The 57,671-nt window shown below is 48.1% G+C and carries 50 protein-coding genes and 1 tRNA gene; 12 read left to right on the top strand and 39 right to left on the bottom strand.

Features of this window, described 5'->3' with window-relative positions; translation table 11 throughout:
- Window positions 1-28 precede the first annotated feature (28 nt).
- Window positions 29-559 (top strand): ECF transporter S component, encoded by a 531-nt coding sequence (locus tag HP568_RS21000; RefSeq protein WP_173630126.1) that lies wholly within the window; start codon window positions 29-31, stop codon window positions 557-559.
- A 60-nt stretch (window positions 560-619) separates the two neighbouring features.
- On the opposite strand, the gene HP568_RS20995 is transcribed toward HP568_RS21000, so the two are convergent.
- The 3 genes from HP568_RS20995 to HP568_RS20985 form a co-directional block, all read right to left on the bottom strand.
- A complete protein-coding gene (locus HP568_RS20995) occupies window positions 620-1,234 on the bottom strand; it encodes a GNAT family N-acetyltransferase (protein ID WP_173630125.1) in 615 nt (204 codons plus the stop codon).
- 7 nt (window positions 1,235-1,241) lie between these two features.
- Entirely contained in the window at window positions 1,242-1,850 is a 609-nt protein-coding gene (locus HP568_RS20990; RefSeq protein ID WP_173630124.1) for a TetR/AcrR family transcriptional regulator, read from the bottom strand.
- Between the two features lie 133 nt (window positions 1,851-1,983).
- Window positions 1,984-3,297, bottom strand: a complete 1,314-nt coding sequence (locus HP568_RS20985; protein WP_048031733.1) for an MFS transporter — start codon at window positions 3,295-3,297, stop codon at window positions 1,984-1,986.
- Window positions 3,298-3,568: 271 nt separating this feature from the next.
- On the opposite strand from HP568_RS20985, the gene HP568_RS20980 reads away from it, so the two are divergent.
- The 3 genes from HP568_RS20980 (at window position 3,569) to HP568_RS20970 (ending at window position 7,529) form a co-directional block, all read left to right on the top strand.
- Complete coding sequence (locus tag HP568_RS20980; protein ID WP_173630123.1) at window positions 3,569-5,284, top strand: LytS/YhcK type 5TM receptor domain-containing protein; 1,716 nt, start codon at window positions 3,569-3,571, stop codon at window positions 5,282-5,284.
- A complete protein-coding gene (locus tag HP568_RS20975) occupies window positions 5,256-5,999 on the top strand; it encodes a LytR/AlgR family response regulator transcription factor (RefSeq protein ID WP_173630122.1) in 744 nt (247 codons plus the stop codon). The genes HP568_RS20980 and HP568_RS20975 overlap by 29 nt, the downstream gene beginning before the upstream one ends.
- A gap of 276 nt (window positions 6,000-6,275) precedes the next feature.
- A complete protein-coding gene (locus HP568_RS20970; RefSeq protein WP_173630121.1) occupies window positions 6,276-7,529 on the top strand; it encodes an MFS transporter in 1,254 nt (417 codons plus the stop codon).
- Window positions 7,530-7,542: 13 nt separating this feature from the next.
- Here HP568_RS20970 and HP568_RS20965 read toward each other — a convergent pair whose 3' ends face one another.
- The 3 genes from HP568_RS20965 to HP568_RS20955 form a co-directional block, all read right to left on the bottom strand.
- Complete coding sequence (locus HP568_RS20965; protein ID WP_173630120.1) at window positions 7,543-8,202, bottom strand: DNA-3-methyladenine glycosylase family protein; 660 nt, start codon at window positions 8,200-8,202, stop codon at window positions 7,543-7,545.
- A gap of 237 nt (window positions 8,203-8,439) precedes the next feature.
- Window positions 8,440-8,515, bottom strand: a tRNA-Ala gene (locus tag HP568_RS20960).
- Window positions 8,516-8,685: 170 nt separating this feature from the next.
- Complete coding sequence (locus HP568_RS20955; protein ID WP_173630119.1) at window positions 8,686-11,280, bottom strand: Ig-like domain-containing protein; 2,595 nt, start codon at window positions 11,278-11,280, stop codon at window positions 8,686-8,688.
- Between the two features lie 183 nt (window positions 11,281-11,463).
- On the opposite strand from HP568_RS20955, the gene HP568_RS20950 reads away from it, so the two are divergent.
- A complete protein-coding gene (locus tag HP568_RS20950) occupies window positions 11,464-12,105 on the top strand; it encodes a YdcF family protein (RefSeq protein ID WP_048031727.1) in 642 nt (213 codons plus the stop codon).
- On the opposite strand, the gene dnaI is transcribed toward HP568_RS20950, so the two are convergent.
- The 3 genes from dnaI to nrdR all read right to left on the bottom strand — a co-directional run bounded on the left by dnaI (window position 12,082) and on the right by nrdR (window position 15,100).
- A complete protein-coding gene (dnaI, locus tag HP568_RS20945; RefSeq protein WP_048031726.1) occupies window positions 12,082-13,014 on the bottom strand; it encodes a primosomal protein DnaI in 933 nt (310 codons plus the stop codon). The two genes, HP568_RS20950 and dnaI, sit on opposite strands and share 24 nt — an antisense overlap.
- Window positions 13,015-13,029: 15 nt before the next feature.
- Window positions 13,030-14,469 (bottom strand): replication initiation and membrane attachment family protein, encoded by a 1,440-nt coding sequence (locus HP568_RS20940; protein WP_048031725.1) that lies wholly within the window; start codon window positions 14,467-14,469, stop codon window positions 13,030-13,032.
- Between the two features lie 151 nt (window positions 14,470-14,620).
- Window positions 14,621-15,100: a transcriptional regulator NrdR gene (gene nrdR, locus HP568_RS20935; protein ID WP_048031724.1), complete on the bottom strand. Its 480-nt coding sequence runs from the start codon at window positions 15,098-15,100 to the stop codon at window positions 14,621-14,623.
- 137 nt (window positions 15,101-15,237) lie between these two features.
- On the opposite strand from nrdR, the gene HP568_RS20930 reads away from it, so the two are divergent.
- A complete protein-coding gene (locus HP568_RS20930; RefSeq protein ID WP_048031723.1) occupies window positions 15,238-16,371 on the top strand; it encodes an HD-GYP domain-containing protein in 1,134 nt (377 codons plus the stop codon).
- 61 nt (window positions 16,372-16,432) lie between these two features.
- Here HP568_RS20930 and HP568_RS20925 read toward each other — a convergent pair whose 3' ends face one another.
- The 5 genes from HP568_RS20925 to polA all read right to left on the bottom strand — a co-directional run bounded on the left by HP568_RS20925 (window position 16,433) and on the right by polA (window position 22,368).
- Window positions 16,433-17,479, bottom strand: a complete 1,047-nt coding sequence (locus tag HP568_RS20925; protein WP_173630118.1) for a glyceraldehyde-3-phosphate dehydrogenase — start codon at window positions 17,477-17,479, stop codon at window positions 16,433-16,435.
- A gap of 174 nt (window positions 17,480-17,653) precedes the next feature.
- Entirely contained in the window at window positions 17,654-18,217 is a 564-nt protein-coding gene (locus HP568_RS20920; protein ID WP_173630117.1) for a lytic transglycosylase domain-containing protein, read from the bottom strand.
- Window positions 18,214-18,822 (bottom strand): dephospho-CoA kinase, encoded by a 609-nt coding sequence (gene coaE / locus HP568_RS20915; protein ID WP_048031720.1) that lies wholly within the window; start codon window positions 18,820-18,822, stop codon window positions 18,214-18,216. The genes HP568_RS20920 and coaE overlap by 4 nt, the downstream gene beginning before the upstream one ends.
- An 18-nt stretch (window positions 18,823-18,840) precedes the next feature.
- Window positions 18,841-19,671, bottom strand: coding sequence for a DNA-formamidopyrimidine glycosylase (gene mutM, locus HP568_RS20910; protein ID WP_048031719.1), 831 nt, complete (start codon window positions 19,669-19,671; stop codon window positions 18,841-18,843).
- Between the two features lie 48 nt (window positions 19,672-19,719).
- Window positions 19,720-22,368, bottom strand: coding sequence for a DNA polymerase I (polA, locus tag HP568_RS20905; RefSeq protein WP_173630116.1), 2,649 nt, complete (start codon window positions 22,366-22,368; stop codon window positions 19,720-19,722).
- Window positions 22,369-22,510: 142 nt separating this feature from the next.
- Between polA and HP568_RS20900 the strand changes: the two genes are divergently transcribed.
- Window positions 22,511-23,293, top strand: a complete 783-nt coding sequence (locus tag HP568_RS20900) for a divergent polysaccharide deacetylase family protein (RefSeq protein WP_173630115.1) — start codon at window positions 22,511-22,513, stop codon at window positions 23,291-23,293.
- Here HP568_RS20900 and HP568_RS20895 read toward each other — a convergent pair.
- Window positions 23,264-24,007 (bottom strand): N-acetylmuramoyl-L-alanine amidase family protein, encoded by a 744-nt coding sequence (locus HP568_RS20895; RefSeq protein WP_048031716.1) that lies wholly within the window; start codon window positions 24,005-24,007, stop codon window positions 23,264-23,266. The genes HP568_RS20900 and HP568_RS20895 overlap by 30 nt on opposite strands.
- A 130-nt stretch (window positions 24,008-24,137) precedes the next feature.
- Here HP568_RS20895 and HP568_RS20890 point away from each other — a divergent pair, with 130 nt between their 5' ends.
- On the top strand, window positions 24,138-25,082 hold the full coding sequence (locus tag HP568_RS20890; protein ID WP_048031715.1) for a DMT family transporter: 945 nt from the start codon (window positions 24,138-24,140) through the stop codon (window positions 25,080-25,082).
- Complete coding sequence (locus tag HP568_RS20885; RefSeq protein ID WP_162630221.1) at window positions 25,045-25,185, top strand: hypothetical protein; 141 nt, start codon at window positions 25,045-25,047, stop codon at window positions 25,183-25,185. The genes HP568_RS20890 and HP568_RS20885 overlap by 38 nt, the downstream gene beginning before the upstream one ends.
- Window positions 25,186-25,247: 62 nt before the next feature.
- Here HP568_RS20885 and HP568_RS20880 read toward each other — a convergent pair whose 3' ends face one another.
- From HP568_RS20880 to HP568_RS20835, 10 genes are all read right to left on the bottom strand, one after another.
- Entirely contained in the window at window positions 25,248-26,822 is a 1,575-nt protein-coding gene (locus HP568_RS20880; protein ID WP_048031714.1) for a DHA2 family efflux MFS transporter permease subunit, read from the bottom strand.
- 15 nt (window positions 26,823-26,837) lie between these two features.
- Window positions 26,838-28,067, bottom strand: a complete 1,230-nt coding sequence (locus HP568_RS20875; protein WP_048031713.1) for an efflux RND transporter periplasmic adaptor subunit — start codon at window positions 28,065-28,067, stop codon at window positions 26,838-26,840.
- Window positions 28,068-28,073: 6 nt separating this feature from the next.
- On the bottom strand, window positions 28,074-28,733 hold the full coding sequence (locus HP568_RS20870) for an HlyD family secretion protein (RefSeq protein WP_048031712.1): 660 nt from the start codon (window positions 28,731-28,733) through the stop codon (window positions 28,074-28,076).
- 9 nt (window positions 28,734-28,742) lie between these two features.
- The gene (locus HP568_RS20865) at window positions 28,743-29,171 is read right to left on the bottom strand and encodes a MarR family winged helix-turn-helix transcriptional regulator (RefSeq protein WP_012685124.1); all 429 of its coding nucleotides are present in this window, start codon (window positions 29,169-29,171) and stop codon (window positions 28,743-28,745) included.
- 592 nt (window positions 29,172-29,763) lie between these two features.
- Entirely contained in the window at window positions 29,764-30,753 is a 990-nt protein-coding gene (locus HP568_RS20860; RefSeq protein ID WP_173630114.1) for a hypothetical protein, read from the bottom strand.
- 268 nt (window positions 30,754-31,021) lie between these two features.
- Window positions 31,022-31,966 carry a VanW family protein gene (locus HP568_RS20855; protein ID WP_173630113.1) on the bottom strand — a complete coding sequence of 315 codons (945 nt, stop codon included), beginning with the start codon at window positions 31,964-31,966 and terminating at the stop codon, window positions 31,022-31,024.
- Window positions 31,967-32,058: 92 nt separating this feature from the next.
- Complete coding sequence (locus HP568_RS20850) at window positions 32,059-33,147, bottom strand: PRK06851 family protein (protein WP_048031709.1); 1,089 nt, start codon at window positions 33,145-33,147, stop codon at window positions 32,059-32,061.
- A gap of 255 nt (window positions 33,148-33,402) precedes the next feature.
- Window positions 33,403-34,059, bottom strand: a complete 657-nt coding sequence (gene phoU, locus HP568_RS20845) for a phosphate signaling complex protein PhoU (RefSeq protein ID WP_048031708.1) — start codon at window positions 34,057-34,059, stop codon at window positions 33,403-33,405.
- Between the two features lie 108 nt (window positions 34,060-34,167).
- Window positions 34,168-35,931, bottom strand: coding sequence for a two-component system histidine kinase PnpS (gene pnpS, locus HP568_RS20840; RefSeq protein ID WP_048031707.1), 1,764 nt, complete (start codon window positions 35,929-35,931; stop codon window positions 34,168-34,170).
- A gap of 13 nt (window positions 35,932-35,944) precedes the next feature.
- Window positions 35,945-36,640, bottom strand: coding sequence for a response regulator transcription factor (locus HP568_RS20835; protein ID WP_007725334.1), 696 nt, complete (start codon window positions 36,638-36,640; stop codon window positions 35,945-35,947).
- Window positions 36,641-37,099: 459 nt separating this feature from the next.
- Here HP568_RS20835 and HP568_RS20830 point away from each other — a divergent pair, with 459 nt between their 5' ends.
- Window positions 37,100-37,258 (top strand): hypothetical protein, encoded by a 159-nt coding sequence (locus HP568_RS20830; protein ID WP_173630112.1) that lies wholly within the window; start codon window positions 37,100-37,102, stop codon window positions 37,256-37,258.
- Between the two features lie 24 nt (window positions 37,259-37,282).
- Here HP568_RS20830 and mdh read toward each other — a convergent pair whose 3' ends face one another.
- From mdh to citZ, 3 genes are all read right to left on the bottom strand, one after another.
- Window positions 37,283-38,221: a malate dehydrogenase gene (gene mdh, locus HP568_RS20825; protein WP_173630111.1), complete on the bottom strand. Its 939-nt coding sequence runs from the start codon at window positions 38,219-38,221 to the stop codon at window positions 37,283-37,285.
- A gap of 52 nt (window positions 38,222-38,273) precedes the next feature.
- Window positions 38,274-39,557, bottom strand: a complete 1,284-nt coding sequence (gene icd / locus HP568_RS20820) for an NADP-dependent isocitrate dehydrogenase (RefSeq protein ID WP_048031705.1) — start codon at window positions 39,555-39,557, stop codon at window positions 38,274-38,276.
- Between the two features lie 153 nt (window positions 39,558-39,710).
- Complete coding sequence (citZ, locus tag HP568_RS20815; RefSeq protein ID WP_173630110.1) at window positions 39,711-40,823, bottom strand: citrate synthase; 1,113 nt, start codon at window positions 40,821-40,823, stop codon at window positions 39,711-39,713.
- A gap of 425 nt (window positions 40,824-41,248) precedes the next feature.
- On the opposite strand from citZ, the gene ytvI reads away from it, so the two are divergent.
- Window positions 41,249-42,379 carry a sporulation integral membrane protein YtvI gene (gene ytvI / locus HP568_RS20810; RefSeq protein ID WP_173630109.1) on the top strand — a complete coding sequence of 377 codons (1,131 nt, stop codon included), beginning with the start codon at window positions 41,249-41,251 and terminating at the stop codon, window positions 42,377-42,379.
- Window positions 42,380-42,462: 83 nt separating this feature from the next.
- Here the strand turns inward: ytvI and HP568_RS20805 are convergent, their stop codons facing one another.
- The 11 genes from HP568_RS20805 to HP568_RS20755 form a co-directional block, all read right to left on the bottom strand.
- The gene (locus tag HP568_RS20805; RefSeq protein WP_007725339.1) at window positions 42,463-42,858 is read right to left on the bottom strand and encodes an FxsA family protein; all 396 of its coding nucleotides are present in this window, start codon (window positions 42,856-42,858) and stop codon (window positions 42,463-42,465) included.
- Between the two features lie 2 nt (window positions 42,859-42,860).
- The gene (locus tag HP568_RS20800; protein ID WP_173630108.1) at window positions 42,861-43,292 is read right to left on the bottom strand and encodes an acyl-CoA thioesterase; all 432 of its coding nucleotides are present in this window, start codon (window positions 43,290-43,292) and stop codon (window positions 42,861-42,863) included.
- 612 nt (window positions 43,293-43,904) lie between these two features.
- Complete coding sequence (gene nrdJ / locus HP568_RS20795) at window positions 43,905-46,166, bottom strand: ribonucleoside-triphosphate reductase, adenosylcobalamin-dependent (protein WP_056496771.1); 2,262 nt, start codon at window positions 46,164-46,166, stop codon at window positions 43,905-43,907.
- Window positions 46,167-46,607: 441 nt separating this feature from the next.
- On the bottom strand, window positions 46,608-48,362 hold the full coding sequence (pyk, locus tag HP568_RS20790; RefSeq protein ID WP_048031699.1) for a pyruvate kinase: 1,755 nt from the start codon (window positions 48,360-48,362) through the stop codon (window positions 46,608-46,610).
- 40 nt (window positions 48,363-48,402) lie between these two features.
- Entirely contained in the window at window positions 48,403-49,362 is a 960-nt protein-coding gene (pfkA, locus tag HP568_RS20785; protein WP_048031698.1) for a 6-phosphofructokinase, read from the bottom strand.
- A 221-nt stretch (window positions 49,363-49,583) separates the two neighbouring features.
- The gene (accA, locus tag HP568_RS20780) at window positions 49,584-50,540 is read right to left on the bottom strand and encodes an acetyl-CoA carboxylase carboxyl transferase subunit alpha (protein ID WP_048031697.1); all 957 of its coding nucleotides are present in this window, start codon (window positions 50,538-50,540) and stop codon (window positions 49,584-49,586) included.
- Window positions 50,507-51,451 (bottom strand): acetyl-CoA carboxylase, carboxyltransferase subunit beta, encoded by a 945-nt coding sequence (gene accD, locus HP568_RS20775; protein WP_048031696.1) that lies wholly within the window; start codon window positions 51,449-51,451, stop codon window positions 50,507-50,509. The genes accA and accD overlap by 34 nt, the downstream gene beginning before the upstream one ends.
- A 20-nt stretch (window positions 51,452-51,471) precedes the next feature.
- Window positions 51,472-51,654, bottom strand: coding sequence for a hypothetical protein (locus tag HP568_RS20770; RefSeq protein ID WP_007725347.1), 183 nt, complete (start codon window positions 51,652-51,654; stop codon window positions 51,472-51,474).
- 81 nt (window positions 51,655-51,735) lie between these two features.
- Window positions 51,736-52,407 carry a FadR/GntR family transcriptional regulator gene (locus tag HP568_RS20765; protein ID WP_012685105.1) on the bottom strand — a complete coding sequence of 224 codons (672 nt, stop codon included), beginning with the start codon at window positions 52,405-52,407 and terminating at the stop codon, window positions 51,736-51,738.
- A gap of 105 nt (window positions 52,408-52,512) precedes the next feature.
- The gene (ystJ, locus tag HP568_RS20760) at window positions 52,513-53,757 is read right to left on the bottom strand and encodes an NADP-dependent malic enzyme (RefSeq protein WP_048031695.1); all 1,245 of its coding nucleotides are present in this window, start codon (window positions 53,755-53,757) and stop codon (window positions 52,513-52,515) included.
- Window positions 53,758-53,926: 169 nt separating this feature from the next.
- Entirely contained in the window at window positions 53,927-57,355 is a 3,429-nt protein-coding gene (locus tag HP568_RS20755) for a DNA polymerase III subunit alpha (RefSeq protein ID WP_173630107.1), read from the bottom strand.
- Window positions 57,356-57,524: 169 nt separating this feature from the next.
- On the opposite strand from HP568_RS20755, the gene HP568_RS20750 reads away from it, so the two are divergent.
- Window positions 57,525-57,671, top strand: a 147-nt coding sequence (locus HP568_RS20750) for a YtpI family protein (RefSeq protein ID WP_217366699.1), incomplete at its 3' end; no start/stop codon positions are given.

The following is a 57,671-nucleotide window of genomic DNA, read 5'->3' as shown; positions in this document are numbered from 1 at the left end:
AGTAGTTAAAAAAGAAAGAGGCTATCATATGGATTCTACTTTTTCAGCAAGAAAAGCATCAAAGACGAAAACCTTGGTTATCAACGCACTTTTTATCGCTTTTACTCTCGCAGCCACCATGTTTATCAATTTACGACTCCCGATCATGGGTAACGGTGGCCTCATCCATCTCGGTAACGTGCCTCTTTTAATCGCAGCTTTTGTATATGGCAGAAAAACAGGAGCTATCGCTGGAGCTTTTGGTATGGGCCTCTTTGACCTTATCTCCGGTTGGACAGCATGGGCGCCGTTTACCTTTGTAATCGTAGGTGCAATGGGTTATGTAGCTGGCCTCATCGCCGAAAAGGTGCCAGGCAATCGGGTATTTGTGTACGCACTCGCAGTTGTCGCTGCATTGGTGATTAAGATCGTGGGCTACTACTTTGTTGAGGTTATTCTTTACGGGAACTGGATTCAGCCGTTTGGCTCCATTCCAGGGAACGTTTTGCAGGTGGTTGTAGCAGCGGTTATTGTCATCCCGCTGGTGGGACGCTTGAAGAAGATTGTGGGACAAGGGTAAAAATAGAAAAATCGCTCAGGAGGCATGAGTTCTCTTGGGCGATTTTTTTGTTCGCATTATTTATTTTAAATTAGATGTACCCTTCACGTATTTCACAGATAGGAAGCCACTTATACCAATTTTTTCAGCCCTTTTTAATGGGACAGGTTTTCGCTTATATTCTTGAAACCCTAGCTTTTGGTATAGCTTCATCGCGGGAATATTCGTATCTGCTACCTCTTCAATGAGAAATTGTTCATAAGGGGTATTTTCTATAATATGACGGAGAATCACCATTGCTGCTCCCTTCCCTCTGAATTCCGGAGCCGTTCCGACGAAATCGATTGAGCATTTGACGGGCGAGGGATCTGCTAGTGTAGCTTCAAATTCTTTTTTCAAAAAGAGTCCGGCAAGGGTGCCTTTATAGAGTCCTAGATGCTTTCGCAGCTCTTTTGGATTCAGTTTTACCGAAGACGCAGTGCCATCCGTGCATGCGGCCATGCCAGCAACTTTGCGATCGTCCGTTACCGCTACATAAAATTGATTCAAAACGAACATGTGAGCAAAAGCTCTTGCAATGGTTTGCTTGTCATTGGAAAAAAAGCCAAGCCACTGCGTGAACCCCTCCGCAAAAATCCGAGACATTTGCTCTCTTGTATCGAATTCTATTTGGTCCGCCCTGATCACAGTAAACATGTTTTGGTTACTCTCCTTCCTTGTATAAAAAAGAAGTGAGGATAAAGGGGGAAGGCATTGTGAAGTTGTTTTTCCGCATCCCTTTCATCATAGCTAGCCCGTGAAGTGTCGAATAGAAAAACACGACCATTTCGTCTGCCTCTCCTGAACGGAATTCGCCAAGTGACTGACCTTTCTTGATAAGCTGGGCAGTAGCGCGGAACATGTTGTCGCTAAGGCGAGCTACCTCGCTTTGTTTCTCGTTTGTCCCGCCTCCCGATAGAAACGATTGCGCCATCAGGATCAGCAAATTTGCAAACTCTTCGCCTGTCATCATGTCGCTGTGAACTTCTTTCACAAACTGATCCAATGCTTGTTTGGGTGAAACGGCCGACTCGAAAAAATCAATGTTTTTCTGTATGCCTGCAAGTGCATAATCCACCAGTTCGTCAAACAAGGTCTCTTTTGATTTGTAATGCCGATACAAAAGTCCAATGCTGATTCCAGCCGTATCCGCGATGTCCTGGACATTCGTAGAGCCGTATCCTTTTTGAACGAATAGCTGCATGGCTGCCGATTGTATTTTCTGTTTGGTTGCATTGCGCATTTGTTCGTATTGTTCTTTGGTGCGGGGCATTGGGGGACCTCGCTTTTTTGAGTGAGTTTTTTTTCATCATAAAAGCAGCAGTTTTCAAAAGCAATCTTTTACAGTTCCGTACATGCAAAAAACGGCATCTCTGCCGTTTTTCGTTGCCCCTCTATTCTTCCATCTAGTCCTTTGCAGTGTTCAGCTCAGCTTCGATCTGAGAGTTTTTCGACGACTCACCCATGCGCCAGTAGACAATGAGGCTTATGGCAATACAAGCCGCTACATAGTAATAGAAGAGAGACTCGTTCCCGATGCTTTTGAACCATAGGGCGATGAATTCCGCTGTGCCTCCAAAGATCGCGACGGTCACCCCGTATGGAAAGCCTACGCCCAGCGCGCGAATGGCGGTAGGAAACATTTCGGCTTTCACAATCGCGTTGATGGACGTATAGCCGGTAACAATGATAAGTCCAGACAACATTAACAAGAAAGCGATATATGGGCTAGTGGTTTGTTCCAGGAGCATAAACATCGGTACGGTCCACACTGTTCCAAGAATACCAAAACCAATCAACAGCGGGCGCCGTCCAATTCGGTCGGACAGCATACCTGCAAGTGGCTGCAAGACGACGAATACGAGTAATGCGGTAAAGTTAATCCAGCTCACTACTTCTTTCGGTAGTCCTACCGTAATCACCATGAATTTTTGCAAATAGGTCGTGTAGGTGTTAAAGGCGATCGTTCCCCCGAGCGTAAGGCCGACAACTGCCAGCACCGCCTTCGGATGCTTCATCAGCTCACGAAGCGTACCCGCCTTCTCCTTGTTTTTCGACTCCATTTTGGTATACTGCTCTGATTCGTCCATACTACGGCGCAACCACAACACGGCTACTGCGCCAAATGCTCCGATGATGAAAGGAATTCGCCAGCCCCATGCCATCATGGCTTCTTCCGGGAGTATTTGCTGCAAGATAATTTGCACACCCAATGCCAATAATTGTCCACTGATCAGCGTGACGTACTGGAAGCTAGAATAGAACCCTCGACGACCGCTCGAAGCCATCTCGGACAAGTACGTGGCAGATGTTCCGTATTCCCCGCCAAGCGAAAGACCTTGGAGCAAGCGGGCGAGAACGAGAATAATAGGAGCAAACACGCCGATTGTTTCATAGTTTGGTGTCACGGCAATCACCAGAGAACCACCTGCCATGATGGTAACAGACAGCGTCAATGCGGCACGGCGCCCATGACGGTCAGCATATCGGCCGAGGAGCAAGCTCCCGATCGGTCTCATTAAAAATCCAATAGCAAAAACAGCGGCAGTATTCAATAACTGGCTGGTAGGGTCTCCTTTTGGAAAAAACTGAGACGAGAAATACACCGCAAAAGCTGCATAGACATACCAGTCGTACCATTCAATCAGGTTACCCAGTGAACCTTTAAAGATGTTGCTTGTGATTCGCCGCGTATTTTCACGATCACTCGATGGCTTCATTGCTGCCCCCTCCTTATGATTGACCCGAATCCATTCGAAAATTGGGATCGTTTAACCGCTTACAAATGAAACGATGCTTTGAAAGGGGTTACATATTTCCCCGGATGGATTCTCGAAGAACTGTCTTTATTCTAAGTTGTTTGTTTTGCTAGAATCTATTGAATACTTCCGGATGTACAAAAACAGCATCCGAGCTGCCGAAAAACCCAGTTGAGTTACATTGATTTTTCGAGCGGATCGGGCTACCCTTTTCCATAGGGAGGCGGCTGTTATGACAATCACTATGCTTCTGGGACTGCTTGAAAACATCTCTGTAATTGCAGTCATCGCCCTTATCATCGGCCAACTAGATTACTTTCGGAACATCATGTACGGCAAAAACAACTGGATGCGGATCGTGATCCTCTCTACTCTGTTCGGGTTCCTGTCGGTAATCGGAACGGAGAATGGGCTACGTGTCAATGACGCACTCGCCAATACACGCATTGTCGGTGCCGTCGCGGGCGGGTTGATCGGGGGGCCTGTCGTCGGTTTTTTTGCCGGCCTTATCGGAGGTATTCATCGCTATTCGATCGGTGGATTTACCGCATTCGCCTGTGCCATCTCGACCGTAATGAACGGCTACTTGGCCGGGATCGTAAGTACGAAAATGAATATGCTGCGTCTGAAATGGCAGCATATCGTACTGATTGGCGTTTCAGCCGAGCTCATTCAAAAAGTTATGGTGCTTCTCTTGGCCAAGCCTTTTTCTGCGGCACTCGAACTGGAAGTAAAAATCGCGATCCCGACCACCATTATGACCATTGCGGGACTGCTGCTCTTCACGCGCGTTTTCCAAAATCTCAAAATGATGCAAGACCAGTCCGGCGCATTGGGGGCCAATCTGGCCTTGTCGATTGCAAGCCAGACGTTGCCTCATCTGCGGACGGGGCTAAATGAACACTCTGCAAAAAAAACTGCTGAACTGATCCGTGAAATGGCCAGGGTGGATGCAGTCGCCATTACCGACCGCGAAAAGCTGCTCAGCGCAAAAGGCCATGAACTGGAGAATCATGTGCAGAAAGAAACGCTGTGCGCACAAGTAGCGGAGGCTGTTTTGACCCACCCTACCGGGGTATATTGCGACAAGGATTTTGCTCTTCCGCGTCCGCCTCGCCTAAAATCGATCAGCGCCGCACCGTTGTATCATCAAAACCAGAAAATCGGGACGCTGCAATTTTACTATAAAACCTCTTCCTCCAAGACGTCCCAGACCAACGTGAAGTTAGTGGACGGTCTGGCTAAGCTGCTGTCGGTCCAAATTGAACTGGCGGAGATCGAGCATCAGGCGAAAATGCGGAAGCAGGCTGAAGTGAGCGCCCTGCAAGCACAAATCAATCCGCATTTTCTGTTCAACACCTTGGGGACCATTATGTCCTATTGTCGTACAGACCCTGATCAGGCGAGAAACTTGATCGGTCATTTAAGTGACATCTTCAGGCGCAATTTGAAAAGCAAGGGAAATCATCACAGCTTGCAGGAAGAACTGGACGGTATCAAGTCGTATTTGGAAATCGAGAAGATCAGATTCAGCAACCGATTAAAGGTGAACATGGAGATCGACGAATCTCTGCTGGAGCGCAAATTGCCTGTCCTGACTTTGCAGCCGATCGTGGAAAATGCCATTCACCATGGACTCTCTCCAAAAGTTAGCGATTGTCTGCTCACGATTCGAGTAGAACCGTACAACCATGAAGTGAAAATCAGCATTGAAGACAATGGAGTTGGAATCAGTGAAGAGCGTTTGGCCGATATCTGGAACAGCCAATCAAAAGGGATCGGCCTTGTCAATGTCCATTCACGGCTACGATCCATTTATGGCAAAAAATATGGCCTCACGATTCAAAGCAAGCCCGGTTTAGGAACAGTCGTATCCTTTGTCGCTCCGTTATCCGCATTTGAAAAGGAAGTGCATCCAGATGCTCCTGAAAACGTTCATCATCGATGACGAGCCAGCCATTTGTTCCGAATTGGAATATTTGCTAAAAAAATATATTGATATCCAGGTGGACGCAATCTATACCAATCCCTTGGAAGCATTGCCCCATATTATCAATTCCGAGCCTGATTTGCTCATGCTCGATATTCAGATGCCCGGGATGAATGGGCTTGAATTTGCCAAAACATTGAGCCAGATGTCCAATCCCCCATTGATCGTTTTTTCGACTGCCTATCATGAACACGCTTTGGAGGCTTTTTCCACGTTAGCTGTGGGCTATTTGACCAAACCGATCATGGAAACGAAATTGGACGATGTGATCCAAAAAGTGAGGACACTGAGGAACCGACCGGCCATGAATGACCGCGCCGCGACAGTTCCCCCGCTGGAAGAACATGTCTGCATCCGCAAGACCAACAAGATCATCCCGATCCCTGTAGGGCAGATTTACTTTGCTTTTGTGCGGGAGAAAGATTTATATGTGGCGACAAAAGAGAGTATTGAGAAGTGCGATTTGTCCTTAAATGAGCTGGAGGAGATTTTGAACCGGTCCCGATGTTTCTTTCGAAGTCATCGGAATTATATTTTGAATGTGAAGTATATTAGAGAAATCATTCCGTGGTTTAATAATACGTATTTGATTAAGATGAATGATGATAGTCAGACGGATATTCCTGTTAGTAGGGGGAGAATGAAAGCGTTTCGAGGGTTGATGAATTTGTGAGTTTGGGGATAGAAGGATGGACGGAGCGGGGGGAGAGTATCTTTTCGCTCTGTTTTTTCTGAGAAGCGGGGTAATAAGTTTTCTTCACGCAAACGTTTTTCTACCCCCACCTAATGAAAAGGGAGACACAATATGCCCGTGAGTCAATTGGCTACCCACCGCAAGATGCATGTCGGCATTTATTAATCTAAATATCGTAACCCCCAAAATACATTTGACTAGTTACCAATGTGATCTTAAAATGTAACTACTTAACACATGAATGGGGGTTACGAAATGCGCATTACAAATCAAAGGTTTGGCAGAGAATTTTGGGCGTTATGGATGGCCACGGCTCTATCCAATCTGGGAGACGGGTTGTTCAAATTTGCACTTCCTCTCTTGGCAGCGAAACTTACCAATTCTCCCGCTTTGGTCGCAAGCGTTTCGCTGGCGTTGACCCTCCCTTGGTTACTCTTCGCTCTACCGGTTGGCGTGATCGTCGACCGTCTGGATCGAAAGCGAATCATGGTCGTTGTTAATCTCATTCGGACGGCTGCCGTTGGATCTCTGGCTTTTGCCCAGCAGTTAGATTGGCTGTCGGTATTTGTTTTGGGTTTTCTGGCGTTTTTGGTCGGGACTTGCGAAACGGTATCCGACACTACGTCTGGGGCACTCGTGCCTTCCGTCGTTAACCGTGATCAATTAGAGCAGGCAAATGCACGCATTTACAGCGTAGAAACGATCATGAACAAATTTATTGGTGGGCCACTGGGAGGGTATCTACTTGCGATTGGTCTTCTCCTGCCGGCGGTTGGCAGTGCCGTTTCTTTCCTTGCGGCTGCCGTTGCCCTGCTTCTAATGCGTGGACATTTTTCAGTCGAACGGAAGCAATCGGCTTCCATCTGGCGAGAGGTTTCGGAAGGCGTTCGCTTTTTATGGACTAACCAGCTGCTTCGTACGCTTGCCATTATGGTGGCTATTATGGCTTCCTGCTGGAGCGCGTTTTTTTCTATTGTGGTGCTCTATGCGGTAGCGCCGGGGCCGCTTGGTTTACAAGAGTACCAGTACGGCTTGCTGTTAACCTCTTTGGCTGCGGGAAGTGTCGCCGGATCTTTGCTGGTATCTCCTCTGCAGCGTTTGTTTGGGCGGGGGGCATTGCTTGGGCTGGACATTATCGGTACCTTTGCAATGTTGTTCGTGCCAGGCGTCTGGGCAAATGTTTGGCTGGTGGGCGCGGCTATGTTTCTGGCAGGTATGGGCGGGACAACATGGGTGGTCGCTGTCAATTCGATTCGCCAACGAGTTGTACCCAATGAGTTGTTGGGGCGGGTCTATGGCGCCTACAGGCTGATTAGTTGGGGGACGTTACCTATAGGCGCGTTTCTCGCAGGAATTGTGGCGGAGTTGGCTGGCCTGCAAGTTGTTTTTTTAGGAGGAGCGATCCTTAACTTATTTCTCGTCTTCCCCCTTATCAGCGTTTTGCGTGAAGAAAAACGCCAAATGGAGCAATCGGGAGGAAGTGTTTCGTCTCCAAACCTTGTCCCATAAACTTGTGAAGAACTTATTTTTCATTTACATCCTCTATCGTAGGAAAATGATCTACAAATCCTAGGTCGATTGATTCCCATAGATACAAGGACACAATACTATAATAGGGATGCCAGTTTATGGAAACTTCCTCCATATATTTATTTTTCGGCCGATCATCTAGTTGATATAACCATTTTGTCGCCCTTTGCAATCCGGCATCCCCCAAGGAAAGAACATTCAGCCGTCCTAAAGAGAATATTAAGAACATTTCTGCCGTCCATTTTCCTATCCCTTTAACAGAAGTTAATGAATTGATTACGGTCTCGTTTTCTTGTGAATGAAAGTTTGCAAATGATATTTCGTTACTATGGACTTTCTTACATAAATCAAAAATAAACTCTATTTTTGTTCTTGATACCCCAGCATTTCTAAAATTTTCAAAAGGTGTACGCAAGACTCTTTCTGGTGTTATCTCACCACAAAGCATTTTTACTCGTTGGCGAATGGTACTTGCTGCTTTTGCTGATAACTGTTGTCCAATAATGGACATGACGAGCGCTTCTAAATGATTTTCACTCGTCTTCAATGTAAGTGGACCAATATGGTTAATCAGTTTACAGATAGTGGTATCTTGGTTGCAAATCGATACGATACCTTCATGGGAGGGATGAAAGGTAATATGATTATTCATGTTTCTATCTCCTTCTTTTCAAAAGTTATGATAAAGAAATAGAATTCACTAGCAGGTATGTTACACCACGTTTGCGTTTTCACTTATGGTTGGAATTTCCATACCATTTTACGTTGTTTCAAAACAAGCATCAACAAAATCAAAGAAGCTCAAAAATTTTTATGCACATGCTTCAAATACGGTACCATAAATAAAAAAAGAAAAAACGGCATTTCTGCCGTTTTGAACGTTTACGTATGGTGGAGCATAGCGGGATCGAACCGCTGACCTCTACACTGCCAGTGTAGCGCTCTCCCAGCTGAGCTAATGCCCCATATGTATGGTACTTCCGGCGATTATCGCCTCAGTGAAATCAGTATAGCATACGCCCGCCGTACACTGCAAGCGAAAAAATCTGATAAATCCCCGTCCCAGCTGAAAAAACCACAAAAAAAGCCAACCGCTCCAATCGGTTGGCTCCTCTCTTTTCTTCTCTATCAACCACTATCTCACCGTCACCACAATCGGTGTCTTCTTCCCACCATACTGCACATAAATCGTCGCTTTACCCGACCCTGTCGCCTTGATCACGCCGTCTTTCACGTCGGCTACCAACAGGCGAGAAGTGGTCCAGAGAGCTGGCTTGGTGACATTTTGCTCAGAGCCATCTGCATACGTAGCGATGGCGTTCACTTGTTTCACTTCACCCTTGCTCATCACGAGCTGGACGACATCTGTCTTCAAGTATTTCAGTGTATCAACATCGACTGGGATCGATACGCTTTTGTCGTTGTATCTCGCTGTAACCGTTGCTTTTCCGTAGGTACGTCCTGTAATGAGGCCTTTGGTTACGTCTGCTACTTTGTAGTTGCTCGTCTTCCAGTCAGCCATGGAGGTAACATCCATGGTGCGGCCATCGGAGAAGGTAGCTGTCAAGGTTACTTGTACGTTGCTGTTCGACTTCGTAGATACATAACGCTTGTTGGCTTCCAGCTTGCTCACGATTCCGACTTCTACCGGGATACTGATCGATTTGCCGCCGTATTTCGCAGTGATCGTCGCACGTCCATTTGAGAGACCTGTTACGCGACCGTTTACCACATCCGCTACTTTAACCGAGGACGAGGACCATTCGGCATCGCTGGTCACATTGTCCGAATTGCCAGCGGAGTCTGTTGCGTTCAGCTTGATCTCTTTTGATTCGTTGACGTTCAGGATCAGCAGGCGAGGATCAACGGAAAGATTCGTCGCTTGGTCTACTTCTACCGCAATCGTAACCGATTTGCCATCGAAGGTACCTGTTACGGTCGTTTTCCCTGCTCCTGTCGCTGTGATCTTCCCGTTCATTACCTCTGCTACAGCAGCAGAAGCCGAGCTCCATGTCGCTGTATCTGTTACATCCTTGGTCGTTCCATCCGCGTAAGCTGCTGTCAGCTTAACGGTTTCCGACTTGCCATTGCCAAGCACGATCTTTTTCTTGTCTACCGTCAATGTCTGCATAACGCCAACCGATACGGAAATGTTCACTGTGCGTGTTCCGTATGTAGCTGTTACTGTCGCTGCACCTGTCGACACACCTGTGATCAAGCCTTGACGCACGCTTGCTACGTTCGGTGCACTGGATGACCAAACAACTTTTTGTGTGACATCTTCAGCAGGAGTGCTTCCATCTGGATACGAAGCCGTTACCTTCACTTGCTTCGCGCCGCCCACCGGAATCGCTACTGTCGTGATATCTGCGGACAAGTTTTGCGGTACATCTACATCGACAACCAGTGTCGCTGTTTTCCCGCCGTATTTAGCGGTTACATTCGCCGTTCCAGCCTTGTAGGCGGATACCGTCTTGCCACTTGCAAATACGACATCTGCATTATCCGAAGACCACTCTACTTTTGAAGTGATATCTTCACTTGTTCCGTTTGCGAAGGACGCGTTTACAACTACGTCTTTCGTTGATCCGCTTTTCATCGTCAGGAAAGCTGGAACGATATACAAGGAACGAGGTACTTCTACATCTACGCGTACCTGAACGGATTTGTTTCCGTATTTCGCAGTAATAACCGCTTCACCGGACTTCACCGCGTGGATTTTCCCGTTGCTGTAATACGCAACGTCCTCGCGATCAGAGGACCATTCTGCCTTGTCGTTTACAACTGTGGAAGCACCGCCATTGGCATAAGTTGCTTTCAGCTCGATGTCTTCTGCCTTCCCCACATTCATGAAAATGTTTTGCTTGCTGAGTTCCAGTTTTTGCGTTGTATCCACATCGACTTTGATCGTCGCTGTTTTTGTTCCATACTTCGCCGTAATGGTTGCTGTACCCGCGCCATAAGCCTTGATCGTACCTTTGAGCGCATCGGCTACAGCAGTATTGTCTGAGGACCATTCAGCCTTGTCGGAAACGTCTTCCGTTACACTTCCATCCGGGAAAATGGCCTTGAGCTTGATTGTTTCTTCGCCGTTCAGCAAGAGTGAAACCTGGTTTTTGTTTGGCTCCAGTCTGTGGGCGATCTCGACGTTCACAGAGATCGTTGTCGTCTGGCTGCCAAACTTCGCTGTCACGGTACCAGTTCCTGAATTCAAACCTTTGATTGCACCGTTGACTACAGTCGCAATCGCCGGATTATCGATGGACCAGTCTGCTTGTGTCGTTACGTCTTCTGTTGTCCCATCGCTGTATACAGCCGTCAGCTTTACGTTTTCCGTGTTGCCGATCCGTACGTTCAATGATTGATCTTCTGTCGTCAGTGCCTTTACCTTTTTCGTTACGGTTACACCTACTACAACAGGCTTACCCATGTACGTAGCCGTTACGGTCGATTTCCCTACCGATTTGGCTGTAATCTGCCCCGCATATACAGAGGCGACATCCGCATTTTGCGTGGTCCATTCTGTCTTGACGGTGACGTCTTCCGTTTTTCCGCTCACATAAATAGCGGTAGCCGTCAGCTTGGTAGAATCTCCATTTTCCAATGTTACCTCATTCTTGGACAGAACGAGTCGGCTGATTTCATCGGCAGCCAATCCTACCCCTGCGTTCCCAGTCCCCACTAATAGCAGGACGGCCAGAAACAAGAGCATCGTTTTTTTCCAGAACATTAACTAGCCTCCCTCGCAAGTATGAAATTTGCTGTTCTTCGAAACCATTCCACCATTACTATATCGGCAAAGAGCAAGTAACAATTTACTAGTTTTTCGTGTCAGGCATGTGTCGAGCTTTGTAACTAGACCTTATTTCAAACGTCTAAATAAAGAGAGTGACTACGAGGGAGAATTCAAAGAATGAAAAATCGAACGATAAACGCACAGCGTCCTTGCTGGCGCGGGATATGGATAGTCTTTGGGAGTGTCATGCTGCTCGGTCTGATATGGTCGGGCTACAACTGGTATCGTATCGAACAGACGATTGAGAAAGCCAACGCACGACACGCAAGCGTCGGCATTGTCCTCGGTGCTGCTGTCTGGGGTGAGGGACCTAGTCCTGGCCTGCGCGAACGTCTCGAACAGGCGGTGACCCTGTATGAAGAAGGCTATGTATCGAAGCTGTTGGTCACAGGCGGCCTGGGTGAAGGCAAAACGATCACGGAAGCTGCTGTAAGCAGAAATTACTTAGTGGCCAAAGGAATTCCCGAAGAGGACATTTTGCTAGAAAGCAAGTCTACCAGCACATACGAAAACCTGCTGTACGGCCAGCAGATCTTGGAGGAACATCATATTCAAGACGCCCTGATCATCAGCCACGACTATCATTTAGCCCGTGCAATGGTCATGGCTGATTCACTGGGAATTGTCGCCTCACCTGTAGGGACGACGTCACACGTCCTGTTTGGACCGTATCATAAGGCGAGAGAAGTACTCGCACTCACGTATTGGGAGCTCTCTCGCCTCTTTACACAAGTACTAGGAACGGTGGTTCTCGCGTAAAATTTCATACACGTCGACAAAATGGCGGATTCGCTCCATGATGCGAGCCGCTTTTGTTTGTTCGATCCGATTTCCGTTGGAGATAGACAAATGCTCTTGCAGTTCACTCAGTGAGTAATTCGAAGTAAACAGCGTAGGCAAATGGTTGTTTGCCCGCTGATTCAATATAACCCCCAAAATCTCGTCACGAACCCATGGAGTCAAGTTCTCCGCGCCGATATCATCGAGGATCAATACCGGTACTTCTTTCAGCAGCTCCAGCTTGCCCGCGTACGATTGATCCGAGATGGAATCCTTCATCTCCCGGATAAAGTCAGGCACATAAACCAGCAAGGAAGCGACGTTGCGCTCCGAGAGCTCACGACCAATTGCACCCATGATGTAGCTTTTTCCAACCCCAAACGGACCGTGCAGATAAAGTCCTTTTACCCGCTCGCCTGTTCCGACTTTTTCACAGAACTGAATCGCGGCATCTACAGTAGCAAAATTCCCGGAGTCAATGACCAAGCCCTCAAAGCTCGCGTTCAAGGTCTCTTCGGATACGTAATAGCTTCGCATCAATCGGCGGCGGCGAATCTCTTCCTCGTGCGACAGTTGTTTGGAGCAGGGCGTCATCGAGCTGATAATATGTTGGTGTGCCAGCTCCAATTGCGTGCTATGTCCCTTGACCAAATTCGGGCATTCGCCAAGACCCGGACAACGCTCACACCAATACTGCTCCTTTACTGCCGTATAGATGTTGGAGAGCGAGCGAAGGTAATCGTCCCTGGTCAATGCGGGATGCTCTTGTTGAAATGCTTTTAAATAGGCCGACGAACGGAACATTTTATCTAACTGCTGATCCGGTGTCAGCAACTGACGCGGCGTTCGTTTGGCGAGCTCTTGCATGAACTCACTGATAGATTCCACGTTCCCTCACACTCCTTATTTCCGTTTTCGCAAGGTTTCCAGTCTTTTCTGCAAGTCTGGAAAATCCTGAATGGACTGTTTCTTTTCAGCGTCGGATGCGTTTTTTTCCTGCGACAACTGCCACTCGACAGAAGCTGGCAGCTTGTCCTGCAAGATAGCTCTACCGTTGCGTCTGACAGGAGCCGATTCCTTCTTGCCCGTTTTAGCCTTCTCGGCTGTTTGTGCCCGTTGATCCGCACGTTCGAGGATCTGCTTCACTGCCTCGTCAACTGTCGCGATCCGCTTCGCTTTCCAACTGTCACGAATCGTCTCCATGTACGCTTTTGGCAGCTCCATTTGCATGCTGGCTAGCGTATGGAGCAAAAGCGCATTGACGACTTCCGGCTGCATCCCATCCGCAAATACAAGCGTTTCAGCCCGTTCCAAAAACACCTTGCTGATTCTGCCACCGACGACTTTTTCCAGCAGGGTCACCGGAGATAACTGGCGACAAGCACGAATAAAGGCTTCACTGCCTGGCTCTGGCAAGCGACCAGGTCCAAAGCCATCCTCTGTCGTGTCCGTTGCAGGCGCCGTTCGGTACAGCTTGTCTTCTGTGTAGCGTTGTACCAAACGCTTGCGCAAAACTTCTCCGTCCAGACTCCGATCCGATTTGTATAGCGTCCAATCACGCAGCTCCTGCCCCATCCCCCAGCTGTCCAACTGATAGAAATGGCAAAGCGAGAACAACAGCTCCATGCTCTTGCCTTCCAAAACTTTGACCGAGTCGGCATTATCCGGCAAGTACAAGCGCAGTGACGATACACTCAACGAATGGTTGACCTGTGCCTCGTAGCCAGATTTCATCGGCGCTTGCGGGAAGCTGGTGTCCATCTCGGTTAAAAACTGATCGCGCTCCGATCCTTTTTTCACTTCCAGCTCGGATGGTTTCAACGACTGGAACACATCATGGAAGTCTTTCGTGACGTTTTCCACAATGGAGTATTCTTGATCCAACTGACTGCCAAGCGTATCTGCATAATGCTGGCGCAATTGCGAATAGCGAACGTTTTCGATTTTGTTTAACAACATCAACGACAGTACATAGTCTGCAAAAAATTCAGCCGGACTAAGCGGCGGTTTGATCAAATACTCGTAATAATAGTCACGCTGCTGATTTTCCCTGCGGCGCACCTCGACTAGCCCGATAGCCTCCAGACGTTCACGCGCATCCAATAGCCGATCCAGAGAAAGCGAAGTCGTCAGCATCAAACTGCGATGGGTCCCCTCCGAGGAGGCTCCGCTCACTTCCTGCACGCCATGGACGAGCAGTTGGTAGAGAGCGTACGATTCGACACCGATGATCGGCAAATATAGCTGCGTAACAAAGCCCATTTCGGCAAAGCCAATCGGTCTTGCCATCCGCACCAGATAACGATCCTTCGGCAACAACTCGTTCCAAACTAAACGACGCATCAGATCTTTCCTTCCTGACAAAATTCGATTTTTTTATTATAGCACGACTATCCATTCATTCGCGGAAAAATCAGTTGGAAAGCCAAAGAAGCCCTGGCGGATTGGCCGCAAGAGCGAGAGAGAAGGTGCGAGTCTGGTAGAAAAAGCTTATCTATTCTTTTGGAAACGAGCTGCTTCGCGCTTGTGCCAATAGCTCTTCCAGCTCTTTCATAAATACATTGATATCTTTGAATTGACGGTATACAGAGGCGAATCGCACATAGGCGACCTCATCGACATGGTATAAACGCTCCATGACCTTCTCCCCAACGTCATTGCTCGGGATCTCTGCTTGCCCGCAGCTACGCAGTTCTTTTTCAATGTCGTTCACTACATTTTCAAGCACTTCCAACGGTACAGGACGCTTTTCGCAAGCACGCACCAATCCACGCAATATCTTGTCTCGACTGAATTCCTCGCGTGTTCCGTCCTTTTTCACAATTAACAAAGGTGTTTCTTCTACCATTTCAAAGGTAGTAAAACGGCGCTCGCAGGCTTCGCACTCACGGCGACGACGAATGGATTTATTATGATTGAAAGGACGTGAATCCAGGACTCTGGTCCCATTATATTCGCAAAATGGACAACGCATATCAGAATCAACTCCAATACTGACAATACTTGTCTACAGTGTCCCTCATATTCCTGTCAGAAGTCAAGTCAATCCTTGTACCTATTTAAAGCATAAGTCGAATGGAGTACAATTATGGTACTGTTGGAGGGATAGTCATGCGTTTAGTATCTTTAAAGCACCTACAGCCAGGAATGAAATTGGGACGTACGGTCTTCACAGATGATGGAAAGGTGCTGCTTGGAACCGGTATGCAATTAACGGAACGACTCATCTCCGGATTAGAGCGAGCTGGTGTTGATTCGGTGTATATCGATGATCCCCGCACCAATGACATCGTTGTGGAAGAAGTAATTCGCCCGCAAACCAGACAAGTAGCTGTGGAAGCCATCGAGAAGACGATCAAACAAATTACAAACTCAAACAAGCTGGCCCGGAAAATTTCCTTAAAAGAAATGGGCCTTCATTTTCAGCGTGCCTTTAGTTCTATTTTGGACGACCTGATGCAAAACAAGCAAATGGTTGGACATTTGACGACGATCTCTTCTCATTCGCCATCCCTATATCATCACTCCGTGAATGTGGCCGTGTTGGCGACTGCTGTGGGCATGTCTCTGGGCTACAATCGCACACAGCTCATAAACCTAGGGGTAGGCGCCATGCTGCACGATATCGGCAAAGTGAGCCTGCCTGAAGAGCTGTTGCTAAAAACAGAACGTTGGACGGACGAAGAGAAGGAAATCGCCAAACAGCACACGATGCTTGGCTTTAATTTGTTGCGAAAGCAGCATGACATCTCGCTTTTGTCAGCACACGTCTGCTTGCAGCACCATGAACGGCTAAATGGAAGCGGCTATCCACAGGGATTATCCGGCAAACAAATTCACGAATTTGCACAAATCGTCGGTCTCTGTGATATTTATGACTCATTGACTTCCCCACGTCCATGGCGCAAGCGGTACATGCCACAGGATGCTGTCGAGTACCTGCTAGGCTCTGGCGGTACGCTGTTCGAGCATCATCTCGTAAATGCCTTTATCAAGCACATTGCTATCTTCCCGATTGGAAGCAGCGTCGTTTTGAATACCGGAGAAGTCGGGGTAGTGAGTCGGGTTGATCCAGACTATTCGCATCGTCCCACTGTACGAGTGTTAAAGGACGGCCGAGGAAACGATGTTCCTAGCCCTTATGACCTCGATCTCAAGGCGAACATCCGACTGTTTATTGTCGGCTTTGAAGATGATGATCTGTTTAACGTGAACTCATTAGAAGAATCTCCTACTTCATCGTAAATACGAAGCAACCAAAAACCCCTTTGCTCGAAATTCGGCAAAGGGGTTTTGTTTATGCTACTTATTTTACACCAACAGCGGCTGCTTCTTTTGTTGCAGCTTGATTGTGCTGCTCGGACACGTGGCGAACCAAGTCTACGACTCGGCAGGAGTAGCCCCACTCGTTATCGTACCAAGCAATCACTTTCACCTGATTGTCTCCCATTACCATCGTAGACAGACCGTCGATGATCGAGGAGTGGTCGTTGCCATTGAAATCGCTGGATACGAGCGGCTCATCGCAGAACTCGAGGTAGCCTTTCATGCTGCCTTCGCTCGCTTCACGCAGGACACGGTTTACTTCGTCCAATGTAACAGGCTTCTTCGTATTGATCACCAAGTCTACTACAGATACGTTTGGAGTCGGTACGCGAAGTGAAAATCCATTCAGCTTGCCATTCAATTCTGGCAGAACGATTCCTACTGCACGAGCAGCTCCTGTCGTCGTTGGAATGATGGACTCGCTAGCTGCACGTGCACGACGCAGGTCTTTATGCGGATTGTCGAGATTCACCTGATCGTTTGTAAACGAGTGAATGGTAGTCATGAGACCTTGTTCGATACCGAATGCATCGTTGAGCACTTTTGCCACAGGTGCGAGACAGTTGGTCGTGCAGGAAGCATTGGAGATAATGTGGTGATTCGCATGGTCGTAGGTGCCTTCGTTTACACCCATCACGATTGTCACGTCTTCTTCTTTCGCTGGTGCTGTAATCACAACTTTTTTCGCACCGCTTTGCAGGTGCTTGCCAGCGCCGTCGCGATTGTTGAACTTGCCTGTAGCTTCCACAACGATCTCTACTCCGAGGTCACCCCAAGGCAGCTTCAGCGGATCACGGTCAGACAGGACAACTGTTGCTTTTCCATCTACGATAATCTTGTTGTCTTGGACTTCTACTTTATTTTGCAGGCGTCCGTGGATCGTGTCATATTTCAACAAATGTGCAAGCGTCTCCGCTGGATAGCTGGCGTTGATTGCAACGATTTCAATGTTGGGGTCCTGGATAGCGCGGCGGAATACCATGCGGCCAATTCGTCCGAAACCATTAATACCGATTTTAATTGTCATATATAGAAACCCCTTTCGAATTGAGTTACGCTTATCTGATACTTTTATTATAATAAGTATGACACAATTATCAATGTGTTTTACTGAAAAATAAATATTTGGACGATTTACCCTACCCCAAAAAAGAGGAAAAAGCCGCTCTCTTATCAGTAAGAAAGCGGCTTTTCATGATTTTTAACGTAATTGAAAGTCGTATATATTTTTGTAACGATCATGATAATAGAGCACTCGCTGGACATATTGACGGGTCTCCCCATATGGAATGTCCTCAATTGTGTCTCGAGATCCGTTCCATTGCTCACTCGCGAGCCATCCGTTTACTTTGCCCGGACCGGCATTGTAGGCGGCAATGACTTTGACGATATCGCCATTATAGCGGGACAGCAAAAAATCGAGATACCATGTCCCAATCTCGATGTTCATGATAGGGTCGTACAAGTATTCGCTGTCCTTTGGACGGAAGCCTGCCTCCTTGACGATCCACTGCGCTGTATCCGGCATGATTTGCATGAGCCCGACCGCACCTTTTTTCGATACGCGATCTGTCGCAAACCCACTCTCGGAACGAATGACGGCCAATACCAAATGAGGGTCCACCTCATATTTTAGTGCAGTAGTCACAATCTGTTGCTCATATTTGATCGGGTACATCCATTTCCACACCACTGGCGTGTTTAGCAGCAGAAATATACTCGCCAAAACGAGCAGGATCAATGCTGCACGCTTGCCAAAACTCATGATTGACGCTCCGATCGAATCGCGGCCAATACGGCCTCCACTTGACGCTCGGTTTCTTCACGCGAACCAGAATTATCGATCAAAAAGTCTGCGCCTTGCTTCTTCTGATCAATGGGAAACTGCGCCCGCAGTCTTTTTCGTGCTTGTTCTTCTTCCAATTCGTCGCGCTCCAGCATTCTCGCCAATTGCATCTCGTAGGGCGCATAGACGACCACGATTTTTTCTACCATATGTGTAAGCTTGCTTTCATACAGCAGAGGGATGTCCATAAAGACGATCTCGGCTCCATTCGCTTCCGCTGCTTCGGCCTCTTCCCGCATGACGCGGCGTACCTCGGGATGGACGATGGCGTTCAGCTTTTGGCGCTCGGACTCGTCCGAAAACACGATTTCACCTAGTTTTTTCCGATCAATTTGACCATCTTCCAATAGGATTTCTCTTCCAAAATGGCGCACGATCGCTTCATAGGCCAGTTTACCTGGTTCTACGACCTCTCTGGCGATTTGGTCAGCGTCAATGACAGGAATTCCGCGCTCTCGAAGCATACCTGTCACTGTGCTTTTCCCAGTGGCAATTCCGCCTGTTAACCCTAGTATCATGCCCATCCTCCTCCCTTGGTCGAACTACGATAACTTTTGGCAGTCCGGGCAAATATGCGTCCCTCTGCCGCCAACTACAAACCGAATGATTTCGGCCCCGCACTTGGTACACGACTCGTCTTTTCGTCCATAAACTAATAGAGATTGCTGGAACATACCCATCTCGCCTTGTCCGTTCACATACGACTTGATGGAGCTACCACCTTGTTCTACCGCTTCTTGCAAAGTAGAGACGATGCTTTCGTGCAGTCGGACAACTTCTTTATCTGTCAGCTTTCCTGCTGGTTTCTCCGGATGAATGCCTGCTTTAAAGAGTGACTCGTCCACATAAATATTCCCCAGTCCTACAATACATTCCTGGTTTAGGAGAAGCGGCTTAATTTTTGTTGACCGTCCTTTTAACAATTTCCCCAAAACTTCTGGAGTGAAACTTTTATCTAGCGGTTCTACCCCCAGTTTTGCCAAAGGTCCGACGGTTGTTTCCTTCCCCTTGGGGAACAAATCCATCGTCCCGAACTGGCGAACATCCCGATAACGCAGCTCCGTTCCGTCCGTAAAATGGAAGACGACATGGGTATGCTTCTCAACGGGATCATCCGCTTGATACACGCCATAGCGCCCTTCCATACGAAGATGGGACACGAGCACATCCTCGTTTAAGAAAAACTGAATGAATTTTGCCCGCCGTTGGATATCCTGAATGGTTTGTCCCACCAAGAGAGATTTGAAAGCTTCCACGTCATCTGGCTGACGCACAATACGCGCCAAATGAACACTTACTCTCTCAATCGTTTTTCCCATAACCAAGCCACGCAGAGTACGTACGACGGTTTCTACCTCCGGCAATTCTGGCATGTGCCCTCCTCCTCTTGTTGTCTATCCATCTTTATGTTCTAGGCATGTCTACTTCGCATCGTACCAGGTACGTCCGTCACTGACGTCCACCTTGAGTGGCACATTGAGGGAAAGCGCACTCTCCATCACTTCTGGTACCAGCTTGCGCATGACTTCCAGCTCATTTTCTGGCACTTCAAATACAAGCTCATCGTGCACCTGCAAAAGCATGCGGCTAGCGAGACCTTTCTCCTCGATTGCCTCCTGCATGCGAATCATCGCCAGCTTGATCACATCGGCAGCAGTCCCCTGGATCGGCGTGTTCATCGCAGTACGCTCGGCAAACGAACGCAGGTTGAAGTTGCTGCTGCGAATATCAGGCAGGTAGCGACGGCGGTTCAACAAGGTCGTCACATAGCCATCCGCCTTCGCCTGTTGGACAATCTCCTCCATCCAGCGCTTCACACCGGAGAAGACATCAAAGTAACGTTCAATGAAGTCCCCGGCTTCTTTACGGGTAATATTGAGGTTTTGCGACAGACCGTAGTCGCTGATGCCATATACGATCCCGAAGTTGACCGCTTTTGCCTGACGGCGCATCAGCGAGGTCACTTCTTCCTCACTCACACCAAATACGTCCATAGCGGTGCGGGTATGAATATCCATTCCTTTTTGGAAGGCGTCAATCAAATTTTCGTCTTGCGAAATGTGGGCCAAAATCCGCAGCTCAATCTGGGAATAGTCGGCCGCCAGCATGTACCAGCCGTCCTCTGACGGGATAAACGCCTCACGAATCTTGCGTCCTTCTTCCATGCGGATCGGGATATTTTGCAGATTCGGGTCCGTACTGGACAGGCGCCCTGTCGCCGTAGTCGCTTGGTTGTAAAGCGTATGCACCTTGCTCGTCTTCGTATGGATTTCCTTGGTCAAGCCCTCAATATACGTAGAGCGGAGCTTGCCGAGCTGACGGAAGGTCAGGATCGCATCGATGATCGGATGGTATGGGGCGAGCTTCTCCAATACATCTGCACTGGTAGAAGGTCCTGTTTTGGTCTTTTTCAGTACAGGCAGAGACAAGCGGTCAAACAAAATTTCACCCAATTGCTTCGGCGAGTTGATGTTGAATGCCCCACCCGCCAGCTCGTAAATCTGATCTGTCAGACCCGCGAGCTTTTGGTCCAAGTCTTCCCCCATTTGTACGAGGCGTTCACTGTTTACCTTCACGCCTTGCTTTTCCATGAGAGCCAGTACCATACTCAGCGGGGCTTCCAATTCGCCGAGCAGCTTTTCCATTTCGTTTTCCGCCAGCTGCTCGCGCAGTACAGGCACGCTCTGCCAGATGGCTGCCGCTTTATGTGCCACATGCTCGCTCAGCACGTCCATTTCAGGCACAAGACGTTTGGCACCCTTGCCGTACACCTCTTCATCTGACAGTACCCGTGTCTGTGCGTATTGGGCCGCAATGCTGTCCAGGGTCGGGTTGCTCTCAGCCGCATTCAGCAGGTAAGAAGCGAGGTACACATCAAAGCTGATGCCTTTTATCGCCAAATCATGCCAAGCGAGTCCAACCGTATCTCGCTTGCCGTCAAATACCCACTTCTCCTTCGCCGGATCAGCCAGCCACTCACAGAGCACCTTCCACTCCTTGGCTACATCCCACGGAACGAACATCACCGTATCTTCCGCAGCCAGTCCAATTCCGAGGAATGGCGCATGGTGATAGTTTTCCCCATCCATTTCGATGTAAAGAGCCATTGGAGAAGTCAGCTTGGACTCGTACGCCACTTTGTTTTCCTCTGAAATCATCTCAAATGAAAACGGCTTGGCGTCTGCTTGTCCGCTGCCATCTGCTGGCTGTGCCACTTTGATCTTGGACAAGAGCGATTTGAACTCCATCTTTTTAAAGAATTCGCTGAGAGGTACACCATCATAGCCTTCATAGCCAGTTTCTTGCACATCCAGCTCCACAGGCGCTTCACGCAAAATGGTTGCCAAGGCTTTACTCATGTTTGCCTTGTCTACATTCTCACGCAGGTTCTCTTGCAGCTTTTTGCCCGAGACTTTATCGATGTTTTCCAGTACCTGCTCGACAGAGCCGTATTCGTGCAGCAGCTTCAGCGCTGTTTTTTCCCCGACACCTGGGACACCTGGAATGTTGTCGGACGAATCGCCCATCAAGCCTTTCAGATCAATTATTTGCAGCGGCTTAAGGCCGTACTTTTCGTTAATTTCTTGCGGAGTGTACAGCTCGATTTCGCTGACACCCTTGCGCGTCAAAGCGACGGATACATGCTCAGACACGAGCTGGAGCATATCTTTGTCTCCGGTAATGACAGTCGTTTTCCAAGCCTGCTCATCAGCCTGCTTCGTCAACGTACCGATAATGTCATCCGCCTCGTAGCCTTCCAGCTCGAAGCGTTTGATTGAGAAGGCATCCAACAGCTCCCGAATCAGTGGAAACTGTTCAGACAGCTCCGGCGGAGTTTTGCTGCGTCCCCCTTTGTACTCTGCATACTCGCTATGGCGAAACACGACTTTTCCCGCGTCAAAAGCAACCATGATATGCGTTGGCTTCATTTCCTCCAACACTTTTAACAGCATAGTCGTAAAGCCCAGCACTGCGTTCGTATGCAGTCCTGCCGATGTGGACAATAAAGGGAGCGCATAAAACGCCCGGTTCGCAACACTGTTTCCATCAATCAACACAAAATGACTCAAGGAATTCGACCCCTCTCGTTACAAAACTACTATCTTTAATCGTAACATAGGGCAAACATCAAAGCCAAGCTGTAGATATGGCGGGTAAAGCACAAGGTGATTGTACAGACTATGAAAAAAAATGGACAAGGAAGGTGATCTTATGTATGGGAGGAAATTGATTCCGATCCTGCTCACGCTTTTTCTTTCCCTTGGGGCGATTCCAGTGACGGCTAACCCCAATCCAGCCCCCGCACCCGCTGTCAAAAAGCTGATGGCATTTGTCATTGATGACTTCGGGAACAACATGCAAGGGACGGAGGAAATATTATCGATGCCAGTCCCTCTAACCGTTGCCGTCATGCCGTTTCTTCCAAGCACGAAGCAGGATGCCGAGCTCGCCCATCAAAAAGGACATGATGTACTCGTTCACATGCCGATGGAGCCGATGAAAGGAAAACGCTCCTGGCTCGGTCCGGGAGCCATTACGGCTGATCTGTCTGACGATGAGATTCGCAGTCGTGTGGAAAAAGCGATTGACGATGTGCCACATGCGATTGGTATGAACAACCATATGGGCTCAAAAATAACGGCTGACGAGCGAATCATGCGCATCATCATGAAGGTCGTCAAGGAACGTGGGCTCATTTACCTGGATAGCAAAACCACTGATAAAAGCGTGGCTGCGAAAATAGCGGCTGAAATGGGCGTGCCCCATGCAGTGAATCAAATTTTTCTCGATGACGTATACTCAGTCCCACATATTACAAAGCAAATGGAGCTCGTCTGCAAGCGAATCCACAATCATCCGATATGTATCGCGATAGGCCATGTTGGGCCTCCTGGCAAGAAAACAGCCTCCGTTCTGCGCCAGTACATCCCGCGAATTCAGAAGGAGGCCGAATTTGTAACCATTTCAAAGCTTATCCAGCAAACTACCCATTAATTTTCGCCACCAGCTCTCCTTCACACGAGCCTCCGTTTTCAAATTTCCCGAAAGCTTTACGTACTCGCTCACGGCTTCTGTAATGGCCTGAGCGATTTTTTCTTGTGCTTTGGGATTCGTTAACATTTCGCGGTCATGTGCATTGCTGATAAAACCCATCTCCACGATGACAGACGGACAGTAGTTGTGACGCAGCATGTAGTACGTCTTCCCCCTGACTGGCTGGTTGTTCGTCCCTGTCAGCTTGTTCAGCGAGTTTTGCAGCAGTTCTGCCAGCATATAGCTTTGTTCGGTATCTTGGTACAAAAGAATGGCACCCCGTCGCCGCGGATTAGACGCCCAGTTTACATGCAGGCTAAGCAACATTTGGGGACCGATCTCCTTTGCCAAATTCTTCCTCTGTGCCAAATCCCGAATATGCCTCGATCGGTTGTCCAACCACCGATTCTCATCGCTCAGTGCGATGTCTTTGTTCCGATTCAAGGCCACCGTATAGCCAGCTTCTGTCAACTTTTGGTACAGTTGTTTGGCAATTTGCAGATTGATGTTCTTTTCGTACAAATCCCCATAAGAAGTTCCCGAATCTACGCCCCCATGACCAACATCAATCAAAATGTGAAATGGCGTGAGCGGCAATGCCTCGCTTCGCGTCGGGATACAGATGAGGATAAGTATGAAGGCAGCGATTCGGAAGATAGCCTGTAAGTTTCTCATGCCTGTAGGATAACCGGATTGAAAAGAAACCTTTCAGGTGGCAAGGTACACATAACATTGTGAATTTTTTAATCCAACTGTACAATTACAATAATGAACCATGACCTTACCCGCATAAGAAGGTGTACTAATGAATCAATCTTTGGAAAAACCGTTATTTCCCCCGTATTTGGCTCTCTTAATCGGGGTGATCGCCATTTCCTCTTCTGCAATCTTTGTAAAGCTATCGGATGCACCTGCTCCGATTATCGCTACGTATCGCCTGATTTTTTCCGTTCTCTTAACGCTTCCTTTTTTATTCTGGAATCGTGGTGCCATCGCAGAGATTGGAAAAATGTCCAAAAAAGTGTGGCTACTCTGCATTTTATCCGGGGCCTTTTTGGCAAGCCACTTTCTGTTGTGGTTTGAATCGCTGAACTACACGTCTGTAGCCAGTTCTACGGTCCTCGTTACGTTGCAGCCATTATTTGCATTCATTGGCGGCTATTTCTTTTTTGGAGAAAAAGTTCGATTTCTGGCTCTATCCGGCGGCTTGCTGGCAATTGTGGGAAGCTTCGTGATTGGCTGGGGAGATTTTCAAGTAGGCGGCATGGCTTTATGGGGGGATTTCCTCGCATTGATGGGAGCTGTCACCGTGACGGGCTACTGGCTGGTCGGGCAGTACGTTCGCCAGCATCTGTCCTCCTTTGCCTACACACTCGTCGTTTATACAGCCACCAGCGTGATTCTGGTTGCCTATGATCTGGCTCTCGGGTATTCGCTCGTTGGTTACCCTGCGGCGGATTGGGGATGGTTCTTCTGTCTCGCCCTGTTCCCAACCTTGCTTGGACATTCTATTTTTAACTGGATCATTAAATGGCTCAATACGACGACGATATCTATGGGAATTTTGGGTGAACCGATCGGGACTGCGATTCTCGCTTACTTTATCTTGGGCGAAGTGGTAACGCCTCCCCAATGGATCGGTGGCTTGATCATTATCGCCGGCATTTATGTGTTCATTCGTTTTAACCAACCTGCTAAAGGAGTGTCCTCCATTGAACAAGCAACCGGAGAACCGAAAAAGCTTGCGTGAATTCGTCAAGGGACTGAGTATTTGGGCGAAGGTTGGCTGGACAATTCTTCTTGGCTATATCGTAGGACGGATTTTGTACTGGTTATTTAAAATGATGTCCTAACAGGCAAAAGGGGGCAATTCCTAGAAAGTCTTCGTTAAGACTTGCGGAATTGCCCCTGGCTATTAGGCTGTTGCCTTTTCGGTTGCTGGCACCTGTTGCGTTTTTTTCGGCTTTTTATGCAGGAAGTACAGAAGTGGAATCGAGAGGACAATAGGGATCACTGAGACGAGGAAAGTATCCCCGATGCCTTGGACCAACGATTCTTTTGCCATCATTCCGTACAAAATCGCACTGGCTCCCCCTGTCGCACTCGCCGCATCTACCCCTACCTGTGCATACATTCCTGAAATACCACTGATAAACTGCGTCGCCATATCCGTATTCAAGTTGTCAGAGATGGAAGCCATGTGGAAATTTTGACGCGCCTGCATGATCACTGTCAAAATCGCAATGGCAAACGAGCTCATGACCTGACGCAATACGTTGGACAGCGGAGAGGCATCCCCCACACTTGTACGCGGCACGGCGTTCATCCCTACGGTAGACAGCGTCATCATGCACAATCCGATTCCAATTCCGCGAATGGTCAAGATCATATCGATCCACGAGTGCATGCTGTCAGCAGATAGATTGTGCAGTTCAAACGTCGTGACACTCATAATGGTCAAGCCGATCAATCCAATTGGTCCAATCCCGTATTTATCCATCAGCTTTCCGCTGATTGGCATCATGATCGCCATGGCAATCGATTGCGGCATCAGCAGAATTCCAGACTCCATAGCCGTCAATCCCTGAATGTTTTGGAGGAAAATCGGCATCAGGAAGATACCGCCCATCATCCCCATCATGACGAAGCCCGAAGTCAAAATGCTGATAGTGAAGGTAGGAATCTTCAAAAGCCGCAGATCGAGCAGCGGAGTTTCTTTCCCCAGTTCCACCCAAACAAACAGGATCAAGCTCATCACGGCAATGAAAAACAGACTGACGATGAAAAAGGAGGTCCAGCCCTCTGCTTGCCCTTTACTTAAAGCGAGCAACAGCGTCCCGAAACCGACGATGGCAAGAAATGCTCCCAAAAAGTCGAACTTTAACTCTGGTTTTTTCGGCGTTTCCTTGAGCAGAACGATACTCATGATCACCGCAAAAATACCAAAGGGTACACCGACTAGAAAAAGAAATTGCCAGCTTAAAAATTCGATGAGATATCCACCCAATGTCGGGCCCAACGCCGGGGCAGTCATGGAAGCAATCCCGAATATCCCCAAGGCCATTCCGATCTTTTCACGCGGAACGATCATATAAATCATCGACATCCCGATTGGCATGATCATCCCCCCGCTGACACCTTGCACCACACGAAAGGCAATCAGCGAAGAGTCACTCCACGCCAAGGCACACAGAATGGACGAGAAAGTAAACGCAGATAAGGAGAGTACAAATATTTTTTTCGCCCCGAATTTGGCAGACAACGAGCCGCTCATCGGAATCATGACGGCGTTTGCCAGCATATATCCGGTCAATACCCACTGCATGGTCTCAGTAGTCGAACCAAAAATATTGACCATGGCAGGCAAGGCAACGTTAATCAAGCTATTGTTCAGAATCGCAACGAAGGTTCCTGAGAGGATGGCGAGAAGAGACAGCCACATGCCGCCGTTCCCGCCTTTCTCCTCCCGGTGTGCCACCGCTTCCGCCATGTGTCAACACCCCCGTTAGTTTGCGATCACCTTACTGCCCTCGGACAGTTTGTCTGTCGGGTTCAGTACAATTTGATCATTGTCTTTGACGCCATTCGTGACAGTTGTCCAGTCGCCGCTTGCGTTCTCCACCGCTACTTCCACCTGGTGTACAACGTTGTCGTTTACGGTATAGACGTAATGCTTGCTGTCCTTTTCCAGCACGGCTGACGTCGGCAATTTTGTTCCTGGTGTTGCCTGGCCTTGGAGCATGACCTCTGCTACCATCCCTGCGCGCAGCAAGCCGTCCTGATTATTTACCTTCACTTTGACTGGGAAAGAACTGCTGTTGGTATCCGAAATCGGAGAGACAAACTCAACGGTGCCTTTCAGCACCTTCCCACCGAGACTGCCTACCTTCACATCAACAGTAGAACCGACCTTCACTTGGTTGATTTGGGTTTCCGGTACGCTTGCTTCTACTTTGACATCTGCCATATTCACTAGCACCATGAGAGGTGTCCCGGCTGCTGCCATTTCTCCCGGATCAACCGAACGCTTGGCGACGATACCTGTGATTGGCGCACGAATAATGGTATTGTCATAATTGCTTTTCGCCAGCTCCAGATTGGAGCCCAAACGGCTTACTTCTGCTTGCAGAGCCGCTACCGTGTCCGCAGTTGGGCCTGCTTTTGCCAGATCGTATTGGGCTTGCGCTTGTTCAAGACCTGTGCGCGCCTTTTCCAATTCCAACGAAGATTTCTCCAGCTCAGCTTGGGACAATGCGCCTGCATCAAACAGTGCTTTCATCCGATTGTAGTTGCTCTCGACTACCTTCAGGCTGGCTTCTGCCTGCGTGACAATACTTCCAAGCTGCGTCAGCTGCTCATTGCGTGCACCTGCTTTCGTATCTCTCAGCTTTGCCTGAGCGCCTGAAATGGCTGCCTGTGCCTGATTGATCTGTTGCTGATAATCGGCTGCCTCCAGCGTGACCAGAACATCGCCTTGCTTGACGACTGCACCTTCTTTTACCTTCACGCTCGCTGCTTTTCCAGATACTTTAGAAACGACTTGGATCTCCTCAGATGCTGCCACCTTACCATTGGCAATGACGCCCGTAGAGGCAGAGGTCACCTTCCACGTCTTCACGACAGGGACATTCTCGCTCGTTTGCGATGCAGAAGATGTCTCGCTACAGCCCGACGCAATAAGCGAAACGGCCGCCATGACTGCAGCGATTGTTTTCCATTGTGCTGTCTTTTTCATGCTTGATTACATCTCCTTCACGTGCACTTTGATCTCGGCGTTCAGTCCGGCCACAAGGTCCAGACCTGCTGTGTCATCTATGGCGATTTTGATCGGGATACGCTGGGTTACCTTGGTGAAGTTCCCGCTCGTATTGGCCGCTGGCATCAATGAAAATGTAGAATTCGTCGCCTTTCCGATCTCCATCAGATGACCGCCCAATTTCTTACCTGGGTAAGCGTCAATCGTAAAATCGACTTTTTGGCCGAGTTTCAACCGTTCGATCTCAGTCTCTTCCAAATTGGCGGAGATGTACAATTTGCTTTCGTCAATCACGAGAGCTACCGATTGCCCTGTCGAAACAATCTCTCCCTCTTTTGCTTGCGTTTTAATCACGGTACCTGTAATAGGAGAACGCAACACGCTGTTTTCCAGCATCGTCGTTGCTACGTTAGTTGTATCTTGCTGCCCTACGATTTGGTCCGCTATAACGGTGTCGCCTTCTTTGACAGCGAGCCCGGTCAGTTTGCCTGTCATTTTTGGCATGACGCGATAAATGTCTCCCGCTATCCGAGCATCTTGTGTGGTCACATAATGCGCACCTTGATACCAATAGTAGTAACCGATTCCTCCACCACCTGCCACGAACAGGAGCAAAATGACATACAAAACCAGTTTTCGCTTCATGGTTTCTCCTCAACTTTCTCGTTCTTCTAGTTTCGCAATCAATGTTTCCATCGACTGAATAATGATGTCTAAATCCTCATCGGAAAATCCATGGAAAATACGCTTGTAAAAGTTCTCTGAGAAAAAATCAACCTTTGCGAACAGCTCGGAAATCTTCGGTGTTTTACGAATCCAGACAACACGCCGGTCATTCTCATCACGTACACGTTCTACGAGCTGTTCTCGTTCCAAACGATCTATGATGCCAGAAACGGTGCTGTACGATAAATCCACGGCTTTGCTTATCTGACCGATCGTTTTCGGATCAGGATGTATTTCTCGAATGACCATTAGCTGAGGGACAGTCACACCATATTGGGACAGTTCTTTTGTGGCCATTGTTCCAAATGTCTTGTTCAACCGTTTTAACAAGTCCCGAATATGCAGTGATTTATTCATAGCGCACTCCTTTCTTAAGTAATATTTCGTGTACGAAATTTATCACATGAAAACTATACGATGTTTTTTTATCCGTGGCAACTATTTCTTTAGGTTAAACTTTAACTAAGTAAGTAAAACGAATTTATGTAGATTAACCCTCATTCAGTTCTTTTTATAAAATAGTTAAGCGATCTATCCTCTGCGGAAAACCGAGAAGCGATCGCTCTAAAATGGATTATTAGTATAAAGGGTATTAAAGAATTGTCTAGGGAACCATTTTTGTCTTACATTTTAAGGTGTAAAAGAAGTGGAAAAAACGAACCAAAACAAGAGCATGGAGCCAATCCAGAGATTAGGTTTATAATCTTCATTTTTGACGATTTTATTAATAATCGAAATGAAATTTATAAAAAACCAAATTGCCAATATGGGATTAAACCAAAAAGCTATAGCACGAATATATTCTTCCAAAATTGTCACCTCACCGTTTTAACTTTATTATAACAATTAGTAAAATCGATACCTCTAGTCATTTTTTAAAAGAATAGAGTGTGTTTTAAATATACACAACAGCCCTCTGACAACTAGTATGCAAGAGGGCTGTACAATATTATTTACTGTCCTTACCAATTTCAAATGAGGTTTTCCATGACCATTTATCCCCGGTACCACTAAATTGATAACCTAGATACTTAAAATTTATGCTTATACCATCCAACGAATATGAATGAACATAAGCAGAAGCAAATTGTCCAGTTCGGCCCTTCTCGGAATCAGGTATCCGGACGACATCATTTAACCACCCCTCATGGATTCCATCATGTCGAGCTAGATCTACGTCAGCTTTTGTACCTAAAGGATTAGAATCATCAAAGTTACTTAAACCAATAGATATACCACCCATCGGATCACCATTTCCATTAAATGGTCTTACCACATATCTGCCATCCCTTGAAACGCCAGTAGTATGATTTTGCCATGTATTTGCTATGGTATCTACGAAGTAAAGCCACGGACGTGCACTCCACTCGAATTCTGTTAAATAGTGGTATTCCAATTCTCTCCCATTTCTAGATTTCCCCATATAAACAGCCATACTTGATCCGTAGAACTTACCATCTCTAACAGCCGAGGGAGTGATTGTTAATTCCTTGCCTGATTGTTGTGCAATTATCTCTAAATCCTTTTGCCTAATTTTATCAACTTCATCGTTATTTTCATCAGTTACAATATGATCGTTTCCTTCTAAATCAGTATATATATGAACGAAATCCTCAATGGTTGTATCTACTTTTACACCACCCAGCCGAATAACGTCTTCTTGTAATCCCTCGGGCATACGGTTAATTTCTTGTTCAGTAAAATGCATAAGTTCTAGAATTCTTCTCCTATCTTTTCGGGATAATTCCTCCGAATATTCAATCCCTTTTACCCGTCCATCATCAAAAACTGTTACCTCAAGATTTTCAATCTTAATGCTCTTAAAACCTATTTCATCAGAATTAAGATTACTTTCGTTCGCACTAATACTTAACGGTAAAAGACATGTTAGGGCAATAATCGTGACAAATGAGATAACTTTTTTCTTGAATGAAAGCATAACATTGACCTCCAATCTAATAGACTACTCCAAGATAATACAATAAATAGAAAATATTGTAAATTTTTCCGTTTAAAAACTCCGTCACGAAGAGAAGAATATTTCCAGACGCAGCGGCTACCACTTTTGCGTTTCCCCGCGAATCCCTTCGGAGCGGACAGTCTCAACCCTCAGCGGGACGGAGCCTGGAGCCTAGACTGGAAATATTCTTCTCCCCACCGCAGCCTCGTACCCAAGACGTAAAAAAACCGACACCCCCTCCTCATCTCTAAGGGACTGTCGGTCCATTCTCATTCAAAATAGATGGAGCATCCGGTGTTTCCTCAGGGGTCGCGCGGCGTACGCTTGGTACATTTCGTGGCTCATGCTCCATTTCTGGAAAAGAGTGAACCGTCACGTACATGCTCCCGTTGCTCGCGATCGCCCGGATCAAGACGGGATAAGCGTATTTGTTTTGAAATACAAAATCGGGGCCGTACCAGCTCACGGTCGCATCCCGGCCTGGAGGTACGTACGCTACGTTTCGGCTGTGAGAATAACGCTGCATAATATGCAAACCTGCCTGATCTACCGCATTGAACAAAGTAGATGATACTTGGCAGATTCCTCCCCCAATGCCTTCCGACAACTCTCCCCTGACAATAATGGGCGCCTGCAAATACCCTTTTTCTTTCGTACGCTGGCCCACTACCTTATTAAAAGAAAAAATTTCTCCTGGCAATACGACGTAATTGTTAATCGCCTGCGAGGCGAGCTTGATGTTGTGTACTCGATTCCAGTTACCTGCATTGAAATAGGTCGCATATTGTCCGATCCTTTTTTTCCTAACCTGACTCATGAGCGCTTTGTCTACCTTTGGGAATACCTCTTTGTAGCTGACATTCATGCTTGCGGCTCCCGCACCGTAGAAATAATCGTAAAAACGCGCGCGAAATGTCAGGTCATCCAACCTTCTTCCCCTGGTTTCTGGAACGATGGCTCCGGCGTTATTAATCGTCGCATTGATGGGCTCAATGTGCGCTTTTTTCGCCAACTCTTCCACCATTCGCGCAAGCTTGCTTTCATCAACCAAAGGAACACCATCAAAGGGAAGAGAATAATCAGCCCGATTGAGAATAGCTACCGTCTTGTTCTCCATCTCTATCTGCAAAAAATTCGTTGGGTCGAGGGGATTTATTAATAGTAGCAGAGCTAACTTCATAGCAAAACCCATCCGGCTGCTCACCTCCATTCTCCAACAACGATCCTCTTCCGTTATTGTAGTATGAGCAGTCGAACGGGTTTCATTCTACGATCTGAATACCATTAGCCCATCTTTGTCAGTCTGCTTACGAGAGCTTGCGAGACAGCCTTTAAACGTTGCTGGTCAACGGCTTCCTGATACGTGGTGTTTAATTGATCACGCAGCTCCTTGGCTGCAACAAGATTGGCTGTGGCCTCTTTAATTTTTTGGGTATATCTTACCTTAATATCCAATAATTCTTCTTCATATTTCTCATCGGTTCCTGGGGTAATCGCGCGTTCGTACATATCAATAACCTCATCCGTATCTTTGCTAGGAAAATACTCATGCGGTGCCGTGCTGTCAAAAATGGCGAGGCTCCTCTCAGGTACAATCACCATATCGAGACTGTGCGGGTCCAAACCACAGTGGTACACTTCTACATCAAAGCCACGTGTTTGGGCTTCCTTCACCAGCTTTTTCAGCATGGTTGACTTGCCAGAGCCTGGTCTGCCCTTGATGAAGTAGCGCTTCTCCAATTGGTCTGTCAGCTTCATGATATGATCGACCGGTCCCTGTGGAGTGGCAGCCCCCAAGTACATGCGCCGAACTTTTGCTCTCTTCTCTAGCTGCTCATCCCCGAAGAATAGCGCAACGACTTCTTCCGTAACGCGATTGGCTTCTTCTCTGTCTAGGTTTTCAATGTAAGGGGCTTCCCACTCATCATGGATGCGCAATGCTTCGCCAAAAGCTTGATAAGCCTCTTCACTCTTGTTAAAAATCTCTTCGTACCAGGCGGCAATCCGGTCTTTGTCATCCACGAGCTGATCAACGTCTACCATCGCCTGCAAATTGACCTGAATTTCAATAACGCCAGGGGAAGCCGGTCTCCACATGCGGGGATAACTTCCGTCCATGATCGCTACTTTATAGCGAGGAAAAATGACACCATCAAACTGTCCGTTCACAAAAGGGGAATGAATCCACTCCACTTCGTCTGTTTTTCGTGCCATTTGATTTCCAATCGACTCAATCAGTGGCGATGTAATTCCTTCCACTGTCCCTGTCAAAATATAAACGCGCTCCAAGCCTTCCAAGACGGAGTCATAAAATGTCTTGTATCCTCGCGCAGTATTCCCTGCGGCATATATGTGGCGCACTTTTGTGGTCATTTCCTTTCCCTCCTGTACTTCTTCTAGCTGCCATTGAATCGATGTATTGTATGCACAAAAGGGAGAATAGGCGTCTGTCTACAACCATAAGAAAACCTCTATCGTGGTTTACTCAAGGATGAGCGACCGCGTTTTAGCGGAATGTTTTCCGTAATATCGAGAAGAAACCCGAAGAAGTTTATACTTTACGATATTATGGAAAAGCCGCTGCAAGCTATTCTTCATAGCTCACAGCGGCTTTTTGGCATTCGGGTATTATTTATTCAAATCCGTCATTTTACCAGTAGACATATAGATAATCCATTCGCAGATGTTCGTAACATGATCGGCAATCCGTTCCAAATATTGCGCAACCAAAAGTAAATGCGTTCCTTGCGAAATGGCCTGACTGTTTTTCGTCATCAATTCAATCAGATCATGGAAAATCGTGGAGTACAGTTTATCGACAATGTCGTCGCGTGCCGCAATCTCTTCTGCCGCTTCTTTATTGCGTGCAATATACGCATTTAAGCAATCGCGCACCATAGCCTTGACGTGATCAGCCATCATCGGAATATCGATGAGGGGTTTCACGTACGGGTCCGCCATCAAGCGTCGTGTCGTCTTGGCAATGGAAACGGCATGATCACCCATTCGCTCCAAATCCGTCACCAGCTTCAACATTGTTCCCAAGCGTCGCAAGTCACCTCCGACTGGCTGCTGCAATGCAATGAGACGGAAGCAATCGCTCTGTATTTCTTGCTCCAACTCATTGATCACAGGATCGCTTGCGATAACTTGTTCAGCCAGTTGGGCATCCCGCTCAACCAGACTCTTAATGGATTTATGAATAGCTTCTTCCACCAATGTGCCCATCGTCATGAGCTTGCGGTGCAGTACATCCTGCTGTTCTTCAAAAGCGTGCCGTGACATTTCCCTCTTCCCCCTTCTAGTGTCTGACATGTCAAATGGTACAAGGCGATTGTATTGTAGAAGTAAAGCTACTATTTTGTTTGTGTAAATGTTTTTTCAGTAGCTTTTTTAGGTAAGGGGAAGCGTAACTGTGAAGGTTGTCCCTCTTCCTTCCTTGCTCTCCACACTGATATGTCCGTGCAAATTTTCCACGAGATGCTTCACAATTGCGAGGCCCAAACCTGTTCCACCTGAATCGCGGCTACGCGCCTTGTCTACGCGATAAAACCGCTCAAAGATACGCGTGAGTTCCTTTTCCGGAATGCCGATCCCGGTATCCATCACTTGAATAGTGATGTTTTCGCTGTCTGCTTCTGTCTTGACGTTGATTTTTCCACCTTCTGGCGTATAGGCAATCGCATTCGTCAACAGATTTAAGATGATCTGCTGCAAGCAATCCTTATCCGTCATCAGCCAAATATCTGGCTTCGGTGAAGGGAGTGTGATCGTCAATTCCTTACGCTGTGCCTGGTCATGCATGATGGCAACTGCCGAACTGATCAAATCCTGCAAGTGAACCTGACTCAGATGCAACGGGATTCGCTTCTGCTCGATTTTGGACAGGTCCAAAATATCGCGGATCATCCGGTAGAGTCGCTCGCTCTCATCTGAGATGATTTGCAGGAAATTGCGACATGTTTCCTCATCTTGCATCGCCCCTTCAAGCAAGGTTTCTGTGAAGCCCTTGATCGAGGTAATCGGCGTGCGTAGCTCATGCGATACGTTTGCCACGAACTCACTACGCATCTTCTCCAGGCGGCGAATGTCTGTGATGTCATGCAGCACCACAACTACACCCCTCGACTCCCCCTTGAAGTTAATATAGGGAGCAAAATTCACGTCGAGGATGCGTTCCTGCGGGTAATAAATGTGTACCTCTTGACGGAACTTCTCGCTTCTGTCGAGGCATCTGTCGATGTATTGGCTGAGCCCAAAGCTCTTGCCTGCCTCGATATGCAGCTTCCCGACGATCTCATGTCCAGCGGTACCCAACAGCTTTTCAACGGCTGGATTGACCAACATGATCCGACGTTGCTCTGAAATGAAGATCACGCCACTCGTCATATTGGTCAGCACACCTGCTAAGCGCTGCTGATTCTCCGAGATTTCGTACATCTGCTGCTCCAGGCTCGATGCCATGAAGTTGATTGCTCCTGCAAGCTGGCCGATCTCATCCTTTGCTTTGATTCTCACACGGCTCTCGTATTGGCGCTGTGTAATGTTGCGGGCTACCCGGGTGATCTCCTCGATCGGACGAATAATGGAAAAGGAAATGCGGGAAACGACAATCGATCCGACTACCAAAGTAACCAATAAACCGGTGAGCAAGCTGTACCACATTTTGTGAATCGTATCGGTAATATCTTTCATCGACATCGCTGAACGAACAACACCGAATATTTCGTTGTTCAGTTCAACAGGAACTGCAACGTACATCATGTCATAGCCGAGCGTCTCACTGAAACGGCGGGAAATCCCTGTTTCTCCTTGTAACGCTGCCTTCATCTCCGGTCGGTCATGGTGGTTTTCCATCTCTTCCGGGTGGGAGGAGTTGTCGTACATCACCTGACCATCCTTGTCGATAATGGTAATCCGTACTTCATCCGTTGGCGCTACTTGTGTGACCCGATCCGCTAACGTCGCCTTATCGGTAAAGACGTTTGGGAAACGGACCGCCTGAGAGATGAGCTTCGACTCGCGGGACAATAGCTCATTCAGTGATTGGAGGTAGGAATTCTCCAGCACTTTGGCAAAATACATCCCCATCACCAATAGTACGAGGGAGATTAAACCCAAAATAGTCAAAGTGAGTTTGATTCGAAAGCGAGTCAAGGTAAATCCTCCGTTATCCTTCCAGTTTGTATCCTAATCCGCGAACTGTTTTGATGTATTTCGGGTTCTTGGTGTCATCCTCAAGCTTTTCACGCAAATGGCTGACATGCACGTCCACAATTCGAGAATCCCCGATGAAATCGTAGTTCCAAACAGCATTCAGCAATTGATCGCGCGTCAGTACACGTCCTTGGTGGCTCGCTAAATAGTTAAGCAGCTCGAATTCCTTTGGCGTCAGCTCAACCTTCACGTCTTTACAAAACACCTCGTACTTCTCCGGGTAGATACGAATATCCCCAAATTGGAGCAACACCTCTTGAGGCGCTGTAGTCGCTTCTGGCGTGTTCTGAAACCGCCGCAGAATGGCTTTCACGCGGGCAATAACTTCTCTCGGGCTAAATGGCTTTGTCAAATAATCATCGGCACCAAGCTCAAGTCCCAAAATCTTGTCGAGCTCATCATCTTTCGCTGTAAGCATCAAGATCGGTGTATTATTGCGTTCTTGGCGCAAGGTTTTGCATACATCCATTCCATCCATCTTGGGAAGCATCAAATCAAGAATGATAAAATCAGGCTGCTCGCTCTTAACCATTTCCAAGGCCTGTTTACCGTCAAAAGCAGTTACGACCTGAAAACCTGATTTTTCAAGATTAAATTGCAATAGCTTTACAATAGAAGCTTCGTCATCCACTACCAACACTTTGATCATCTGTCTGTTTCCCCCTAGCGTTGCAATGCTTGCGCTCGATTTTCTTACCTACGTCCCCTGAAAAATGCTTCTCTCTACAATACTCAGTCTGCCAATGCTCATTGCGGAAAACAAGTAATTTTTTTGTAAAGACATGCTGATGGGTACATAGAACTTACTTGCTTCGCAATAGTATTCCTCTTTTAGGTAAAGGTATCTCCTTTAAAAATCCTTGCTGTCTTCCATCGGTAGTGGTCGGGAGAAGCCCTGCCACATGTTTTCCAGTCGCCTGTATCCTCTCTGCGTTCGGGCGGTCTCCTTCCAAACATGTGACAGTGCTTCCGTACAGCTAAGGATGATTTACGCTTTTTTCCTTGAGCACCTAAAAAAAGCTACGTAGAAGAAGCGAATTTCCAGTCCAAGCGCCTCTGGAGCCCATCTCAGCGTAGGAAAAAATGGCGGGGAATTTCAGCTTCACTTATGAATGACATCCTCGAAACTTCTACGTTTGAAGCGCTCCCGCCATTTATTCCGGAGCGGCCAGTCATACCCCTTGCAGGGCGGAGGCCGAAGCGCAGACTGGAAATTCGCTTCTTCCATCACCACAGCAACTTTAATAAAAAAGACGCCTTCCCATAGAAAGGCGTCTTACATGTCTTGATCTTATTTCAAAACAGCCATTACGCTGCGTACGGAGTCAGCAGACTTGTCGAGAGCTGCTTTCTCTTCGTCAGTCAGATCCAATTCGATCACTTTCTCGATCCCGTTTGCGCCGAGCAGAGTCGGTACTCCCAGGTAGAGATCGTTGTAGCCGTACTCTCCTTGCAGAAGAGCGATGGATGGCAGAATGCGTTTTTTGTCCTTGATGATGGCCTCAGCCATTTGTACCAAGGAAGCCGCAGGTGCATAGTAAGCGGAACCGTTCCCCAAAAGGTTTACGATCTCGCCTCCGCCCTTGCGGGTACGCTCTACGATCGCATCCAGACGGTCTTTCGGGATTAATTTTTCCAATGGGATACCACCAGCATAAGAGTAGCGAACCAATGGAACCATGTCATCACCGTGACCACCCAGAACAAAGCCCGTTACGTCTTCTACCGATACGTTCAACTCCATAGCCACGAAGGTACGGAAACGAGCCGTATCCAGAACACCGGATTGACCGATTACGCGCTCTTTAGGGAAGCCGGACGTTTTGAAGAAGGTGTACGTCATCGCGTCAACTGGGTTAGACAGTACGAGCACGATAGAGTTAGGTGCATATGTTTTTACTTGCTCTGCAACAGATTTCATAATGCCAGCATTGGTGTTCACCAAATCATCGCGGGACATACCAGGCTTGCGGGCAATACCTGCTGTGATGATGACGAGATCAGCATCTTTGATGTCTTCATAGTTGGCAGTACCTGTGATGCTTGCATCAAAGCCTAATACTGGCGAGGATTCCATCATGTCGAGCGCTTTACCTTTTGTTGGGTTTTCCAGTTGCGGAATGTCAACCAATACGATGTCGCCCAGTTCTTTTTGCCCCAAAATGAATGCAGTTGTTGCACCAGTGAAGCCACTACCGATAACAGCGATTTTTTTACGGTTGAATGCCATGAACTATTCCCCTCCAAAAATGTAAGTGTAAAAATTTGTACCCAAATCTATCTTACATGTTTTGAATCAGAGCGTCAGCAAACTCGGAGCATTTCAGTTCTTGTGCGCCTTCCATCAGACGAGCGAAATCGTATGTTACTGTTTTCGCGGAGATGGTTTTTTCCATGGAGTTGATGATCAGGTCAGCAGCTTCGTTCCAGCCCAGGTGACGCAGCATCATTTCTCCGGACAGGATCACGGAGGATGGGTTTACTTTGTCCAGACCAGCGTATTTCGGAGCTGTACCATGAGTTGCTTCGAAGATCGCATGACCAGTCAGGTAGTTGATGTTTGCACCTGGAGCGATACCGATACCGCCTACTTGTGCAGCCAGTGCGTCAGATACATAGTCACCGTTCAGGTTGAGTGTTGCTACTACATCGTACTCAGCTGGACGAGTCAGGATTTGTTGCAGGAACGCGTCAGCGATAACATCTTTCACGATGATTTTGCCAGCTGCTTCTGCTTCTTTTTGTGCTTTGTCAGCGTCGCCGCCTTCAGCTTTGATACGATCGTATTGTGCCCAAGTGAACACTTTGTCGCCGTATTCTGCTTCAGCCAGTGCATAACCCCAGCTTTTGAACGCACCTTCCGTGAACTTCATGATGTTACCTTTGTGTACGAGGGTAACGGATTTGCGCTTGTTGTCGATTGCATAATCGATTGCTGCACGAACCAGACGCTCTGTACCATCTTTGGAAACAGGCTTGATACCGATACCAGAAGTTTCTGGGAAGCGAATTTTCTTCACGCCCATTTCGTTTTGCAGGAAGTCGATTACTTTTTTCACTTCTGGAGTACCTTCAGCCCACTCTACGCCAGCGTAGATGTCTTCAGTGTTCTCGCGGAAGATTACCATGTCAGTCAATTCAGGATGTTTCACTGGGGATGGAACGCCATCGAAGTATTGAACAGGACGTACGCAAGCATACAGATCCAGCTCTTGACGCAGTGCTACGTTGATAGAACGGATACCGCCGCCTACTGGTGTAGTCAAAGGACCTTTGATTGCGATCAGGTATTCACGAACAGCAGTCAGCGTATCTTCTGGCAGCCACTCGCTGTATTGGTTGAAGGATTTTTCACCTGCGAATACTTCGAACCAAGCGATTTTCTTCTCGCCTTTGTAAGCTTTTTCTACAGCTGCATCCAAAACGCGAACAGAAGCTTTCCAGATATCAGGGCCAGTACCGTCACCCTCGATGAAAGGAATGACCGGATTGTTTGGAACTACCAGTTTACCGTTATCCACAGTAATTTTTTCGCCTACAGTTGGTTGCGTCAGGTTTTTAAACACAAAAAATCCCTCCAGTGTTATATATATTTGGTGATTATGAATATTTCCAGACGTAGGAGAACTACCACCCACTTGTGGTAGTTCTCAAGCTTGCGCTCAGGAGCGATCAGCCTGGCTGACGACCTGCCCTCCACGCTCGAAAATAGCGAGTTCTTAGCGGCGGTCAATTGGAACGTAGTGTTGGTTGACCGGGCCGGTGTAATCCGCGCGAGGACGGATCAGGCGATTATTTTCATACTGTTCCATGATGTGAGCCGTCCAACCGGACATACGGCTGATGGCAAAGATCGGTGTGAACAGGTCTGTTTCGAGACCGAGTGAAATGTAAACAGATGCGGAGTAGAAGTCAACGTTTGGTTTCAAGCCTTTTTCGCCGGAAATCATTTCATCAATCTTCACAGACATCTCAAACAGCTCAGGACGACCGATTTGCGCGGTCAGTGCTTTGGACATTTCTTTCAGCCATTTCGCACGTGGGTCACCATCTTTGTATACACGGTGTCCGAAGCCCATGATTTTTTCCTTGTTATCCAGCTTGGTGCGGATATAGGACTCTACATTAGCCATGCCGCCGATTTCGTTCAGCATTTTCGCTACTGCTTCATTAGCGCCGCCATGCAGAGGGCCTTTGAGTGTACCGATTGCAGACACGATACCGGAATAAATGTCAGTCAGAGTAGCAACAGTTACGCGAGCAGAGAATGTAGATGCATTAAACTCATGGTCAGCATGCAGGATCAGAGCAACGTCAAACGCTTTTACTGCTGTTTCTGTTGGCTCTTGGCCTGTAAGCATGTAGAGGAAGTTTTGTGCAATCGTGAAATCTGCACGTGGAGCTACTGGCTCCAGACCTTTACGCATACGCTCATAAGCAGCGATCAAGGTAGGAGTTTGTGCCATCAGACGGATAGATTTCCGATAGTTGGCTTCAGGAGTCATATCTTGCGCTTCTGTGTCGTAGAGCGCTAGCGAAGAGACAGCTGTGCGCAACGCCGCCATTGGATGTACGCCTTTAGGATAGTGGCGAATGCTTTCCAGCACTTCTTGGGCCACTGCTGCATTTTCACCCAATTGTTTTTTCAAAGCGTCTAGCTGATCACGCTTCGGTAACGCTCCATGCCAGAGCAAATATACAACCTCTTCAAAAGTTGCATGTTCTGCCAGCTCATCGATGTTGATCCCGCCATAGCAAAGAACTCCATCGACGATCGAACAGATGGATGATTGAGCGGCAACAACGCCTTCAAGTCCACGAGTAGTTGTCATAGAACTCCCTCTCCTTTTCCACTCAAGTAGTAGTGCTTATCCAGTCTTCGCTTGTCCGCCATGACTGATAAACGACCTGATCAGGTTCAAAAAAGACGATTTTTTGAACATCCTATCTATGAAATTGTAAGCAGCGGTTTCTTTCATCCACCACTCTTGACAGGGAATGTATCCACGCAAATCCTCACAAGGTCGTACATGAAAATGACGCTCGTGTAAGGGGAGAGGCGAGAGAAAAGAATCCACTAAGACGACCCAATTATAAAAGATTATTGCGATTTTGTGAATAAGGTTGGCGAAAAAATGTTTCGAAGGGTGAAACGGAGTTTTGTTTTTTCGCGATTCTTGCTCCACCTATCGGGCATGCTGCATAATAGAAACATCAGTATTTTGTTCGCACCTTCGCGGCGGAAAGGAGAAATCGTTTGAATCAGGAAAACTGGGTAGAGCGCCTCTTTCAAATCATTCGCTTGTTATGGGTTTGCCTGCTTGTCTATGTAGGGATTTGGGTATTCCAACACGCAACACCCTTACTGTACCCATTTATAATCGCTTTAGTCATTGCGCTCATCATCAATAAACCAGTTACGTTCATGACGAGAAAGTTCAGGATTCCACGCTGGCTTTCGGTCATTATCGCGCTCTTGGTTTTGATGCTGCTCGCTGGTGGAGTGGTCACACTGATTATCACGGAAACGGTCGTGGAAATCGGAGAGCTGGCCAAACGCTTGCCAGTCGTTGCACAGGAGCTGGCCCATTATTTGCAAAATACGATTTCTCAAGACTTCTTGATGGGCATTTACAATCAGATTCAGTGGTTTTATGATCAGCTCGATCCAAGTTATAAGGATAAGCTTACCAGTACGGTAGGCAGTGCGATCTCGACCATCACGAATGTCGGGCAGGACTTGATCGTCAAATTCCTGGATGGATTGAAAAATCTGCTTGTCTCACTCCCGAATATGGCAACAGTTTCCGTCATTTCCATCATGGGTGCGTTCTTTATCTCCAAAGATTTTGCTGTTTGGGAAGCGCGGGCTCGTCGTCTTTTGCCAAAAGGAGTAAACAGTCGTCTCGATCAGATTTTTATCGATTTGCGCAATGCCTTGTTCGGGTTCGTCAAGGCGCAGTTGACTCTCATCTCCTTAACCGCCGCCATCGTGATTATTGGTCTGTTGTTCATGCGTGTCGAATACGCAATAACGATTGGCTTGATCACGGGCTTGGTCGATCTCTTGCCTTATCTTGGGACAGGGACGGTCTTTGTTCCTTGGATCATCTACATGTTTTTCAAAGGCAATTACACGATGGTCATCGGCTTATCCATTTTGTACGGGGTCGTATTGATTTTCCGTCAAATTATCGAGCCAAAAGTCGTTGCGGAAAACGTCGGTCTCGACCCTCTCCTCACGCTAGTCGCGCTGTTTGTTGGCCTCCAATTGTTCGGATTCCTGGGCTTGATCATCGGACCTGTTTCACTTGTCATGATCAATGCTTTGGTAAAAGCCAACGTCTTCGTCGATGTATGGGGCTACATCCGTGGAAAGAAAACCTGACCCAACGTAAAAAGAACCGCTTGCGAGCAGCTTGTCACACAGCTCGAAGCGGTTCTTTTTTTATAGGGAATATCTGTACTGTATTAGCGGCGGAAAAACAATTGAACACGACCAGACGAGATGAGATTCCACAGCCAGCGCTTCAACAGATGACGAATAATCATCCGTGTGTACGGAATGAGGAAGACCAGTCCAATCACATCCGTGACGAATCCAGGCAACAAGAGCAAAATGCCACCGATCAAAATCAAAACACCATCGATAAGTGAATCCGTAGGCATTTGCCCACGCGACAACTGGTGTTGGACCATCCGGAATACTTGCATCCCCTGCTGTCTTGCGAGCCAAGCCCCCAATATCCCCGTGAGAATGACGAGCACGACTGTATTCCAACCACCGATCCACGATCCAATGGTAATAAGCCCCCAAAGCTCTAATCCAAACGCAACGACAAATAGAATGGCAAAAAAGCGGAACATGCTTATTCCCCTCCTTTATGCTGGGAGTCCAACCAAACATAGATGTCAGGCTCGGCTCGTGACAAGCGAATCGGCCTCAAAGCTGTGTTGGTAAATACATGCATCGTCTCTCCTGAGACCAACGGCTGTTGGTCAGGCAATCTAACAATCTCGTATGCAAAAGTGAGACGGACAGGACTGAGCTCTTTTACTCTCGTCCGTATTTCTACCTCATCGTCATAGCGGGCGGGCTGTTTGTAAGAGATGTTCGCATCCGTGACAGGCAGAAGTACGCCTTTTTCCTCCAGCTCACGATAGGTGATCCCCGCATGGCGAATCAATTCTGTTCGTCCTACTTCAAACCAGTTCAAGTAATTCGTATGGTAGACCACACCCATCTGATCGGTTTCGCCATAGCGGACACGCAATCGATGGGAATGAATAATGGGAGTCATATTGGATCGCTCCTTTCTCTATAGGATGATTGTACCATACAAGGACAAGAAAATACGTTGCTGTTGTGGTGGGGAGGAAACAGGAGAAAACGCTCAGCTTCTAGGGCCACCCCCTGAGGGATTGACTGCCCGACTCCATGCAAAAAGCGAAACCGCGTCCAAAGTAGTCCATTCACCGAAGTAATTTCAGAGGTGGACGCTTAAGGGCGTGTTTCGCTTTTTGCATTCCGTCTCGGTCGGCGTCCCTAAGATCTTCGCTGTTTTCTCCTGTTTCCTCTACGATCTTTCCGTGTGATCCGATTTTTTAAAAGATGGAAGAACATAATTAGTTCCGGCAGAGAAGAATATTTCCAGACGTAGCGACTTGTGAGTCCTACCGAGTGTGAGAAGGGATTCGCGGGCAAAAGAAACGCAACCGTGCCCATGCGACGTAGCGGCTACCACTTTTGCGTTTCCCCGCGAATCCCTTCGGAGCGGGCAGTCTCAGCCCCCAGCAGGACGGAGCCTGGAGCCTAGACTGGAAATATTCTTCTCTCCACTACAGCCGCATACAACAAAACAGGGGCAGACTGCTTCCTCCAGTCTCCCCCTGTCTTTATTTATTTGGATCACTTAACGAATCGGGCAAGCTCCGCCTTCGCAAGATTCAGCCGTGGACAGATCAGCCTCGCCGCCGGTTTCATACTGCTGCAGAATCGCAGGATCAAATGGCTTCATGGACTGCTTCAATGCCTCGTACTGTTCTTTGGTGCACTCTTCATATGGAGCCAATTGGTAGTTTCCGCCATCCAATTGCAAGAAAGATACACCTACGAAATTATCCCAGTTATCGTAAACGATGTCTTCTACTTCTACCCACTCTTCCTTGCGTACTGTAATGGTGTTAGAAGAGTTGTGCTCGGTATATTCTTTTTGGAAACGGAAGTACGTATCGAATTGGCGTTTTGCACTTACTTCGTTCTTCGTTTCTTCTGCGCCCGATGCTACAGGGAAATCGATCACGAGTGTACGTGCATTTGCCATGCGCTCTTCATATGTTTCGCCTGGTGTTCCTACCTCTGGGTTGACTGTCCAGCCGAGAGTTTGTACCGCTTTTGCCAATGGATCCTCAGCATTGATGCGAATGCGGCGGATGTAGTACGGCGAATGGGACCAGTGCAGACCGCTGGAGACACCACCAGCAACCTGAGACAGCGTGCCTTCCGGCTTCACTGTCGTTACCAGGAGTGGAGAGTTCACACGCAGCTCATACGCATAACGGTTCGCCTCGTCACGAGCAGCATCGCCCAGCTTGCGCAGCAGTTCGAGCTCTTGCTCTTCTGTATAGCCAAGGGATGCCAGCGCATCCTTCACACCCGTAAGGGAAGTTCCGAGCAAACGGTCACGCTGTTGAACGGTATCCCAATGCGGCAGTTCCAGCGTAACCAGCGTCATGCGAAGACCGGCACGAGCAGATTTGCGTTGTGCTTCCAGCAAGCCATCGAGATCCAGATACTTGGAGCCATCCTCGCGATCCTTCACGAATTCAACCAGATTGACTGTCGTCAGGTTGCAGACGCCATAAGAATCGAGCAGGATTTCTGCACAAGGGTTCAAGCCCTCTGCATTTGGACGACGACGGTTCGCTTCTTCCAGGTTGATGAAGCCTGGCTCGCCTTCCAATTGCATCAAAGTGAACACGAGGTTCAAGAATGGCTTGGTCGGTTGTTTAGTAAAAGCGATGGAGTTATTGGACATGCGGCGGTGATCCAGACCGAAGCGTCCGTCTCCTACTTTTTGAATGCTGTCAAACCAAACAGGCTTGTGCTCACCCAACAGCTCGCCCACACGACGGTGGTGGTTCAACTGATCCTCTGTCCAGAAGCCGTTGATGCCGTATTTCGCCAGCATGCACTCGTAATCATCGTGATCGAACAGGAAAATTTCCGCTGTACGGCGCACGCCACCTACTACGACGTTTGCTCCGATGAGATTTCCAATGTCGAGAATATGTATCGGACGGATTTTACCGTATCCTTTTTCATCACTCTCGATCGCTGCCAAGTGCTGGTCGATTTGGTTTTTCAACACTTTATCGATTCCTTCAAACATTTCACGAAGCGGCTCATGACCACTAGCAGTACCGCCAAAACGCTTCAGTCGCTCGCCTTTTGGACGTACGCTGTTATAAGAGATTTTCACAGTGTGAATGTGTTCGTAAGTGGAATCTGTCAAAATTTGCAGGTAGAGACGGAGGGATTCTACCCAGCCTTCTTTACTGTCTCCTACATAAATCTTGGCAAAGCCGTTATCCAGTACATTCAGCTCAGAACGCTCCAGGCGTTGATGCTTTGGCAGCGGTCTGTATTCAGAAGAAAGCAGCGAAACATTCGTGCGAATCGGGCCCAGTCCAGCAGCCATTTCCTTCGTGCATTTAAAGCCTACGCCAGTTCCTACCAACAGAAGGTAGAACAAATCTCCTAAGTCATCCCAAGACTTGATGTTCAGGAAAGAGCAGTTGAAGTTCGCCAACGGATACAAATCCGCTACGCCGTTGTCTGCACCGCCAACCCACAAGGTACGGCCAGACAAAAACTGGCGAAGGTTGAACATGTTGTCAAACAAGCCTTCTGCCTCTTTTTCCATTGCGCGAGAATCGGCGTACATTCCGATTTTGTTCAAATGCTGATAAGCCAGCTTAATATTGTAATCCACCGAGCGGCGGCAAGTTTCTTTCCACGTTTCCCGTCTTCCTTTTTCCGGTACAAAACGAGAATAAGTACGGTAGTAAACAAATTGTCCCAGAGGACTCATATGGATCGGAAAATCAGGATATTGATCTAAGAATTCATCCCGCAAAAATTGAGTTCGGGATACGGTTTCGGTCGCCAGCATATCGTTCCTCCTTCGAATCTTTCCTCTCTAGTTAACTATCTTTATCTGTAAAACTCAATAGTTTTACCTATATATTGTGCGAAATAATTTTCGACAATACTAGATGTTGTGTTTGCTCTAAAAAAACACTTGACACAAAATCCCGAACATTGGACGTACAAAAGGGCAGTTCTATGTTCAGCCTTTTCCTGGCAACAAGCGCTATAACATCCATTCTGTCATGATTTGGAAACTCCGAACGTATGGATTTCATCCGTCCTGACACAAAGCCACCGACCGATTTTAACAGATTCCCACTTGCTTTGCACCACCTAATAATCACCGTTATCTGGTAAAACTTATCAGGCAGTTCGTCGGCTAATCCTTTTTATACCAAGCCAAAAAAGGGTGACGCTTGGTCACCCTTCAGAGGCATTCTTCATTAAATATGAGTAGTATTACCTACAGAATCCGGGCATGTCCTGAGTAAATATGCCCACGCTCAGAATCCACTGTTACGATTTGCCCGTCCTTCAATACATCCGTAGCAAATTGCACCCCTACGATGACTGGAACGCCGAGATTCAGGCCTACGATGGCTGCGTGAGAGGTAAGCCCGCCCTCTTCGCAAATCACCGCTCCAGCCTTGCCAAACGCTTCAATCATATCGGAGTCGGTACCGATGGTTACCAGGATCGCCCCTTCTTCTACCTTAGCCAGCGCCTCTTCGGCGGATCTGGCAATCACTACCTTGTTTGTGACAACTTTACGGCCGATTCCCTGTCCTTTTGCTACCACATCGCCAATGACGTGGATTTTCATCAGGTTCGTTGTCCCAACTTCACGCACAGGCACGCCTGCTGTGATCACAACGAGATCGCCATGACGAACGAAGCCTGCATCGAGCGCCTCCTGAACAGACATCTCCAGCATTTCGTCGGTTGTATTCGCCATTTCGCCCTTCACCGGATACACGCCATTTACGAGTGCAAGACGGCGAATAATCGCTTCATGTGGCGTTACAGCCACGATTGGTGCTTTTGGACGGAACTTTGATACCATGCGAGCAGTGTGTCCGCTTTCGGTCGCCGTAATGATTGCCGCTGCGTCCAGATCCAGTGCTGCATTGGATACAGCTTGGCTGATGGCGTCGGTAATCGTCACTTGTTTGAGCTGTGCTTGTGCGTACAAGATCTCGCGATAATTCAGCTCCTGCTCTGCACGTACAGCAATGCGCACCATGGTTTCAACAGACTCAACCGGGTATTTACCGGCAGCCGTCTCTCCGGAGAGCATGATCGCGTCTGTACCATCGAAAATGGCATTCGCAACGTCACTCGCTTCCGCACGTGTCGGGCGCGGGTTGCGCTGCATAGAATCGAGCATTTGTGTCGCCGTAATGACAGGCTTCGCGAGTTCGTTACACTTCTTGATCAGCTTCTTCTGGACAAGTGGTACTTCTTCTGCCGGAATCTCTACGCCCAAATCACCACGCGCAACCATGATTCCATCTGTTACTACCAGAATTTCGTCTACGTTATCGACACCTTCCTGGTTTTCGATTTTCGCGATAATATCGATACGCACGTTATGGCGCTCCAGGATTTGGCGAATCTCCAAGATATCCGATGCTTTTCGGACGAAGGAAGCCGCAATGAAATCAACTCCTTGTTCAATACCGAATTCGATATCCTGTGCATCTTTTTCTGTAATACCAGGCAAGTTGATTTTGACGCCTGGAACATTGACGCCTTTTTTGCTCTTCAGTGTTCCACCGTTTTTGATCAAGCAGACGATTTCGGTGTCACTCACTTCCTGTACAGTCAACCCGATCAAACCGTCGTCGATCAAGATCGTATCACCGATATTTACATCACGAGGCAATTCCGGATACGTAATGGAGACGCGCTCCGCAGTTCCTGCTACTTCCTCAGTGGTGAGGATCAGCGTATTTCCTTCTACGAGCTCGACTGCATCTACTGCGAGCGTACCCGTGCGGATTTCAGGACCTTTTGTATCCAGCAGGATTGCAACAGGTTTCCCGGTTTCTTTTGACGCCTGACGAATGTTTACAATTCGCGCCGCATGCTCCTCATGGGAACCGTGCGAGAAATTCAAACGGGCTACGTTCATTCCGGATTCAATCAATTTTTTCAGTGTTTCAACCGATTCACTCGCCGGTCCAATGGTACACACGATTTTTGCTTTCCTTAACATAGGATGTAAGCCTCCTCTACACTCGTAAAAACTGTCAGTTTTATATAGATAGCGTGCGCGCCAATTGATAAATGGATAAATCCAATTGATGCTTTTTCGCCAATGCTTCTTGAAAATCAACATCAACGATCTGGTTGTTCTGAATCCCAACCATTCGGTCCTGCTTGCCCTCCAGCAACAAATCGACAGCTGCTGCACCCATTCGGCTCGCCAGCATTCGGTCCATCGCAGTAGGGGAACCACCGCGCTGAATATGCCCAAGTACCGTTACCCGAGTCTCCCAGCCTGTTTCTTTCGTGATCGCTTCGGCATAAGAAGCTGCACTTCCTACCCCTTCCGCCACAATAATAATGGAATGCTTTTTGCCACGGCGTTGTCCAGCATGCAGACGCTCAATAATGTCGTCCATCTCCTGCGACGCTTCCGGGATAATAATGGACTCGGCACCGGCTGCAAGCCCTGCCCACAATGCCAGATCGCCAGCATCTCGTCCCATCACTTCAATAATGTACGTGCGTTCATGCGAGGTGGCCGTATCGCGAATTTTATCGATCGCTTCCACAACGGTATTCAATGCGGTATCAAACCCGATCGTGAAATCGGTGCACGGAATATCATTATCAATCGTACCCGGTACGCCAATGGTCGGGAAGCCTCTCTCGGTCAGCTTCTGAGCACCGCGAAACGACCCGTCTCCCCCAATCACGATCAAACCTTCAATTCCATGAGCACGTAATTGGTCCACTGCTTTTTGCTGTCCGGCTTCCGTCTTGAACGCTTCACTGCGAGCGGAGTAGAGAATGGTTCCTCCCCGTTGGATAATATCCCCAACAGAGCCAAGAGACATCTCCTTGATATCTCCCCTCATCAGCCCTTCGTATCCGTGGTAAACCCCAAACATTTGTACCTCGTGAAAATGAGCACGACGTACAGCCGCCCGGACTGCGGCATTCATTCCAGGAGAATCTCCACCGCTAGTGAGAACTGCAAGTTTTCGCATGGAATCCACCTCTCCAATCATATCGTCTTTAGCATGTCATTTAACGGAAACAGTATGTACCATACCTTGTATGAAACATGCTGTATCACTCAATTCCTCATATCTGTTATACACTCGAAAGATATGTGCCATACTTTTTGAAAGCTCTGATAACTCTTTCATTCGACTTCGATTGTAGCAGATTTCCCTCGGAGAAAAAAGAAAAAAACGCCCCCTGTTTCTTACAGGGTGGCGAATTCTCCAATCTGTTTAAACTTCTCGTAACGGTCCTGTATCAATTCATCTGGAGTTAAACGGCCCAACTGTTCTAGTTGTTCCGCGATGACCGCCTTGACCATCCCTGCCTGCGCGATCAAATCACGATGGGCTCCTCCGAATGGTTCATCAATAATTCCGTCAATGACTCCTAATTCCAATAAATCAGGAGCCGTGATTTTCATCGTCTCCGCTGCACGCATACCCAAGCTGGAATCTCTCCAGAGAATCGCAGCTGCACTCTCCGGTGCAATCACGGAGTAATAGGAATTCTCCAACATATAGATGCGGTTGCCTACGCTGATCGCCAAGGCCCCACCGCTTCCACCTTCCCCGATGACGATACAAATAATCGGCACGCCAAATGTCGCCATTTCACGCAGATTGCGGGCAATCGCTTCGCTCTGGCCGCGCTCTTCTGCCGCTTTTCCAGGATAAGCACCTGATGTATTGATAAAGCAAATAATCGGGCGACCGAACTTGTCCGCCTGCTGCATAATGCGCAATGCCTTCCGGTAGCCTTCTGGGTGAGCCATCCCAAAATTGCGCTTGATGTTGTCTTTTGTGTCTTTCCCTTTTTGGTGACCGATGACCGTAACCGGACGTCCATCCAGCTTGGCAATTCCACCTACGATGGAATGGTCGTCTCCAAACAAACGGTCTCCATGAACCTCGATAAAATCAGTAAAAAGAAGTTGTATATAGTCCAAAGTTGTTGGCCGTTCCGGATGACGGGCCAGCTGTACACGTTGCCACGGAGTCAAATTGCCGTAAATTTGCTCAGCAAGCTCTTTTGATTTTTGTTCGAGACGCTGTACTTCGTCAGAGAAATCAATTCCCTTTTCCTCAGTAAAACGGCGCAATTCCTTAATCTTATCTTGTAATTCTACTAATGGCTTTTCAAAGGAGAGCTCGCCTGCCATGTTTCTACTCCTTCCCGAGACGTGTGCATCTCTACCAGTTTGGACAGTGTATTTCGCATGTCCTTACGGTGTACCACCATATCGAGCTGCCCATTTTTTAACAAGAATTCCGCTGTTTGGAAGTCTTTTGGCAACTCCTGACGGATCGTTTGCTCAATGACTCGACGCCCAGCAAAACCGATCATAGCTCCTGGTTCTGCGATATTGTAATCTCCCAACGAAGAAAAGCTGGCTGATACCCCACCATATGTAGGATTTGTCATGACCGAGACAAAGAGTAAGCGTTCGCGATCCAAGCGAGACAGCGCTGCGCTGGTTTTCGCCATTTGCATCAGGCTCAATACACCTTCTTGCATGCGTGCTCCACCAGATGCACTGAACAGAATGAAAGGCAAACGCCGTTCGATCGCTTGCTCAATTGCACGCGTGATTTTTTCCCCGACGACCGATCCCATACTCGCCATACGGAAACGAGAATCCATGACCCCAATCACGATGCGATTTCCACCCAGAACACCTTCGCCTGTAATGATCGCCTCGTTCAAATTGGTTTTGGCCATATCTTGCTCCAGCTTTTCCAAATAGCCAGGAAAACCGAGTGGATTGGCTGTAATCAAATTGGCATCAAATTCTTCTGTCAGAACCCCATCATCCAGAAGCGCTTGCAGACGCTCCGGAGCGGACATGGAGTAGTGGAACTGGCAGCCTTTGCAGACACGCAAGTTCTTCTCCAAATCCTTTGAGTAGTGAATCGTCCCACAATGTGGGCATTTATTCATCAATCCCTCAGGGACTTCCTTTTCTTTCGTACCCGCTTCCTTGCTAGTGTCGGTGGAAGCAGGGACACGTGCTAGTGTCTCTGAAGGAACTGTAGCGAATTTGCGCTTTTTCCCAAAAAGATCTTTAAGCACAGGTAAACCCACCTTTCTCTTCAGTGAAGGATCGTGCCGAGTACATCCCGGACTTCGTTTAGTTCGCTCTCCGGCACAAGAATCTCGTACTGTTTCGAGACCTTACCTTCGCGAACCTTTACCAAAAACCCTTCATCTGTCAAACGTTGCTGTATCCGTTCTGCAATTCTAGCGCTAGGAGCGATGTAGATGACCGTCCACATGCTGGCTTCCTCCTCAATCGTCCAATACAGGTCTGCATCATCATATCACAGCGCCAGCGCCCCTCGCAAATTGGGGGAAATCTATAGCTTGCTGTTTTCCAAATGCTTCTTCATTCTCTCTAGTGCCACGTTCACATCGCCTTCGCGAATGGCTTCCATAATCTGTCGATGCTCTACGAGTGCTGCACTCGCTCTGCCTTCACGCGACAGTGATTCAATACGGATACTGTTGCTGTACTCAACCAAAGGCGTCCAGATGCGATGCAGAATCGAGTTGCGGCTGGAGCGACATATGACGCGATGAAACTGATAGTCTTCCTCCGCAGGTACCTCGCCTCTTGCTACTCTTTCCTCTGCAATGGCCAGGATGCGTTCCATTTCATCAAAATGCTTGTCAGTCGCCCGTCTACAGGCTAAGCGGACAGCATCCAGCTCTAGCATTCGGCGCATTTCGATCAAGTCCTTCTTGGTTTTGGTATCCCGTAGGATAAAAAATCCAAGAATATCGATCAGCCGATTGTGTCGGTAATGCTTGAGAAAGGTGCCCTCCCCGCGACGCGTCTCAATGAGTCCGAGCAACTCCAGAGCCCGAAGAGCCTCGCGTACAGAGGAACGACCTGCTCCCAGTTGCTCGGACAGCTCTCTCTCAGACGGCAGCTTGTCCCCGGGCCGCAAGTTTTGCTCCTGAATGATTTCATGAAGTTGCAGGAGAATTCCTTCGTAAACCTTTCGATCTTGAGAAGAGTCGAGCACGATTATCCTCCTTACTCGTACCTTCAACGAGGAGCACCCTCCACGTTTGTAAAAAGTCTACGTTTTTTCGCGGAGGGTGTCGTTGGTGCCTCGATAAAGAGTATTTTACGCTTCTTGGTAAGAGATAGCAGTCAATTTCGTCGTTTTTTGTTTTACTTCTTCCGGATCAACTGTGATGCGAGCAACACCCGTTTCCATCGCTGCTTTTGCTACTGCCGCAGCTACGTTTGGCGCTACACGTGGATCGAATGCGGAAGGGATCACTTTATCCGCAGTAAGCTCTTCTGGCGTGATCAGGTCTGCGATTGCATATACAGCAGCCAGTTTCATTTCTTCGTTGATCTCCGTTGCACGTACATCCAAAGCGCCACGGAAGATTCCCGGGAATGCCAGAACGTTGTTTACTTGGTTCGGGAAGTCGGAACGGCCTGTACCGATTACTGCCGCACCTGCTTCTTTTGCTTCTTGTGGCATGATTTCTGGTACTGGGTTTGCCATAGCGAAAATGATCGGATCGCGGTTCATCGAACGAACCATGTCTTGTGTAACAGCGCCAGCTACGGATACACCGATGAATACGTCAGCGCCTTTCATTGCATCAGCCAGGTCACCTTGCAGCATGCTGCGGTTCGTGATTTTCGCCATTTGTTCCTTCACTGGGTTCATACCGAATGGACGGCCTTCGTACACGATTCCTTTTGTATCAACCATGATTACTTCTTTCACGCCCATGGAAATCAAAAGCTTCATGATCGCGATACCGGCTGCACCTGCACCGTTCGCTACTACGCGGATATCTTCCAGCTTTTTGTCAACCACACGCAGAGCATTGATCAGACCTGCTGCTGTAACGATTGCTGTACCGTGTTGGTCATCGTGGAAAATCGGGATATTTGTTTCGCGCTTCAGACGCTCTTCGATTTCGAAGCATGCAGGAGCTGCGATATCTTCCAAGTTCACGCCGCCAAAAGTAGGCTCGAGCAATTTAACTGTCTCTACGATTTTATCTACATCTGTTGTATTCAAGCAGATCGGGAATGCATCTACGCCTGCAAAGGATTTGAACAAAACTGCTTTCCCTTCCATAACCGGCATTGCTGCTTCTGGTCCGATGTTTCCGAGACCCAGTACAGCCGTACCGTCGCTGACTACTGCAACCAGATTGCCTTTCATCGTGTAATCGTACACTTTGGACTTGTCATCAAAAATATCTTTGCAAGGTTCAGCAACCCCAGGAGAATAGGCAAGACTCAGATCGTAAGCATTGCGAACGGGTACCTTGGTCACTGCCTCCAATTTTCCTTGATGTTTTTTGTGAAGCTCCAGTGCTTCCTCTCTCAGGTTGGACATGAGATCCCACTCCATTTCACGATAATAGTTTCTATGATGGCTTGTAGGCAGTAAAAAATGCCTGGGTTATTCCAAGTGGTCTGACCACTTATTGAGTTATGATCTCAATATAATAAAAAACTGTTCTCCTGTAAACCTGCCGAAAACGGCGAAAAAGGGAGGACATTCCTCATCCTCCCCAATTTATAGGCATTTCTTTCCGAATTACGCTGTCAGGCCCCACAATTTCTCGCGCTTGCTCCAAAAATGACTCATCTACGTCTACCCAATTTGCTTCTGGCAGGCGAATTGTCTGTCTTTTTCCTTCGTAGAAGAGGATAACGGGAATCGTTCCTTTTTTTTCGACAAACAAGCGTGAAAGTCTTTGCAGCGTCGAATCGTGCTCTTGCTCTGCCGATATTTTGACAAATAATACGGTCTCCGACTTCGGCTGCGGCAGCGTTTGTGCATCCCAGAAACGAGAGGCCAGGAGCTTGACCATGTCGTCCTGGTGGTCGACGCGGGCTTCTGCCACGACGATTTGTTCGCGCTCGAGCAGTGATGCATACTTCGCATACACCTGCGGGAAGACGACCAGCTCTACGGGTGCCGTTTTGTCCTCTAGCGTAATAAACGCCATTGGGTCCCCTTTTTTCGTTTGGATGCGTTTGGCTTCCGTTATCATTCCGAATACTTTCACCGTCTTGTCGCGTGGCACATCCCCCAACGAAGAGATCACTGATACTTCCGGGCGGCTCGCGACATGAGCAAACTGATCCAGTGGATGACCCGAGATGTATACCCCGATCAAGTCCCGCTCCTCTTTTAATTGCTGTGTATGTGAGAGCGGCGGCACCTCGGGATATTCTGTCGGCTCGCGCAAAGGTGCCGCATCTTCTTCTCCCGCAAATAGATTGAGCTGGTTGGCGTCTCGCTCGATTCTCTTGCTGTTTGCTTTCCCCACTGCTTCATCCAGCAATAGCAAAAGCTGACTGCGATGTCCCGGCAACGAATCCAGCGCGCCGCATAAAGTGAGTGACTCTACTACTCTGCGATTGACTAACCGCGCATCCACACGGGCACAAAAATCAAAGACGTCACGATACGGTCTGCCTTTGCGTTCTTTCACGATCGATTCAATGGCACCGTAGCCGACATTTTTCACTGCGGCCAGACCGAAGCGAATCGCATCCTGCTCCACTGTAAAGTAGGCCAGGCTCTTATTCACGTCAGGCCCGAGCACGGTAAGCTGCAATCGCCGCGCTTCTTCCGTGTACTCGGCAATTCTCGTTTGACTGCCAATGGACAACGAGAGTAGCGCTGCCATGAACGCAAGCGGATACGTTGCTTTCAAATAAGCCATCTGGTAGGCAATGACCGCATAAGCAACCGAGTGGGCTTTGTTGAAGCCGTAATCGGCAAAGCGCACGATCAAATCGTAGACTTGATTGCCCAGCGCTTCTCCGTACCCTTGCCGGACACAACCAGCCACGAACTTCTCCCGCTGCTCCGCCAAAAGCTCCCGTTTCTTTTTCCCGACTGCTCGACGCAAAATATCTGCCTCACCAAGACTGAAGCCTGCGAGTGTCGAGGAAATCTGCATGATTTGCTCCTGATAAATCATATAACCATGTGTCTCCCGCAAAATCGGCTCGAGAACAGGATGGGCGTACTGTACTTTGCTCTGTCCGTGTTTGGCGGCAATGTACTGCGGGATGATCTCCATCGGCCCCGGGCGATACAATGCCAGTACCGCAATGATGTCATCGAGGTTGCTTGGCTTCAAATCTCGCAGCACATTGCGCATCCCGGAAGATTCCAGTTGAAAAATGCCGGTCGTCTCCCCACGTGAGAGCATACGAAACGTTTTCTCGTCGTCTGTCGGCAGCTTATCCAGATCAAGCGATATTCCCTGCTCCTGCAAATGACGCAACGTCTCCTGAATGATTGTCAAATTGCGCAAGCCGAGGAAGTCCATCTTCAACAGACCGACTTCTTCGAGAATTTCCATCGGATATTGCGTGAGCGCCAAGCCTTCATTGCCCGTCTGTAATGGAACGTAATTCGTCAGCGGTTCCCGCGAAATGACGACACCCGCCGCATGTGTGGAGGCGTGGCGAGGCAAGCCTTCTACGCCCCTTGCCGTTTCGATCAGTTGCGCTGCCTGTTTGTTTTCCGCGCACAGCTTGCCGATATCCGGGTTGATCTGCATCGCTCGTTCAATCGTCATGCCTGGCGATTGCGGGATCATTTTAGCCACGCGATCCACGATCCCCAAAGACAGGCCTAACGCCCGTCCAACGTCACGCACGGCTGCACGAGCCGCCATCGTTCCAAAGGTAATGATTTGGGCAACACGATCATGACCGTACTTGCTCGCTACATAGTGAATGACTTCGTCACGGCGCTCTACGGAAAAATCGATATCAATATCGGGCATCGTCACCCGCTCCGGGTTGAGAAAGCGTTCAAAGAGCAACTGAAAGCGAAGTGGATCAACATTCGTGATTTTCAAAACGTACGCAACCAGACTACCTGCCGCAGACCCGCGTCCAGGTCCAGTTGGTATCCCGTTTTCGTGAGCGTACCGCATGAAATCCCATACGATCAGGAAGTAATCGGTGAAGCCCGTCCCTGTAATAATCGCCAGCTCATGATCCAGACGCGCTTGCACCTCTGGTGTCATCTCGCCGTATCGCTCCAGACAGCCCTTTTCACACAGTTCACGCAAATACTTTGTTGAAGCTTCTCCCTCTGCCAAGGGGAATTCCGGTAAAATATGTTCGCCAAAGGTAAGGTCCAGCTTGCATCTATCTGCTATGGCTACCGTATTCGCTAACGCTTGGGGAGCAAAGGCAAAAAGCGCCGCCATTTCCTCCGCACTTTTCAGATAGTATTGATCCGTCTCGTAGCGAAAACGGTTTTCTTCGCCAATCGTCTTGCCTTCTTTGATCGCCAGCAAGATATCATGCTGCTGGTGATCCTCCCTGTGGATGTAGTGAACATTGTTCGTCGCAATCAGCGGAATCCCCGTCTCCTGGCTCAGTTTCACGAGACGAGTATTCAGCCTGCGCTCCACTTCCAGGCCATGATCAGCCAGTTCCAAATAAAACTGCTGTTCACCAAACATTCGCTGATACTTGCGGGCTGCTTCTTTCGCAGCGTCCACTTCTCCAGCCAGTAACAGCTTGGCTACTTCCCCTTGCTGGCAGCCGCTCAGTGCAACGAGGCCATCTGTATGCTTTGCCAACACCTCTTTGTTGAGACGCGGAAGTATGTAGTTGCCGTCTGTATTCGCGATTGTCGCCAGCTTCAGGAGATTCCGGTAACCCGTTTCGTTTTCAGCGAGAACGATCAGATGACTAGGCGGCGGTGCATTTCGCACGCGATCTTGCAGATTTCCTTCTATTACGTATATTTCCATTCCGATAATCGGTTGGATGCCTGCCTCCAGACAAGCTTTATAAAACGGGATCGCCCCGTACAGATTGGCATGGTCTGTCATAGCCAGTGCATGCATGCCCAATTCGCTGGCTCGCTTCACTAGCTCATCGATACGTGCTGCTCCATCCAGCAGACTGTACTCCGTATGAACATGCAAATGGACAAAGGAGGTCATGATATTACCCCTCTCACTTTTCACGATTGAAACTTTCTCTCTTACATTATACCGGAAGTATAGCGCATACGGACGTTAAGAACAAACGTTCTCGCTTGTATTTGACCGTTATCCCCTGATTTTGGTAGGATGATTAATACCAGAATGGCTAGAAAGGATGAATCCATATATGTGGCCTGCCTTTTACATGACCGGTGTTCTCGCTTCCCTGGTAGCCAGCGTCTACTATAGTATCCATGCGCGCAGACGAGGCATCCATCCGCTTGAATCGCGTATGTTGCTGGGGAAAATGAATGTGTCATTGGGGATACTCGTT

Source organism: Brevibacillus sp. MS2.2, assembly GCF_013284345.1.
Classification (GTDB): Bacteria; Bacillota; Bacilli; order Brevibacillales; family Brevibacillaceae; genus Brevibacillus; species Brevibacillus brevis_C.
Note: the sequence above shows the minus strand (reverse complement) of the source record. Positions and strands in the feature narration are given on the sequence as shown.

What these genes read in the sequence shown, in the direction of transcription:
- ystJ (WP_048031695.1), bottom strand. Translation starts at nt 53,757, where the DNA reads ATGTCCAACCTGAGAGAGGAAGCACTGGAGCTTCACAAAAAACATCAA.
- nrdJ (WP_056496771.1), bottom strand. Translation starts at nt 46,166, where the DNA reads ATGCTGGCGACCGAAACCGTATCCCGAACTCAATTTTTGCGGGATGAA.
- HP568_RS20895 (WP_048031716.1), bottom strand. Translation starts at nt 24,007, where the DNA reads ATGAGAAACTTACAGGCTATCTTCCGAATCGCTGCCTTCATACTTATC.
- HP568_RS20990 (WP_173630124.1), bottom strand. Translation starts at nt 1,850, where the DNA reads ATGCCCCGCACCAAAGAACAATACGAACAAATGCGCAATGCAACCAAA.
- HP568_RS20850 (WP_048031709.1), bottom strand. Translation starts at nt 33,147, where the DNA reads ATGACCACAAAAGTGCGCCACATATATGCCGCAGGGAATACTGCGCGA.
- HP568_RS20950 (WP_048031727.1), top strand. Translation starts at nt 11,464, where the DNA reads ATGAAAAATCGAACGATAAACGCACAGCGTCCTTGCTGGCGCGGGATA.
- HP568_RS20800 (WP_173630108.1), bottom strand. Translation starts at nt 43,292, where the DNA reads ATGACTCCCATTATTCATTCCCATCGATTGCGTGTCCGCTATGGCGAA.
- HP568_RS20975 (WP_173630122.1), top strand. Translation starts at nt 5,256, where the DNA reads ATGCTCCTGAAAACGTTCATCATCGATGACGAGCCAGCCATTTGTTCC.
- HP568_RS20805 (WP_007725339.1), bottom strand. Translation starts at nt 42,858, where the DNA reads ATGTTCCGCTTTTTTGCCATTCTATTTGTCGTTGCGTTTGGATTAGAG.
- HP568_RS20880 (WP_048031714.1), bottom strand. Translation starts at nt 26,822, where the DNA reads ATGGCGGAAGCGGTGGCACACCGGGAGGAGAAAGGCGGGAACGGCGGC.
- nrdR (WP_048031724.1), bottom strand. Translation starts at nt 15,100, where the DNA reads ATGCGTTGTCCATTTTGCGAATATAATGGGACCAGAGTCCTGGATTCA.
- HP568_RS21000 (WP_173630126.1), top strand. Translation starts at nt 29, where the DNA reads ATGGATTCTACTTTTTCAGCAAGAAAAGCATCAAAGACGAAAACCTTG.
- HP568_RS20865 (WP_012685124.1), bottom strand. Translation starts at nt 29,171, where the DNA reads ATGAATAAATCACTGCATATTCGGGACTTGTTAAAACGGTTGAACAAG.
- HP568_RS20855 (WP_173630113.1), bottom strand. Translation starts at nt 31,966, where the DNA reads ATGGGTTTTGCTATGAAGTTAGCTCTGCTACTATTAATAAATCCCCTC.
- HP568_RS20955 (WP_173630119.1), bottom strand. Translation starts at nt 11,280, where the DNA reads ATGTTCTGGAAAAAAACGATGCTCTTGTTTCTGGCCGTCCTGCTATTA.
- citZ (WP_173630110.1), bottom strand. Translation starts at nt 40,823, where the DNA reads ATGACAACTACTCGTGGACTTGAAGGCGTTGTTGCCGCTCAATCATCC.
- HP568_RS20755 (WP_173630107.1), bottom strand. Translation starts at nt 57,355, where the DNA reads ATGACCTCCTTTGTCCATTTGCATGTTCATACGGAGTACAGTCTGCTG.
- HP568_RS20970 (WP_173630121.1), top strand. Translation starts at nt 6,276, where the DNA reads ATGCGCATTACAAATCAAAGGTTTGGCAGAGAATTTTGGGCGTTATGG.
- HP568_RS20920 (WP_173630117.1), bottom strand. Translation starts at nt 18,217, where the DNA reads ATGAGTTTTGGCAAGCGTGCAGCATTGATCCTGCTCGTTTTGGCGAGT.
- HP568_RS20980 (WP_173630123.1), top strand. Translation starts at nt 3,569, where the DNA reads ATGACAATCACTATGCTTCTGGGACTGCTTGAAAACATCTCTGTAATT.
- HP568_RS20925 (WP_173630118.1), bottom strand. Translation starts at nt 17,479, where the DNA reads ATGACAATTAAAATCGGTATTAATGGTTTCGGACGAATTGGCCGCATG.
- HP568_RS20835 (WP_007725334.1), bottom strand. Translation starts at nt 36,640, where the DNA reads ATGATCAAAGTGTTGGTAGTGGATGACGAAGCTTCTATTGTAAAGCTA.
- HP568_RS20870 (WP_048031712.1), bottom strand. Translation starts at nt 28,733, where the DNA reads ATGAAGCGAAAACTGGTTTTGTATGTCATTTTGCTCCTGTTCGTGGCA.
- pyk (WP_048031699.1), bottom strand. Translation starts at nt 48,362, where the DNA reads ATGTTAAGGAAAGCAAAAATCGTGTGTACCATTGGACCGGCGAGTGAA.
- HP568_RS20770 (WP_007725347.1), bottom strand. Translation starts at nt 51,654, where the DNA reads ATGTGGACGGTCATCTACATCGCTCCTAGCGCTAGAATTGCAGAACGG.
- pfkA (WP_048031698.1), bottom strand. Translation starts at nt 49,362, where the DNA reads ATGCGAAAACTTGCAGTTCTCACTAGCGGTGGAGATTCTCCTGGAATG.
- HP568_RS20985 (WP_048031733.1), bottom strand. Translation starts at nt 3,297, where the DNA reads ATGAAGCCATCGAGTGATCGTGAAAATACGCGGCGAATCACAAGCAAC.
- HP568_RS20965 (WP_173630120.1), bottom strand. Translation starts at nt 8,202, where the DNA reads ATGAATAATCATATTACCTTTCATCCCTCCCATGAAGGTATCGTATCG.
- HP568_RS20875 (WP_048031713.1), bottom strand. Translation starts at nt 28,067, where the DNA reads ATGAAAAAGACAGCACAATGGAAAACAATCGCTGCAGTCATGGCGGCC.
- accA (WP_048031697.1), bottom strand. Translation starts at nt 50,540, where the DNA reads ATGGCAGGCGAGCTCTCCTTTGAAAAGCCATTAGTAGAATTACAAGAT.
- mutM (WP_048031719.1), bottom strand. Translation starts at nt 19,671, where the DNA reads ATGCCAGAATTGCCGGAGGTAGAAACCGTCGTACGTACTCTGCGTGGC.
- mdh (WP_173630111.1), bottom strand. Translation starts at nt 38,221, where the DNA reads ATGGCATTCAACCGTAAAAAAATCGCTGTTATCGGTAGTGGCTTCACT.
- HP568_RS20930 (WP_048031723.1), top strand. Translation starts at nt 15,238, where the DNA reads ATGCGTTTAGTATCTTTAAAGCACCTACAGCCAGGAATGAAATTGGGA.
- coaE (WP_048031720.1), bottom strand. Translation starts at nt 18,822, where the DNA reads ATGGGCATGATACTAGGGTTAACAGGCGGAATTGCCACTGGGAAAAGC.
- HP568_RS20890 (WP_048031715.1), top strand. Translation starts at nt 24,138, where the DNA reads ATGAATCAATCTTTGGAAAAACCGTTATTTCCCCCGTATTTGGCTCTC.
- HP568_RS20860 (WP_173630114.1), bottom strand. Translation starts at nt 30,753, where the DNA reads ATGCTTTCATTCAAGAAAAAAGTTATCTCATTTGTCACGATTATTGCC.
- HP568_RS20830 (WP_173630112.1), top strand. Translation starts at nt 37,100, where the DNA reads ATGAATGACATCCTCGAAACTTCTACGTTTGAAGCGCTCCCGCCATTT.
- HP568_RS20995 (WP_173630125.1), bottom strand. Translation starts at nt 1,234, where the DNA reads ATGTTTACTGTGATCAGGGCGGACCAAATAGAATTCGATACAAGAGAG.
- HP568_RS20900 (WP_173630115.1), top strand. Translation starts at nt 22,511, where the DNA reads ATGTATGGGAGGAAATTGATTCCGATCCTGCTCACGCTTTTTCTTTCC.
- HP568_RS20940 (WP_048031725.1), bottom strand. Translation starts at nt 14,469, where the DNA reads ATGCGTCGTTTAGTTTGGAACGAGTTGTTGCCGAAGGATCGTTATCTG.
- phoU (WP_048031708.1), bottom strand. Translation starts at nt 34,059, where the DNA reads ATGTCACGGCACGCTTTTGAAGAACAGCAGGATGTACTGCACCGCAAG.